Source organism: Telluria sp. LT2P34 (assembly GCF_059685915.1).
In genome coordinates, this window is sequence record NZ_JCASIN010000001.1 from 57,672 (window position 1) to 111,899 (window position 54,228).

Genomic DNA, 54,228 nt, shown 5'->3' on the forward strand with positions numbered 1-54,228 from the left:
GGCCTGGGCCGCCAGGCTGGCGGCGTAGTTGCCGCCGCACTTGGCGTCGCCGGTGCCGCCCGGTGCGGCGCGGATGTAGTTCTCGGAGACCCACAGCGTCACGCCGGCGGCGCCGCCCTTGAAGTAGTTACCGGCGGGGGAGGCGAACACGCAGAACAGGTATTCGTTGGCCGGGCGCACGCCCAAGGCCGCTTCGGTGGCGATCATGAACGGACGCAGATAGAGCGCGGAGCCTTCGGCTTGCGGAATCCAGTCGCGGTCCGCGTTCACCAGGGCGTGCACCGATTCCAGGAACAGTTCTTCCGGCAGCGGCGCCATCGCCAGGCGGGTGGCCGACTTCTGGAAGCGGCGTGCATTGGCCTCGGGACGGAACAGGGCGGCGCCGCCATCGGGCTGCGGGTAGGCTTTCATGCCTTCGAAGATTTCCTGCGCATAGTGCAGCACCATCGAGGTCGGATCGAGCGGCAGGGCGCCGCGTGCTTCGATCTTGCCGTCGTGCCAGCCGCGCCCTTCGGTATAGCGGATCGTGACCATGTGGTCGCTGAACGCGCGGCCGAAACCGGGATTGGCAAGCAGAGCCGAACGGTCGGCGGGTGGAAGGGGCATCAAACTTTTCTGGATCGACAGGGTCGATTGGCGGTCATTGCTCATACGGTCTCCGAATTACGAAAATGCGCGAATAGGCGCGACAGTGCGGTAGTGCGTCGTCAGGCGGTATTATCAGCCAACCACGGCTTTTTGGTGACGTGAATATTGTGGGCTTGTCGAAGAAGCGATGCTTGTTCGGCGATTGATGGAGGAATACTTGTTTCGTTCGTTCGAGAAGGGGCAATCCGCGCCCGAATGCCTCCCGGCCATGGGCGCCTCGCTGCTGTTGCGGGCCTTGTTCAAGCGGCGCCACGCCGGGCCGCCAGCGCCGCGGCACTCCGCGCAGCTCCACTCCAGCTTCCTGGTCGACGCGCCTGCGCGTGCCGCCATCGAGCGCTATAACGCGGCGCTCGGCTTCGCGCCTGGCTCGACGCCTTTGACATTCCATTACCTGGCAGTGCAGCGCGCCCACCTGGTCACGATGCTGGCGCCCGCTTTTCCCTACCGGATCGTGGGCATGGTCCACGTCGAGAATGCGCTGGTGCTGCATGCCCCCGCGCCGTCCGGTCCGATGCGCCTGTCGACCCGCATCGAGATTTTGCCGCCGACAGCATCGGGCGCCGTGTACTGCGCGCTCGAGACCGAGGGGTTCTGTGGCGAGGCGCTGGTCTTTACCTGCACCAGCAAATACCTGGCGCGGCGCGGAAACAGTCGGCCCGGCACGCGCCCGGCGGCCGTTGCCCCCGGCGCCGCCATCGCTGCATGGACGCTGCCCCGCTCGGCCGGACGCTCCTATGCGCGCGTGTCCGGCGACTGGAATCCGATCCACCTCGCCGGCTGGTCCGCGCGCCTGATGGGCCTGCGCCAGCCGATCATCCACGGCATGCACTCGGTGGGCAAGGCAGCGGCGCACCTGGAACGCGTCTACGGGCAGCGCGTCAGTGCAATCTCGGTGCGCTTCCGGGCGCCGATTCCGCTCGGCGCGACCGTGATGCTTGTGCAGGCTGCCATGCCCGATGCGTATGCCCTGGTCTTCGAGGGACGGCCCGCGGCCGAAGGCAGTTTCCGGCTGACGCGCGAATCGCCGTAAAATGCATTTCACCCTTACCGCCGCTTATACCCCACACCACAGGAACCGCCATGAACGACCACCAGGGACGCCCAGTCCACGAACTGACGATGACGGTCCTGATGACGCCCGACATGGCCAACTTCTCAGGCAACGTCCACGGCGGCACCATCCTGAAATTCCTCGACAGCGTCGCCTATGCCTGCGCCAGCCGCTATTCCGGTTCCTATGTGGTGACCCTGTCGGTCGACCAGGTGATGTTCTTGGAGCCGATCCACGTCGGCGAACTGGTGACTTTCCTGGCCTCGGTGAACTACACCGGCACCAGTTCGATGGAGATCGGCATTCGCGTCGTCACCGAAAACATCCAGCAGCGCACCCAGCGTTATGCGAACAGCTGCTATTTCACGATGGTGGCGGTCGACGCCAACCGCAAGCCGCAGGCGGTGCCGCCTTTGGTACCGGAGACCGACAGCCAGAAGCGGCGCTGCCGCGAGGCCGAGGAGCGCAAGCGCTCGCGCCAGGCGCTGCATGTGAAGAAGCGCTAGCGCGCCCCGGCCTGCTGGTGACTGCGCAGGTAGGCCAGCAGATCCGCCACCTGGCCCGCGTTGCTCATCCCCCAGAAGCGCATCTTCGTGCCCGGCACCACATCGTCCGGATCGTCGAGGTAGGCAGCCAGGTTCTTGTCGTTCCAGACGATGGTCGATTTTGCCATCGCCGGCGAGTAGCGATAATCCGGGGCGCTGCCGGCGCGGCGGCCGAAAATGTTATTCAGATGCGGTCCGAAACCGGCGCGCGCCGAAGGGCCGATGCTGTGGCAGGAAGCGCAGCGCGAGCCGAACAGGCGGGCGCCGCGGGCCAGGTCCGCTGCGATGGCCGAACTGGGCCCGCACAGCAGCAGGGCGATGCCGGCTTTCCTGATCCAGCGCTTCATGGTGCCACCTCTTATTCCACGCGGCGCACCTTGGCCGAGTTGTTGCTGCCCTGGACATGCAGGAACATGGTGCCGAACAGGTTGCGCTCGATCCGCACTTTGGCCTGGGTGCTGCTTGGCAGGACGGCCGAGCTGTCGTCGATCACGCGCCACACCTGGCCGTTGGCCAGCTTGATGCGCGCATTCGGGCCCCAGCCATCGAAGGCGCCGACGACCGTGCCTTCCATCGATGTCGGCAAGGCGTCCACATTCTTTTTCATGCGTTCGCCGCCGAAGCCGAGGATGCCTGAGGATGGAGCAGGGGCGGGCGCGGCGGCTGTCACCGGGGCCGCGGCCCTGACCGGCGTGAGCGGCATCGCATCGTAGCAGGCAAGGCGGGCTGCGGCGTCGGGCAGGGCGCGGCAGTTCAGGACGGCGGCGTCGTCGGCGAGCGCGGCGCCCGGGAGCAGGGCCAGCAGGAACAGGACTTTCTTCATGGGGTCTTTCCAGGATCGGGATGCCGGGCAGGCCTGCACGGCTGGAGCAGATTATATCGGCAGGCGGTCCCTCATGGCTGCTGCGGCTGGGTGAGGAAAATCCAGGCCACCGCGATGACGACGGCGCCGGCCGCCGTGATGCACGACGAGGTGAAGAACCAGGCCGACAGCAGCGTCGCCTGCAGGGCGCGTTCGACCAGGCAGCCGAGGGCGAAAGCCGACAGGGTGAGGAAGGACCAGCGGCGCAGGTAGACCGGCAGGTATTTGCTCATGGCGCGATTGTGCAGGGTCGCTGCATGGCGCTCGACCGGGGTGCGTGCCCCGCCGACGTCGGCGAACAGCCAGTCGAAGAAGATAAACCGGTAGAGCAGGGTGCGAAAGCGCAGCTGCGCGGTTCCCGTCGGGTCCTGCGGCTTGCTGGTCATGATCCTCTCCCTGTTCGGCCAGTGTCCAGTATGCCGCAAGGCGATTCGCACCCCTATCCTCGGCGCCAATCGTGCGCCCCTGCAAAACCAGGCCACCGGCCACGCCCCGTGCTCATCCTTGATATAGTGATTCCTTTGCGCCAGCGCTGTCTGGCGCCGCCCCATCGCCATCAAGAGGAATGCATGAAGAAGCAAACAATCGCGGCCGCTGCGGTCTTAATCGCCGCGGGCGCCGGCCTGGGCCAGGCAGCGGCCCAGGAAGTCGTGAAGATTGGCCACTCGGCCGCCGTGACCGGACCGGTCGCGTATTTTGGCAAGGACACCGAAAACGGCGCGCGCATGGCGATCGAGGCCCTCAACAGCCGCGGCGTGCTCATTGGCGGCAAGAAACTGCGTTTCGAGCTGCTGGCCGAAGACGACGGCGGCGATCCGAAGCAGGCCACGAACGTGGCCCAGAAGCTGGTCGACGCCAGGGTCAACGGCGTGGTCGGCCACGAAACCTCAGGCACCACGATCCCGGCCTCGAAGATCTACCACCAGGCCGGCATCCCGCAGATTTCGCCCTCGAGCACGAGCCCGAAATACACCCAGCAGGGCTTCAATACGGCCTTCCGGGTGGTTGCCAACGACGTCCAGTTGGGCCGTGCGCTGGGCCGCTACGCGGTGAAAAACGTCGGCGCGCGGCGCGTGGCCGTGATCGACGACCGCACCGCCTATGGCCAGGGACTGGCCGTCGAGTTCGCCAAGGGCCTGCAGCAGCAGGGCGCGAAGGTCGTCGCGCGCGAGTTCACGCACGACAAGGCAACCGACTTCAACGCCATCCTGACCCGGATCCGGGCCGCCAAGCCCGACCTCGTGTTCTTTGGCGGGATGAGTTCGACCGCCGGACCGATGCTGCGCCAGATGAAGCAGCTCGGCTTGAACACCCGCATGATGGGCGGCGACGGCATCTGTTCCGACGAAATCGACAAGCTCGCCGGCGGCGCCATGGCCGACGGCCAGGTGTTCTGTGCCGAAGCCGGCGGTGTCGATGCGGCCGGCAAGCTGGCGATGGACAATTTCCGCGCCGCTTACAAGAAGCGCTTCGGGATCGAGGTGCAAATCAACGCGCCGTATGCCTACGATGCCGTGATGACGATGGCCGCGGCGATGGTCAAGGCCGGCTCCACCGCACCCGCCCGCTACCTGCCGGTGCTGGCCAAAATCGAGCACAAGGGCGTCACCGGGCTGGTGGCGTTTGACGCGCGCGGCGACATCCGCGACGGTACCGTCACCCTCTACACCTTCAAAGGTGGACGTCGCTCGATGCTGGCGGTGACGAAATAAGTTATTTCGCCATCGCGTCGAACAGGGCCAGCGCCATTCTGGCCTGGTCGGACTGCTGCATGTCGGTGTTGTTCATCAATACCACCGCGCGGCCGTCGAGCGGCGCGTAGGCCAGCAGGGTTTTGTAGCCGCCGCTGACACCGGACTCCCAGGCCAGCACGCGCGCCGCGGCGCCGCTGCCGGCCTGGCGCACCCGGCCGCCCAGCGCGTAGTCTTCCGGCACATGCTGGACCTTGAGCAGTTGTTCGCGCGATGCCGGCGTCAGCAGCGCCGTTCCGTACACCATGTCGGCAATCTTCAGCAAATCGGCCGCCGTGCTGTAGATGGTGCCGCTGGCCGCCACCATCGGCGGCGTTGGCGTCATCTTGCGGCTTGCGCGCGTGCTGGCATAGGCGACGGCGGTGCGCGGCAAGGTGGCGAAGCTGTCGTCGGCAAAGCCGCTCTCAAGCGCGCCGGCAGGCCGGAAGACCAGCCGTTCGACCGTCCGGCTGAAGGATTCGCCCGTTGCGCGCTCGACGATGCCGCCGATGAGCACCCAGTTGGTGGGCGAATAGTCGAACTTTGCGCCAGGAGTAAATGCCAGCGGGCCATTTCCGAAGCGCAGGGCGGCCTCCGCCGGCGTCAGGGTCAGCCGGCCGATGCCGGGGTCGAGTTTCAGGGCTGCGCTGAGGCCGTTCGGAATGCCGCTCGTGTTCGACAGCAGATGGCGCAGCGTGACCGCGCCGCTGGCGGCCGGCAGCTCGGGCAGCCAGGTCGTGATCGGCTTGTCGAGCGACAGCTTGCCCTGTTCTACCAGGCGCAGCACGGCGACCGCCGTGATCCATTTCGAGACCGAGCCGACCATGAAGCGGGTATCGGGCGCCAGCTTTGCTGCGTCTTCGAAGCGCGCTTCTCCATAGGTTTGCACCAGCGCCGCCTGCGAGCGCGACGAACGCACCAGCACCACGCCGTTATAGCCGGGCGCGACCTGTTCGCGCAGCACGGCCGCCACCGGCGGTGCAAGGTCGGGGGCCAGCGCGGCGGTGGTACAGCCCGACAGGGCGGCAAGCAGGGCCAGCGGCAGGCAAACCCGGCGAATCGGTGCGAAAGGCATACGGTCCTCGTGTAGATTTTTGTCAACATATAGCTTAGCGTAAATATGCTGCCAATAATGCCTTTCGTGCGTCCTCCGCAAGTGGCGGCAATGACGCTACACTGTGCACCTTGCATGCAGTACGCATGGATTCTTTGCAGCAAAGCCACCCCTGGATGGAGGCAGCATGGAGCAAGGGCAGGACGGCACCGACGTGGGCATCGAGCAATTGCGCAGCCTGTGGACCCTGGTCGACACGCTCGAGGCTTGCTTCTATGTCAAGGACCTGCAGGGCCGCTACCAGTTCGTGAACCAGTCGCTGGCCGCCGCCTTCGGCCTGCCCGCCGACCAGATCATCGGCCGAACCGATGGGTCCTTCATCGACACGGCGCGCTCGGTTGTGCTCGATACCGACCGCCAGGTCCTGCAAGGCGAGAAGGTCGATGTGGACGAGCAGGTCACCATGCGCAGCGGCGAATGCCGCAGTTTCCGCACGGTCAAGCTGCCGCTATTCGACGACGAACGCCGCGTTGTCGGGCTGTGCGGCATCTCGACCGACATCACGGCGCAGCGCCGCGCCGTCCGGCAACTGGTCGAGCGCAATGAGCTGCTCGATACCATCCTTGCCAATGTCGATGCCGCCATTTACTTGAAGGACGCCGAGGGCCGTTACCTGTACGCCAACCAGCCTGTGCTGGAACTCTACGGGCGCGCGCTGGAAGACCTGATCGGGCATACCGACCGTGACCTGATGCCGCCGGACCTGGCTGCGCGCGTGACCGAGTATGACAAAGCAGTGCTGGCCGGCGGCGGCGAGGAAATGCGCGAGGAAACCATCGTCGGCGCGGATGGCCGCAAGCGCCATTTTCGGTCACGCAAGATTCCGTTGAACCTGCCGGGCCAGCCGACCTGCCTGATCGGTTTCTCGACCGAGATTACCGAGCTGCGCGGCCTGCGCAAACGCCTCGAGCACGAACGCATCACCGATTCCCTGACCGGCCTGGGCAACCGCACCATGTTCGAGTCGACCCTGGAAGAGCAGTTGCTGATGGCGTCGCTGGGCGGCAGCTGGCTGGCCGTCGTCATCATCGACCTCGACCAGTTCAAGTTCATCAACAACAATTATGGCCAGGACATCGGCGACCAGCTGATCCAGCTGGTCAGCCAGCGCCTGAAGCAGTGCAACATCACGCTCGGCAACCTGGCGCGCCTGGCGGGCGACGAGTTCGCATTTACGCTGGCCGGCACGCAATCGGTCGAGGCGGTAGCGCAGCAGGTCGAGCAGATCCGCACCCACCTGGGCCAGCCGTATGCCGTGCTGAGCCAGCCGCTGCACCTGACCTTCAGCGCCGGCGTCAGTCTGTCGCAGGGCGCCCGCTACAACGCGGCCGAACTGCTGGGGCGTGCCGAAGCGGCCATGTACTCGGCCAAGGACAATGGGCGCGACCAGTACCGTTTCTATTCGCCCGAACTGGGCGGGGCGGTGGCGCGGCGCGTGGAACTCGAGCGCGACCTGCGCGCCGCCATGGGCTCAGACGAGTTCGCCTTGCACTACCAGCCGAAAATGCGGCGCGACGGCAGCGTGGCCGGCTTCGAAGCCCTGATCCGCTGGAACCGGCCCGGCGTCGGCCTGATCGGGCCGGACAACTTCATCCCGCTCGCCGAGCAGCTCGGCCTGCTGCTGCAGCTGGGCCGCTGGGTCATCGAACAGGCCTGCGCCCAGATGGCCGCCTGGCGCGATGCGGGCTTTGGCGCAATTGCGATCTCGGTCAACCTCTCGACCAGCCAGCTGACCAGCGCCGCGCTGCCCGATTACGTGTTCGAACTGATGCGCGCATACGGGATCGGGCACGGTTGCCTGGAGATGGAGCTGACCGAATCGATGATGATGTCCGACCCCGACCTGGCCATTGCGATCCTGCACCGGCTGCGCGGCGGCGGCGTGTCGCTGTCGATCGACGATTTCGGCACCGGCTTTTCCTCGATGGCTTACCTGCGCCAGCTGCCGGTGCACTACCTGAAGCTCGACCGCTCCTTTGTGAAAAACATCGCCCACGACGCCAAGGACGCCGACCTGTGCGCCGGCATCATGGCGCTCGCCCACAAGCTCGATATGCACGTGGTCGCCGAAGGCGTCGAAACGCGCGACCAGCACCTGGCGCTGGCGGACTGCGACTGCGACCTGTTCCAGGGTTTCCTGTTCAGCCGGCCGATGCCGGCGCGGGCGGCGACCGAGTTCCTGCGCCAGGCCCACTGAGCGCGCGCGCCAGCGGCGCCCGGCGCAGCAGCGGATACGGATTGATGGCCCCGCCGGCCTCGTAGATGCCATAGTGCAGATGAGGCGGCGTGCCGGCCGCGTTGCCGCTGGTGCCGACATAGCCGAGGATGGTTCCCGGGCGCACGCGCTGGCCGGCTTCGATGTCGGCATAGGTTTCCAGGTGCGCATAGTAATGGCGCTGGCCGCCCGGTCCGAGCACCCAGACCACCTGGCCGCCGAGCCGGTTGCTGCCGATGCGCATGACGATGCCTTCGGTGGCCGAGGTCACGGCCGTGCCGCGCCTGGCGAAGATGTCGATGCCTTCATGCCGGCGCCCGCCGCTGCGCGCGCCGCCCCAGGTATCGGCCAGCGCGCGCGGAGGAACCCCGCGTACCGGTACCGGCAGCATGTCGACGGCCGGCATCGACGCCAGGCGCATCGCATACAGCATGTTTTTCAGGTAAGGCCCGAGCAGGGCGTAGCCGCCGAGGGCAAGTGCCGCAAGCAGGGCGGTGCGGAGCAGGATTCGCATGGGTCGGAGGGAAGGGTAGGCCAGGGAAGGCAGGGTGCGCCAGGCTTGCACGCAAATAAGCGGGCGCCCCGGCTCGCGAGCGCCCGCCTGTCGAATCGTCAATGCGCCTGTCGATGCGAGGGCGCGCCGTCAAATCCTGTCAATTCTCCTTGCCCATAACGTCCTGGTCGAGGCTTTTGCCAAGGCTCCCGCCCTGGTTGCCGCCCTGCTGGTTGCCAGTTTGCTGGCTGCCGCTGTTTGCCTTGCTGTCCTGCTGGAGCGCACCGCTTCTCGAGCGCGTTCCACGGCCAAGCGCCGGCGTAATGTCGCCATCGTCCGCGTCCGCCGACTGGCGATTGCGGTTTCCGCTGTCGCTGGCCGACGGCTTGCCGATGCCGCCATCGCGCACGCCATTGTTCAGGTTGCCGGTCGTGCCGGTGATCCCGGCGCTGCTGGTACCCACGCCGGACAGTTCGTCGTAGTTGCGGCCTTTCGTACCTTTGCCTTTGTTTTCACCCATCTTGCCTCCTTCTATGGATTACCTGTTCCTTGATGGTAGCCCTGTCAGCGCAAACGGCAATAGGAGCAAATGCGTCGCCGCTGTAGGAAGTGTCGCACGAGATGCGGAACACGCCGACTTTACTGACGGGCCGCGCCGTTGCATACTGCTTGCCAAACTTACATTCCCGACTCGAAGGAGAACGCGCATGCGGTTCATGATCATCGTCAAGGCCACCCCCGAGTCCGAAGCTGGCGTCATGCCCGGCGAGGACTTGCTGCACGCCATGGCCGACTACCACGGCGAACTGGCCAATGCCGGCGTGCTGGTCGACGCCAACGGCCTCCATCCGAGCAGCCGCGGCTGGCGTATCCGCTACAGCGGCAGCGACCGCTCGGTGGTCGACGGCCCCTTTGCGGAAACGGCAGGCATGATCGCCGGCTACACGATCATCGATACCGGCACCCGCGAGGAAGCGCTCGACTGGGCACGGCGCTATCCGAACCCGCGTGGGCAGGGCCTGGACGCGGAGATCGAGGTGCGCCAGATTTTCGAGCTCGACGATTTCGCGCAAACCGATGCGATCGAGCGCTTCCGCGAACTCGATTCGGATTCGAGCGCAGCATGACTCACACCCCACCAGGAGCACCAATGAATGTCACAAAGCTTTCGCGCCGCACCGTCCTGTCCGCCGCGCTCGCCGTCGCGCTCGCCTCGCCGCTGGGCGGCGCGCTGGCCGCGCCCTTCAGCTCGGAGCGCATCACCGTCAGGGCCGAAGGCTCGGGCCCGGATGTGGTGCTGATTCCCGGCCTGAATTCCTCGCCGCGCGCCTGGGCCTCGACCGTGGCCGCGGTGCCGGGCTACCGTTACCACCTGGTGCAGGTTTCGGGTTTCGGCGGCCAGGGCGTCGGCGCCAACAAGGAAGGGGCAGTGGCGGCGCCCGTCGCCGAGGAGATCGCCCGCTATATCCGCGATGCCGGCCTGAAGCAGCCGGCCGTCATCGGCCACTCCCTGGGCGGTACCATCGGCATGATGCTGGCCAGCCGCCATCCGGACGTGCTGTCGCGCCTGATGGTGGTCGACATGTTCCCTTACATGGGCATGCTGTTCGCGGGGCCCATGGCGCCGCCCGACAAGGTGGCGGCAATCGGCGACCAGATCGCGGCCCGCATCCGCAGCGCCAGTCCCGAACAGCGCGCGAAAGGCACCAGCGACACGATCCGGGGGATGGTCAATACCGAGTCGATGCGCGCGAGCGCCATTGCCGATTCGCAGGCGAGCGACCCGGACGTGGGGGCGCGGGCCTACCGCGAGCTGATCGTGACCAACCTGATCCCGGAACTGCCGAAAATCAAGGTGCCGGTCACGGTGCTGTATGTCCAGCCGGCCAGCGTGCCGCTGCCGCCCGAGCAGTTCGACGCCGGCTACAAGGGGGCCTATTCACCGCTCAGAAATGTGGTGCTCAAGAGGATTCCGGACAGCGCCCACTTCATCATGTGGGACCAGCCGCAGCGCTTCCAGGCCGAAGTCAGGACCTTCCTGGGCGGACGCTAGTCCAGGCTCAGCGCTTCCAGCCGCGCTCACGGGCGGCGCGCTCGGCGGCGGCGTCGAGCGTCATGCCCTCGATGCGCTCGTCGATGACCTCGAGCACGGCGGCCGGTGCGGTGCTGGCGGCCTGGCGGTAGGCGCCGGTGTCCAGCGGTGCGTCGCGCAGCACCGGAATGCGCCAGCTGTCGCCCTCGCGGCAGGCCAGGCCGGCGCTGCGGCCGGCCGTGAAGCTGCGGCAATAGCCGCCGCCGCGCGCGGCGAAACTGACGCCGATGCGAACCCGCCCGCCCTTTGGCGCCTCGCTCGCCAGTTGTTGCGACAGTGCGCCCGCCAGCTCGCCGCGTGCCAGTAACTGGCCGTTGGCATCGGTGGCGACGAATCCCGGGTCGTCGCCGCCAGGGCCGCCGGTCATCCAGACGCTGCCGGCGAGCACGCCGACGGCCAGCGAGGCCGCCAGGGCGCCCCAGCGCGGCCAGGGCTTGCGCGCGGCAAGGCCGGCTTCATCCACCTGGACGGCCTCGCGCGCTTTCGCCTTGCGCTCACGAAAAGCGTCGAGCGAGGCGACCGTGGCGATGCGCGGCGCCGGCGGCTGCAAGCGTTCCGGCACCGCCTCCTCGAGCACGCCGGCGAAGGCAGCGAAGACATTCGTGCGCAGGGACCGGTGGCGCGCGATGCTGGCCGCAACTGCCGGGTCCTCGCGCTCGGCCGCGGCGACGGCGCTGCGCTCGGGTTCGCCCAGTTCGCCATCGGCATAGGCCATCAGGGTTTCGTCGGAAAAGCTCATGCTGGGGTCCTCGTTTCATCAAGCAACAGTTTCTGTAAGGCTTCGCGTGCGCGTGCCAGCCGGCTGGTCAGCGTGCCGATCGGAATCTCCAGCACCTCGGCCGCTTCCTTGTAGGGCAAGCCGTCTACCAGCACCAGCGCGACCACGATGCGGTGCTCATCGGATAGCAGGCTCATCGCCTTTTGCACGGCCATCCTCTGCTGCTGCGCTTCGGCCGCATCGTCGCCGACGTGCTCGCCGTCCTCCTCGGGCGCGAACAGTGCGTCGCGCCGTACCCGGCTGCGCACTTCATCGATCCAGGCGTTGCGGATGATCCGGAACAGCCAGCTGTCCAGGCGCGTGCCTTCCTGGTATTGCTCGGAGCGTCCGAGCGCACGCTCCATCGCGGCCTGCACCAGGTCGTCGGCGTCTTCGCGGTGGAAGGTCAGGGAGCGCGCGAAGCGGCGCATCCGGGGCAGCAGGGCGGCAAGTTCGTTGGCAAGCATGGGTTCGAGGGTGGTCACTTCAAGTAAACGTCGGCGCGAGGGATTTTATTCCATCTGCCAATCGTTTTTCTTAATATAGTTCTCAACGTCATCTACGCTTCCCTTCTGCATCCTCTATGATCCCGACCATGACACGCCGCCTTCTTCTTCCCCAAGGCCTGCTCCGGGCCGCCTGCGCACTGGCGCTGGCGCTGCCGGGCGCCGCCCAGGCGCAGTTGCGCCTGCCATCGCTGAATTTGCCGCCATCGCTGCCGATCGGTCCGCCCGGACTCGATCCGCTGCTGCGCCCGGCCGAGCGCCTGCTCGAGCGTGCCGTTCCCGGGGACCTCGGCCTGCTGCGCTTGAATCAGGTGGGCGAGCTGCTGCGCCGCCATAGCGACGTACTCGAGCGCGACCCGCGCGGCGAGCCTGTCGTGCGGGGCGAACTGCTGGCGAGCTCGCCAACGCCGGCCTTCCTGCGCGAGGCGGCCCGCATCGGCTTCGCGCTCGTGCGCGAGCAGCACTTCGACGAACTCGGCGAGTCGCTGGTGGTGCTGCGGGCACCGGCCGGCATCGCCACCGCCGACGCGCTGGCGCGCCTGCGCGCGCTCGACCCGCAGGCAAGTGTCGACTTCAACCACCTGTACCTGGGCGGCGGCGCGGCCATGGAGGGGCTGGGCGCGCAGGCCGGCGCCGATGCCGGCGCTCAGGGCGGGGCGCAGGCGCGCGTCGGGCTGGTCGACAGCGGCGTCGATACGCATCACCGGGTCTTTGACGATGCCGCCATCGAACGCTTCGGTTGCGGCGGCAAGCAGCATCCGGCGCCGCACGGCACGGCGGTGGCGGCGCTGATGGTGGGCCGCGCCGAGCGCTTCGAAGGCGCCGCGCCAGGCGCCCGGCTGTACGCGGCGGACATCTATTGCGACAGCCCGACCGGCGGCTCGGCCGACAAGATCGCCGCCGCGCTGGCCTGGATGGCGAAGGGGAAAGTCGCCGTCGTCAACCTCAGCCTGGTCGGGCCGGCGAACGCCACCCTCGGGCGCACCGTCGCAGCCATGGTCGCGCGTGGCCATTTGCTGGTGGCGGCAGTGGGCAACGACGGCCCGGCCGCGCCGCCGCTGTATCCGGCCAGTTATCCGGGCGTGGTCGGGGTGAGCGGGGTCGACCGCCAGGGACGGCCGCTGCCGGAAGCGGCGCGCGGCCCGCAGGTGATGTTCGCCGCGCCCGGCAGCCAGATGGTGAGCGCCGCGCCCGGTGCGCCGCCCTACCGGCAGGTGCGCGGCACCTCGTTCGCCGCGCCGATCGTTGCCGCGCTGCTGGCGCAACGCCTGGCGGAGCCAAACCGTGATGCGGCGGCGCGGGCACTGGCCGCACTGGCGCGCCAGGCCGCCCGCGGCGACGCCGCATCGGTCAGCAACGCCACCGGGCACGGCGTCGTGGGCGCCGCGCTGCGCATCGACCCGTCGCGCTTTCGTTAAGAAATAAAAATATTTTCGGATGGATGGAATAAACGGCCGAGCCCGCTCGTTATCCCTGTAACGGCGCCAGATTGTGCGCGCCACTTACAGGAGAAACCACCATGAAGACCAAAACAATCGTTCGCCACCTCGCCATCGCCCTGTCCATGACCGTCGCCGTAACGGCGCAAGCCCAGTTGCTGGGCGGCGGCGGGGGCGGCGGCCTCGGCGGTGCAGTGGGCGGCATGATCGGCGGCGGCGGCAGCATCGGTGGCCGCATGGGGTCGATGGAGCCGATGGGCAGCCGCGGTTCGGCGCTCGACGCCACCCGCCAGATCGAACGCCGCGCCACCAGCCGCATCGATGCGCGCGGCGAGGCCGATGCGCGCGGCAATGCCCGTGCGGCGGCGCTCCCGGCAATCCCTGCAGTCCCGGCAATGCCTGCCATGGGCCAGCCTGCCCAGGCGGGTTCGTCGGGCTCGGCGATGGCAGGCGGTAGCACCGGGGGCGCCGGCAGCGGCAGCACCTCGATCGGAGGCCAGGGCAGCGTTTCCGGCGCGCTCGGCGTGCAGCCCGGCGCCGCCCTGGGACAGGCACGCGAGCTTGCCGGCGATGCCCGCACCGCTGCCAGCGCCGCCGGCGCGCCGGCGGTGGCGGCCGCGCGCAGCCAGGCCGGCAGCACCGCCGACTACGCCCGTTCGACGGCAGGCAATGCGCGTAACGCTGCCGGCACCAGCGCACGCGGCGCCGCCGACGGCGCACGCGCCGTCGCAGGGAAGGCCGCTGCAACGCAACTGCCGCAACCGCCGCAGCTGCCGGTCTCGGGCACGCTGGGCGGGTCGGTGTCCGCAGGCGGCTCTGCTTCGGGCAGCGGCTCGGCCTCCGGCAGCGGCGGCACCAACTGAGGGCGGCCATGTCCGGCTGCAGCATCGCGCTTATGCCAGCTGGACATGTTTATATGGGAAATCGATCCTTCTTCGCGGCGGGCCCATGCCCTATACTCCATGGCTCATTGAACAAGCTGTTGGAGAAACCATGGGCACCCGCCGCACCATCCTCGCCTGCGCACTCGCGCTGACTGCCCAATTCACCTTTGCCGGCGCCGCACATGCCGACCAGCTCGCCGACATCAAGAAGAAGGGCGAGATGGTCTTCGGCGTGCTCGGCACGGACGAGCCGAACAGTTTCATCGACCCGAAAACGCGCCAGCTGGTCGGCTACGAAATCGACATCGCCACCGCGGTGGCCAAAAAAATCGGCGTCAAGCCGGTGTTCCGCCAGATGTCGGTGGCCGCGCGCATTCCCGAACTGCAGCAGGGCCATGTCGACGTGCTGGCCGCCACGCTCACCCACAACAAGAAACGCGAGTCGCAGGTCGACTTCGCGCTGACCCATTTCGTCACCGGCTCGAAAGTCATGGTGCGCGCCGCCAGCGGCGTGAGCGCCTTGCCCCAGCTGGCGGGCAAGAAGGTCGTGACGGTGCGCGGCGGCACCCAGGAATCGAACATCCGCGCGGCCGTCCCGACCGCCACCATCGTGACCTTCGAAAATACCCAGCAAGCCTTCCAGGCCCTCCAGCAGGGCAAGGGCATCGCCTACGTCAACGACGAGTCCTCGCTGCTGGCCGACTACGGCAAGCTCGGGCCGGCTGCGAAGAACTTCACGATCCTGCCCACCAGCATCGGCCGCGAGTCGATCGCGCTCGGCCTGCGCAAGGGCGAGAAGAGCCTGAAAACCGTCGTCGACGCCACCCTGCGCGAGCTGGAGGCGAGCGGCGCGGCGAATGCGCTGTTCAACAAATGGTATGGCCCCGGCACCCGCCCCAACATCGGCAAGCGCGCCTTCACGATCCACACCGACAAGATCTGAACCAGGCCTGATCCTTGTTCGACTTCGCCATCCTGCAAACCGGCCAGTACCATGACTGGCTGGTGCAGGGCCTCGTCCTGTCGCTGCAACTGACGGCGGCCAGCTTCGTGCTGGCGCTGCCTTTCGGCGTGGCGATCGCCTTGATGCGCAGTTCGCGCTCAAGCGTGCTGCGCGCCATCGGCGCCTCCGTCGTCGAGGGCATCCGCAACGTGCCGCTGCTGGCGCACCTGCTGTTCTGGTATTTCGCTTTTCCCGAGCTGCTGCCCGAACCGCTCAAGCTGGCGCTGTACGACAGTAACCCGGAAGCCATCTGCGCCGTGATCGCACTTTCGCTCTACAGCGGCGTGCACATGGCCGAGGACATCCGCAGCGGCATCCGCGCCGTGCCCGCGTCGCAGATGGAAGCGGCCCGCTCGCTGGGCCTCGGGCCCGTGGCCAGCGTGCGCCTGGTGCTGCTGCCGCAAGCCTTCCGCATTTCGGTGCCGCCGCTGCTGTCGCAGACGGTCAACCTGTGGAAGGACACCAGCGTCGCCACCGTGATCGGCGCCGCCGAAATGATGTACCAGGCCGCGCGCGTGGAAACGGCGACCTTCCGCAGCGTCGAGGCCTTCACCTTCGCCACGCTGGCCTACCTGACGGTGTCGCTGCTCATTTCGCTGGCGGCCGCACTCTACGCACGCCGCTTCCCGGTACGCACACTATGAGGCGGCCATGCTCCAGCTGATCCAGGATTACTGGCTCTACTTCCTCGTCGGGCAATACCCGAACGGGCCGCTGGGCGGGCTGTCGCTGACCATCCTCTTGTCCGGCGCGGCGCTGATCCTCGCCATGCCGCTCGGCCTGTTGCTGGGCGTGGCCCGCGTCAGCCCCTGGCGCGCGCTGCGCTGGCCGAGCGCTGCGCTGGTGCAGGTCGTGCGCGCGGTGCCGCTCTTGCTGGTCGTATTCTGGGCTTATTTTTTCCTGCCGGCCGTCACCGGGGTGAAGACCGGGCAAGCCACCACCATGCTGATGACCCTGGTGCTGTTCGACGCCGTCTACCTCGCCGAGATCGTCGCCGCCGGCATCCGCTCGCTCCCGAAGGGCCAGCTTGAAAGCGCGCGTTCGCTGGGGCTGAGCTACCACCAGGCCATGCGCCTGGTCGTCTTGCCCCAGGCCCTGCGCCATGTGCTGCCTTCGCTGGTGAGCCAGCTGGTGGCCACCATCAAGGCGACCTCGCTCGGCTACATCATCGGCCTGTCGGAAGTGTCTTTCATCGCCACCCAAATCAACACCCTGGTCTTCACGCGCGCGGTCGAGGTGTACATCGTCCTGGCGCTGACCTATTTCGTCCTGTGCTTCGGCCTGTCGCGCCTGGCCTTTGTGCTGGAGCGTCGCCTGGGCCAGTCGCCAGACGCACGCCAGCGCGTTTCCTTTTAAAGAGCTAGCCGCAGAATGATCGTTCTCGAACAAGTCAACAAATGGTATGGCGACTACCACGCTTTGGTCGACGTCACCGGGCAGGTCGCGAAAAACGAGGTCGTGGTCGTGTGCGGCCCTTCGGGCTCCGGCAAGTCGACCCTGATCCGCACCCTGAACCGCCTGGAGGACATCGACGGCGGCAAGATCGCCATCGACGGGCGCGACATCCATGCGCGCGGCTCGGACGTGAACGCGCTGCGCGCCGGGATCGGTTTCGTGTTCCAGAGCTTTAACCTGTTCCCGCACTTGAGCGCCCTGGAAAACTGCATGCTGGCTCCGGTCAACCTGAAACGGGCCACCAAAGCCGAGGCGAAAGCCCAGGCGCTGGAACTGCTCGACAGCGTCGGCCTGGCGCACAAGGCCGACGCCTATCCGCACGAATTGTCGGGCGGGCAGCAGCAGCGGGTGGCGATCGCGCGGGCCCTGGCGATGCGCCCGGCCATCATGCTCTTCGACGAGCCGACCAGCGCGCTCGACCCGGAAATGGTGGGAGAAGTGCTGCAGGTGATGCGCCGCCTGGCCAAGGATGGCATGACGATGGTGTGCGTAACCCACGAAATGGGCTTCGCGCGCGATGTCGCCGACCGCGTCTGGTTCATGAGCGAAGGGCGCATCCTGGAGCAGGGCGCGCCCGAGGACTTCTTTACCAAGCCCGGGCATCCGCGCGCGCAGCAGTTCCTGGCGGACCGCAGCGGGCGCTAATGGGAGCGCACCCTGTTCTAAGCGCCCGTGCGCTTCGGCTGGTGACCCTGCTTCCTTAGCGCCTCCATGACCAGTTCGCAATGGTCGCCTTGTACTTCGATCACGCCGTCCTTGACGGTACCGCCCGAACCGCAAGCCGTGCGTAGCTGCTTGCCGAGCAGGGCCAGGGCGGCGGCATCGAGCGCCAGTCCCTGCACCAGGGTCACCGCCTTGCCGCCACGTCCCTTGGTCTGACGTGAGACGCGCACCACGCCATCGCCTTTGATCGCGGCCTGCGCCTTGCAGGCGCACTGCGCAAGCGGCATGCGGCATCCAGGGCAGATGCGTCCGCTTTCGGTGGAATAGACCAGGGTGCTGCTGGAACTGCTCTTCATGTCAGGCTTTCTTCTTCTTTAACGCGCTCATGTCCAGCTCGACCCAGGTTGGCACATGGTCGCTCGGCTTTTCGCGCGCGCGCACATCGCGGTCGACGCCGGACGCCTTCAATGCCGGCGCCAGCGCGGGGCTGAGCAGCAGATGGTCGATGCGCAGCCCGGCGTTGCGGCCGAACGCATCGCGGAAATAGTCGAAAAAGGTGTAGATCACTTCGCCTGGGTGCATGGTGCGCAGCGAGTCCGTCCAGCCTTGCGCCATCAGGCGGTGGAAGGCTTCGCGCGATTCCGGGCGGAACAGGGCGTCATTCACCCAGCGCTCGGGTTTGTAGACGTCGAGTTCGGTAGGCATGACGTTGTAGTCACCCGCCAGCAGCACCGGTGCGCCGGTCTCGAGCAACTGTGCGGCGCGGATGATGAAGCGCTCGAACCAGGCCAGCTTGTAGTCGAACTTCGGTCCCGGCGCCGGATTGCCGTTCGGCAGATACAGGCAGGCGACGACCAGGTCGTCGATCACCGCTTCCAGGTAGCGGCTCTGCTCGTCGCTGACGTCGCCCGGCAGGCCGCGTGTGACCTCGACCGGGTCCTTGCCGCGCGCGAGGATGGCCACGCCGTTCCAGCTCTTCTGCCCCTGCCAGATCGCGCCATAGCCGGCGGCGTTGATCTCGGCGATGGGAAAGCGTTCCTGAGGCGACTTTAATTCTTGCAGGCAGGCGACGTCGGGCTGCGTTTCTTCGAGCCATTGCAGCAGGGCGGGCAGGCGGGCGCCCATGCCGTTGATATTGAAAGTGGCGACGCGCATGCGTTCTCCTATCGATGGGTTTGACTCGTTTGTAACCCGTCCTTGCAGCGCAGGGCGCACGGCAGGTCAAGCATATATATTGTCAGAAGTGTATCGTGAACACCACAGCAACTGCTGAGCAGTGCGCGGGAATTTTTGTAAAATGGGTACGATTAAGTTTTTAACAACCCATGGAGATTTACATGTTCAAAACGATCCTGCGCGCAGTTGCCCGTCCAGCGGCCCTTACCTTGTTGATGGCTGCGTCGGCGACCGCATCTGCAGGCGACTGGGTTGCGGAACCGCTCGATATCGAAGGCACACTAGTGGAAGCCGTCGGCGCCGCCGAGCGCTGCCCGTCGAACTTCGGCGGCACGATCAGCGGCCACGGCAAGAGCACCATGATGGGCGGCAAGGTGGTGTTCATCGCCACCGATTGCATCACGCCGGTCGGCTACATGTTCAACTTCAGCGACGGCAGGTTCATCGTCATGACCACTTCGGGCGACCAGATCTTCGCCAATTACAGCGGTCAGTTCGTACCAACCGGCGTCGGCAAGAACTTCGTATTCTCCGGTGCCACTTTCCAGATCACCGGCGGCACGGGCAAATTCAAGAAAGTCACGGGCGGCGGCACGCTGTCGGGCGGCGAGGACATGGCCACCGGCATGGGCACCATCAAGCTGAGCGGTCAGGTCCAATATTATAAAAAATAAACGGCGGTAGAGCAGCGAAGGCGCCCCCAGGGCGCTTTTTTTTGGCTCAGCCTCGTGCGGCGAGTCCTACAATGACCGCGCGCGTGTGCCTATTGCCCTGGCGCTCCAGGGGGCTATCATCGTCTGCATTCCATTCAACGATCGAGGAGATCAACATGTCCACTTCCACCGACAAGCAGGATGCGCAGGGCCGCTCATGGGACCAGGTCACGAAGAACGGCACCAGCAGCGCCGGTTCGATGGGCGCCGGCGGCACCGGCGATAGCGGCAAGCTCGACCGGCAAGGCCAGGGCCAGCAATCGGCCACCCGCACTGACGACTTGCTGACCGACGGTTCCGACCAGGATGCGGACGGCGAGGCGTTTCACAGCTCGGGCGGACGCGTCGAAACCGGCCTGGAAGGTATTGGCAGCATGACCGGCGGCAATCCAGGGAATCGCCAGTCGGCGGGCGGTCCCGGCAACCAGAACCAGCAGGGCAATGCCGGAGGCAGGCCAGACAATCAAGCCCAGCGCGATGGGGACAATCCGGAGCGCGCAGGACACTAGTTGTTAGCTAGTGCAGGGACATGGCGGGCAATAAAGTCCCTGCGGCTTTGCGACTCAGGCCTTGCGGCGACGATTCAAGGCCAGTCCAGCGATTGCCAGGCCAAACAGCGCGATCGACGCGGGCTCCGGCACCTCGGATGGTGCGATCTCAAGCATCAAGTACGTTACATCGTTACCAGAACCGCCAAAGATATAGCCGGTTTGGTTATTCGCCAAACTCGCGCCGATCGTGAAGAAGCCTTCGGTCCGGTTCAAGTCTTTCAAGCCCTGGGCATTCAATGCGAAGTCAAGACGGTTGTTCGCATTGCCGGTGGCAACATTGAAACTGCCATAGGAAGTCCCGCTACCGAGGTCGCTGAAGATGCTGGCGTTGCCTCCCGAATTGTTGTTAACGCTTTCCGCTGAGGCAAGCACTTCCCACAGGCTCAGCACGACGGCTCCGCTCTGGGCGTTGCGCAGGACATTCAGGCTTGCGCTTTTGATCTTGCCGTCGATGCCACGGAGATCGAAGGTGTAAAAGCTGCGGTACTCGCCCCCGGCGAATCCCGTCACATGGTTTGTGTTGTCGTCGGAGCTGCTGCCCGGATTCGACCACCAACCCTGATTCAGCACGCCCGCATCGAAAGTCGACTGATCCGTTCCCAATCTAATGACTTCGGCACTTGCGATTCCGGGCAAGAGCAGGGCGAGACTGATAGCTGCAACAACAATTTTCTTCAAGAACATTTTATTTCCCCTAGTTATTTATAATTGCTGGTGTAGCAAAATACATGCCAAGCAGCAAAAACAATGACTTACGGGAATTAAGTGGTGTTGTTGTAAAGATTTTCGACAGCTAATCAGTCTTCACAGCCGAGCGCAAGATCAGCTTCACGATTTCTCCCGGCTGCCAGAGCCGCATGCGCGGCCCCCAACTACCGGCGCCGCGGCTGATCACGAGCGACATGCCGTCGACCCGGTGTTGGCCCACCATGCGCGGAAAGCGGTGCTGCACCAGGTAGCTGAACGGCCAGATCTGGCCGCCGTGGGTATGGCCCGACAGCATCAGGTCGACCCCGCGCGCGGCCGCCCCGGCGATGATCGGATCGGCCGGGATGTGCGAGAGCAGGATCGTGGCGACGTCGGTGCGCGCTGGCAGCGTCCTGCTCAAGCCGCCCGTATAGTCGGCGCCGGAACGCATGCCGCGCGCGACATCGTCGATCCCGGCCAGTAGCAGCCCCGGCGCCAGTTCGGCGCTGGCGTCGACCAGCCAGCGCACGCCGCCGGCCTCGAATTCGGCGATCGTGGTCGCGGCGTCGCCGTAGTACTCGTGGTTGCCGGTTACGGCCCAGACCCCGAGCGGCGCCTTGAAGCCGCGCAGCACGCTCGCCAGGCGCGCCTCGCCCACCGGATTGTCCTCGACCAGGTCGCCGACCATCACCACGGCGCCGGGTTGCATCGCATTGACCTGGGCCACGCGTTGTTCCATCCATGCCGACCTGCGCTGGGCGCCCAGGTGCAGGTCGGTCATCATCACCAGCACGGTGCCGTCCAGTGCGGCCGGAAGATCCTGCATGACGATCTCGTATTCACTGATTGCCGGCGCCCGCATGGCCTGGAAGATCGCATATGCGCTGACCAATGCGCCGGCCAGCGCCGCCACGCCCAGCAGGCGCGGCGCGCGTGTGCGCCACCAGAAGCCGAAACCCGTCAGCAGGTCGGCCACCAGCAGGCAGAGCGTCATGATGAACAGGATGCCGAGCCAGGTCATCGAGAACTGCCCCGGCCACCAGCGCCAGCCGAGCGCTTCGTCCCCGAGCTGCACGCCGCCCAGGTAGACAGTCCAGAGCAGCAGGGCGCCCAGCCACCAGGCCCTGGCCGGCACCCGCGAGCGGATCGGGTTCACGCGGTAGAGGCGGTGCGCGACGTAGAAATGCATCAGCGAGCCGACGACGTTCAGGATGATCGAAAACATGCGCTCGCCTAGCTGGTGGCGGCGGCTGCAGGGGCGGCGAGGGCGGCCAGCGCCTGCCGGGCCAGTTCGCGAATGCCGTCCCAGGATTTTGCGGCGGCGATGAAGCGGCCGTTATGGCAGAAGGTGGCGTCCGGCACCCCGGTAACGCGGGCGAGGTCGGCGTCGCGCAGGCCGGCCCAGGGTTCCGGCAGGTCGGCCCTGGCATCGAAGGTTTCGGTATTGAGCGGCACCGTATGGATCAGGTAGCGTTGTTCCCCGATGCTGTGGCTGATCACGAACAGCACCGTCGGCATTTCCTTGCGCACCACGGCAGTCCAGGGCAGGGCGGCGTTTTTCAGGAACAGCACGCGGCCGTCTTCCAGCAGTTCGGCGCCGCGCACCTGCTCGAGTGCCAGCATGGCGCCGACCCGGTATTTCACGGAATTGACCATGATATCGGCGAGCAGCGCCATCGCTTTCCTGAACTGGACCAGGCGGTAGGCTTCGGTCGGCTCGCCGAAGCCCATGCGCTGTTCGTCGAGCCAGTTCGGATTGAAGCCCGAGACCACCGCCGACAGGCCATAGCCGCCCGGCGCGTTCTTGGCCGCGCCGACGTCGGACAGGTCGAGGTATTGCACGATGTCGGCGTCGATCGCATAGGCGAGCTGCTGGGCGCTGTCCTCGCTCAGCTGGCGCCCGGTGTGCTCGAGCGCCAGGGCGGCGACGCAGCGCGCGCCGAACTCGCGCCAGACCAGGCCTGCGCTGGCGTAGGGCACGCCGCTCTGGCGCGCCCCGGCAAAGCCTTTCTGGTGGTGGTCGAAGCGGCCGCTGGCCGGGTCCCAGATGCCGCCGACGTCGATCGCGAAATCGGCCGCTTCGATGGTCGCCGCATCGCGCGTGCGCACGATCTCGGAACCGGGGTACAGGATGTCGAGGACGGCGACGGCCCAGGCGTCATCGGCGTGGAACTTGCCGCTGTGGGTTGCAATGACTTTTACGGCGACAAGGTTTTCTACAACCATACTTCACTCCAGTGCCGGACCCGCCCGGCGAAACCCCAAAATGCCCCAGCCCGGCTGCGGCCGGGTTGTGCTCGATTCGGGATGATACTGGCTTTGGCGCGCCGGCGTCGCATGGCGCCGCCGTTCAGCGGGCGGCCGCGCCCCTGAGGTAGCGCCAGTAATGCACCGGCGAGAGGCGTTCCAGGACCGACACCATACGCGCGTCGCTGCCGACCAGGATACGCGGCGCGCGGCGCTCGATGCCGCGCACGATGATCTCGCCGGCCGCTTCCGGCGACAGGCGCAGCAGCTTCTCGGCGGCCGTGCGCGCGCGCTCGATCTCGTCCTTTGGTGCGCCGCGCGGCACGCGTGCGTTGCGGGCGATCGAGGTGGCCACGCCGCCAGGGTGGACGACGCTGACGCCGACGCTGGAGCCTGCGAGTTCGTGGCGCAGTGCGTTCGAGAAGCCGCGCACCGCGAACTTGCTGGCCGAGTAGGCGCTTTGTCCCGGCGGCGAGACCAGCCCGTAGATGCTCGACATGTTGACGATGCGGGCATCCGGACTCTGGCGCAGGATCGGCAGGAAGGCGCGCGTCATGCGCACCACGCCATTGAAATTGATGTCGAACAGCCAGTCGAAGTCTTCCTCGCTCACCTGTTCGAAGCTGCCGCCGACGGCCACGCCGGCGTTGTTCATCAGGATGTCGACCCGCTGGTGGGCCGCATGCACCGCGCCCGGCAGGGCGCGCACCGCATCGCGGTCGGCGACGTCGAGGACATGGGTGGTGACGCGCACGCCGAGATTGACCAGCATGCGCGCCGAGTCCTTGACGCCGGCGGCGTCGATGTCGGCCAGGGCCAGGTGACAGCCGCGGCGGGCGAGGACCAGCGCGGTGGCGCGGCCGATGCCGCTGCCGGCGCCGGTAATCACGGCGACTGTGTTCGAGACTTTCATCGCAGATTTACAGGGGAATGCATGTTGTCTCGATCATGTTCAATAGTCGAATGACACTGTACATGGCCGAATTATGTCTGACAAGCAACTAACTGCAAATAGAGGAATGCCTCCAAACTATCAGTCCCAGCCGCCATCGGCCTCGTTGTCGTAACGCTTCTGGTCGCGCGCGAACATCTGGTTCAACTCGTCGCGCGCGCGCTTGGCCATCGACACGTACTGCTCGCGGTCCTTGTAGAAGGGGTAGACCGCGTCGACGGTGGCCTTGTTATGCTCGCGAAATTTCAGCGTCGCCTCGCGCGCCCGGTAGGCGCCGTAGCCGAGCTGGCACAGCACGCGCCTTCCGAGCTGCAGGGCCGACTCGAAGGTTTCGCGCTCGATCACCGTCACGCCGCGGTCCATCAGCTGGTAGTAATGGGTCACGTTGCGCGCCCGCGCGAGCACCGCCAGGTGCGGGAAATGCTCGCGTACGGCGTCGGCCAGGGCCAGGCTGTCCTCGATGTTGTCGATCGCCAGCACCAGTGCCCGCGCCTTGGCCGCGCCCGCCGCATGCAGCAGGTCGACGCGGGTAGCGTCGCCATAGAACACCTTGAAGCCGAAGCCGCGCAGCAGTTCGATCTGGTCCGGATCGTGGTCGAGCACCGTCAGTTTGAAGCGGTTGGCGTGCAGCAGGCGCCCGACGATCTGGCCGAAGCGCCCGAAGCCGGCAATGATGACATGGCCTTCGGCGGCGTCGATGTGGTCCGCTTCGCGCTTGTCCTGGCGGTGGTAGCGCGGTTCGAGCACCTTGTCGTGCAGGAGCAGCAGCAGCGGCGTCGCCACCATCGACAGCGCCACCACGGCCACCAGGATCGAGCCCACCTCGGGCGTGAACACGCGCGCCGTGGCGGCCGCGCCGAACACCACGAAGGCGAACTCGCCACCCTGGGACAGCAGGAAGGCGAACAGCCAGCGCTGCCCGCGCGCGATCCCGAACAGGAAAGACAGGGCGAACAGCACCGCCAGCTTGATGACCAGGAAGAGCGCCACCAGGCCCAGGATCAGCCAGGGGCGCGCCAGGAAGACGCCGAAGTCGACCGACATGCCGACGGCGATGAAAAACAGCCCGAGCAGCAGGCCCTTGAAGGGTTCGAGATCGGTTTCCAGGGCGTGGCGGTATTCCGAATCGGCCAGCAGCACGCCGGCCATGAAGGCGCCCAGCGCCATCGACATGCCGACCCATTGCATCAGGAGCGAAATCGCGATTACCAGCAGCAGGGCAAATGCGGTAAAGATCTCGCGCATGCCCGACTTGGCGATGATGCGCAGGGCCGGGCGCACCAGGTAGCGCCCGCCGACGACCACGCCGACCAGGACCGCCCCCAGACGCAGGGCGTCCATCCAGCCCGCGCCGCCCGCGCTGTCCGCCGCCGCCACGCCCAGCAGGGGAACGAGCGCGATCATCGGGATCGCGGCGATGTCCTGGAACAGCAGCAGGGCGAAGCCGGCCTGGCCGGCGGGCGTGCCCATCAGGTTGCGTTCGCCCAGCGTGGACAATGCGATCGCCGTCGACGACAGCGAGAGCGCGAGCGCGGCGACCAGCGCCACCTGCCATTCGACCCCGCATGCCAGCGCCGCGCCAAACAGCGCCGCCGTCACGCCGGCGACCTGGGCGCTGCCCCAGCCGAAGATCGGGCGCCGCATCGACCACAGGCGGTCCGGCTCGAGTTCGAGGCCGATCAGGAACAGCAGCAGCACCACGCCGAATTCCGAGAAGTGCAGGATGTCCTCGACCTCGCGGATCAGGCCCAGGCCCCAGGGCCCGATCGCCATGCCGGCCAGCAGGTAGCCGAGTACGGCGCCGAGCCCGAGGCGTTTGGCCAGCGGCACCGCGACGACGGCGGCGGCCAGGTAGACGACGGCGTTCGCCAGCAGGCTAGATTCCATGTGTGCTTGTCCTCGGGGTGGTGTCCAGGAATGCGGCCAGCTGCGCGCGGAAAGCGGCGATGTGGGCGTCGACCGTCTCCTGCGTGGCGCTGTTCGCGCCATGCAGGATGTGCGGCGGCCACCACCTCATCCCGCACTGGCGCGCGGTCTGTTCGAAGGGTGGCAGGAAGGCCTCGAAAGCATGGCCGTCGCCGCCCGTGTCCTCGGGACTGGCATTGGTCACGGCCAGCCAGTAGCCCTTGCCTTGCAGCGTGCTCACGCCGGGGCCGTAGGCCCAGCCGGGCAGCAGCACGCTGTCGACCCACTCCTTGAGCAGGGAGGGCATGTTGTACCAGCGCATCGGGTGCAGGAACACCACCAGCTCGCTTTGTTCGAGCAGCGCCTGCTCGCGCGGCACGTCGATGAAGAAGTCGGGATAGGTTTCGTAGAGGTCGTGCACCAGCACGCCGTCGAGCGAACGGGCGGCCTCGGCCAGCCTGCGGTTGATGCGCGAACGGTGCGGCGCGGGGTGGGCGTAGAGCACCAGGATGCGGGGATTTGGCATGGGTGGAGACGAATTAGCGGCGCGAGTGGTCGGCATCGGTTTGTTGCCCGATTGTACACGCCCACGGCGCACCCGAACGATCAGGGCGCGCCGGCGCCGCTCCTTAAAACGCCGCGCGCACGCCCACGGTGATGTTCCTGCCCGGCAGCGGCGCGATATCCTTCAGTACCGAGGTCGAGACCCGGATCTCATCGTCCAGCAAATTCCTGGCGATCAGGAACCAGGTCAGGTCGGTGTGGGCGAGGCGCTGGGTGTAGGACAGGTTCGCGTCAAGCTGGGTGTAGGCCGCGGTCGGCGTCGACTCGAAGGCGGCCAGGCGCTCCTGCTTCAATGCGCGCAGCAGCGATACGCCGCCGCGCAACGCGCCGTCCTTGTAGCCGGCTTCGGCGCCGAGGCGCCTGGCGGGCTGCAGCGGCAGGCTGCCGGCGTCGTCGAGCTGGCCGCGCGACATGTCGCCGAAAGCGCGCAGCGACAGGCCGTCGCGCTGCTGGTTGTAGCTGATCTCGGCCTCGACCCCGCGGATCGTGGCATTCGCCTGGCGGAAGATGCGCTCGCGCAACTCACTCAGTTCACCATTCGGATTGCCTTCGTCGTCGAGCAAGGTGTCGCTCACTTCGCCGTAGATGAAGTCGCGCACCCGGTTCTGGAACAGGTTCGCCTGCCAGCGCACCAGGCCCGTCGTTTTACGGAAGGACAGTTCAATGTTGCGCGAGGTTTCCTTCTTGAAGTTCGGGTTGCCGATGTCGAAGGTCAGGGTCGATTCGTGCGGCCCGCCGGAATACAGTTCGTCGGCGGCGGGCGCGCGCTGGGCCACGGATGCCGTCAGGCCCACCGTATAGCCGGGAACCAGGGGCAGGATGGTGCCGGCCGAATAGGACAACAGGTCGAAGCTGCGGCGCGGGGCAGCACCCTGTGGTTCGCGCTTCACCGATTCGACGCGCATGCCGGCGTTGACGCGGGCGGCGCCGAACGCGCGTTCTTCGACCAGGAAGGCGGCGTGGGTATCGGAGACCGTGGTCGGCACGGTCGCCGCTTCGCCGCTGTCGGCGGAGAGGCCGGAAAAGCGCGCGTGCTCGGTCTGGACGCCGAAGCTGCCGGACCAGCCGGCGACCGGCTTGTGCTTCATCTCCAGGCGCGTTTCCAGCGCGCGGTTGGCAAACACTGTCTCCGGGCCGCCTTCGGCGTTCAGTTCGACGTGGCCGTAGTCGTTGTAGCCGACCTTGAAGCGCAACTGCTCGAAGCCGGGCAACGGTGCGTCGAGCCGGCTGTCGATGTCGTAGCGGGTCTGGTCGAGGTCGATCTGGGCGCCTTCACCGCCGGGAATGCCGTACTGTTTTTTCAGCGAGCTGACCGAGGCGCCGATGTGGCCACGGTCGCCGATCCAGGAAGCGCCGGCGCCCAGCGTGTGCTGGCGCAGCGCGGAATTGGGCAAGGTGTCCGGGCCGGTGTCGCCGGGCAGGTGGTAGTCGCCGGCGTCGCGGCCGCTGCCGTCGAGGTGGAGCGCGAGCGCGCCGGCCGAGGTATCGCCCGAGAACGACACCGAGCGGCCATGGTCGACGCTGTTGTAGCGCACTTCGGCCACGCCGGTCGCATGCTCGTGGTGCTCGGTCGGGATGCGTTCGTTGACCACGTTGACCAGGCCGCCGATGGCGCCCGAGCCGTACAGGAGCGCGGCCGGACCGCGCAGGATTTCGATCTGGCGCGCGGTGGCCGCTTCGCCGCTGACCGCGTGGTCGTTCGACAGGCCCGACAGGTCGGAGACGGCCATGCCGTTTTCCAGCACCTTGACGCGATTGCCCTCCAGGCCGCGGATGATCGGGCGCGAGGCGCCGGCGCCAAAGGCCGAGGCGGAGACGCCGAGTTCGTTCGACAGGGTCTCGCCGAGCGAGCTGCCGAGTTTGCTGCGGAGTTCGTCGCCGGCCAGCACCTTAGCCGGGGTCAGGATCTGGTCGCCTTCGGAAGCGTTGAAAGGGCTGGCGGTAACGACGACGGTTGCGATCGGCGCGCTGGTGACGGACTGGGCAAACGAAAACGGGGCGAAGGCGGTCAGGACCGCGCTGGCCAAAAGAGTACGCTGGACGTGCATGATTATTCCTTAGAAAAATTGGGCGAACGCGCGTGCGCGGGCAAGCCGGCGCACACGGTCAGGAAGTCAGGGCAGTCAGGCGAGGGGTGGAGCGCGGGACGAGAAATAGGGCGTGAAGGGCGCATCCCAGGATTCGAATGCAGCCCATTGGGCCAGCACCGGGGCGCCGGGCAGGATGCCGGGGCTGCAGGCAGGCGTATGGAGCGCCGGCGCGACCGTAGCCGCGTCGTAGGCGAGGCAGGAGTGCTGCAGTGCTTTCTGGTGCGTGCCCGCCGGCGTAGCGGCAACCGGGCTGCTGGCAAGCGCCGGGTATTGCGACGCGTGCGCGATCCGGTGCGACAGGCCCTGCCAATGCGCAAACACCATCGCGATCGTCAGGATGCAGACCATGACGAGGCGATTGGAGCGAATGCGTGGGAGGGTGACAGCCATCATGCGGGCATTATAACCGCTTGCATGGACGAAAAAAAAGCCGGGATGCATCTGCATCCCGGCTTCGACTGTTGCTGCTCTTGCTTAGAACTTGTACGACACGCCGGCGACGATCTTGGTGGTGTCGCTGGCAGGCTTTTGCACTTCCAGGCGGCCGTGCACGACCGGCGAGAAGGTATAGCCCAGGCCCAGGCCATACAGCGCGTTCGAATCCTTTGCCTTGCCGGTGAAGCCGGCGATGTCGGCTTCGGCTTCGATGCGGGCATAGCCCAGGCGGCCGTAGACGTCGAAACCGTTCGACAGCGGCAGGGTGCCGATGACCGAGAGGTCGAACTGGTCGAGGGTCACGTCGCCGCGCAGGGCGCCTTCGCGAAATTCGGTATCGGCGACACGGTACAAGCCGGCTTCGACGGCGATGCTGCGGTTGAACTTGTAGCCGAAGAAGGCGCCGTAGCCGCTTTCACGGTCGAAACCATCGATCTCGGTCGAGGTGCCGGCGATACCGGCGTAGAACGACGGCGCCTCTTGTTGGGCGAAAGCGGTCGAGGATGCGGCGACCAGGGCGACTGCGGCAGCGATTTTCTTGAACATTATGAGAGCCTTTTGTTACGGGTAAATGAAAAGGCCGAAGACGACGTTTCGGCCGGCGCGGATTATCGCACGCATCAGTGCGCGCATGCTGGAAGAGCGCAATTCTGACGTAGACCACGGTATGTATGGTTTGATCTGACGCAAATCATCGGCAACGAACTCCGCGTCAATCAAGGGCGGTGGCGGCCTCGTCCATTGGCTTGGGCTTGCACCAAGTCTATGCCGGTGCGGCCGCTTTTCAATCGAAGTTACGTTTGCTAACGCGACGCATGCCGCACGAGCGGCCCGGGGGTGGGCGCACAGGTGGAACGCAGAAGATGACGTTGCTGGAATTCCACAAGCGACAATGGAGCGGGCGAGAATAACCGTTCAGGGACGTTAGTTGCTATAATAAATTATTAGTTAACCCTGAGCAACGGAGTTTGTATGAGTCTGGAAGAAGAATTGGTATGGCTGAGGCTCCTTGTTCAGATGGCACGCGAGGGTGCCGCCATTCGCTCAAGGAAGTAAGGAAGGATGATCGGTACCGGATTGCCGATACCGATCCAACACAACACGGACTTTAGATATGCAGGGCGTGGCCCAGCGCCCGCAGCGCCGCTTCCTGCACCGCTTCACCCAGGGTCGGGTGGGCGTGGATCGTGCCGGCGACGTCTTCCAGGCGCGCGCCCAGTTCGATCGAGTGCGAAAACGCGGTCGACAGTTCCGACACGCCGCGGCCGACGGCCTGCCAGCCGAGGATCACGTGGTTGTCACGCCGCGCAACAACGCGCACGAAACCGTCGGTCGATTCGATCGTCATCGCCCGCCCATTTGCCGCGAACGGGAAATTCGCGGTCATGACGTCGATGCCGGCCGCTTGCGCTTCCAACGGCGACATGCCGACTACCACCACTTCGGGGTCGGTGAAGCAGACTGCCGGCATCGCCGCCGGGGTGAAGTGGCGGCGCTTGCCGGAGATGATTTCGGCCACCATTTCGCCCTGCGCCATCGCGCGGTGCGCCAGCATCGGTTCGCCGGCGATGTCGCCGATGGCCCAGACGTTGCGCATCGAGGTGCGGCACTGGTCGTCGATTTTTACAGCGCGGCCGTTCATGTCGAGCTGAAGCGACTCCAGGCCCCAGCCGGCGGTACGTGGACGGCGGCCGACGGCCACCAGCACGTTGTCGGCAGCCAGCACAGTCTCGACGCCATCGGCGCCCTGCACACGAACGCCGTCGCCCGTGGCGTTCAGGCCCAGCACCTTCGAGTTCAGGCGCAGGTCGACGCCCAGGCGCTTCAAGGCCGCGCCGACCGGCTTGGTCAGCTCCGCGTCATAAGCCGGCAGCAGGCGGTCGGCCGCTTCGACCACGGTCACTTCCGCGCCGAGCTTGCGGTAGGCCGTGCCCAGCTCCAGGCCGATGTAGCCGGCGCCGACCACGACCAGTTTACCTGGCACGGCCAGCGGCGACAGCGCCTCGGTGGACGATACGACCTTGCCGCTGAAAGGCATGAAGGGCAGTTCGACCGCTTCCGAACCGGCGGCCAGCAGCAGGTGCTCGCAGTGCACGCGTTCGAGTTCGCCGGATGCGGTTTTCACTTCGACCGTCTTGCCGTCGAGGATGCGTGCGAAGCCGTTGATGACTTGCACGTCGTTCTTCTTGAGCAGGGCGCCGACGCCGCCGGTCAGGCGCTTGACGATGCCGTCCTTCCAGCCGACGGTGCGGCCAATGTCGATCGATGGCGAAGCCACCGAGATGCCGATCGGCGAGCCGGATGCGTAATGGCTCGCCTTTTCGAATTCCTCGGCAGCGTGGATCAGCGCCTTGGACGGAATGCAGCCGATGTTCAGGCAGGTGCCGCCCAGCTGGCCGGCTTCGACCAGGATGGTCTTGATGCCGAGCTGGCCGGCGCGGATCGCAGCGACATAGCCGCCGGGGCCGCCGCCGATGATGAGCAGGGTGGTGGTGATATTCATCGGCTCACTCCACGAACAGGGTTGCCGGGCACTCGAGGTAGCCGCGGATGGTCTGGATGAACTGCGCCGCCACCATGCCGTCGATGACGCGATGGTCGAAGCTCGACGACAGGTTCATCATCTTGCGTGCGACCATGGCGCCGTTCAGGATCACCGGCTTGTCGATGATGCGGTTGACGCCGACGATCGCCACTTCCGGACGGTTGATGACCGGCGTGGTGACGATGCCGCCCAGGGCGCCCAGGCTGGTAATCGTAATGGTCGAACCGCTCAGCTCCTCGCGCAGGGCTTTGCCGGTGCGCGCCGCTTCCGCCAGGCGCGACACTTCGGCCGCCGCCGACCAGGGGTCGCGCGCTTCGGCATTCCTCACCACGGGCACCATCAGGCCAGCGTCGGTCTGCGCGGCGATGCCGAGGTGGACCGGGTTGTAGGTGGTGACGATGTTCGCTTCGTCGTCGAAGCGCGCGTTCACCGATGGATACTGTCGGATCGCCAGCACCACGGCGCGCATGATCAAGGGCAGCAGGGTCAGCTTCGGACGGCTGGCGCCATAACGTGCATTGAGCTGGACGCGCAGGGCTTCCAGTTCGGTGACGTCGATTTCCTCGACATAGGTGAAGTGCGGGATGCGGCGTTTCGCTTCCTGCATCTTCTCGGCGATCTTGCGGCGCATGCCGATCAGCGGCATGGCCTGCTCGCCTTCGAGCGGTGCGTAGCGGCGGTCGCCTTCGGCGGCCTTGGCCTGGCCACGCGACACATAGGCGTCGAGGTCGGCGTGCGAAATCTGCCCGGCCGGGCCGGAACCGGTCACGTATTGCAGTTCGACGCCCATGTCCCAGGCGCGCTGGCGCACGGCGGGTGCGGCCAGCGGCTTTTCGCCGGGAGCGCGGCCGTGGTGCGACGGGGCGGTGGTTTGCGCGGCGTTCTGCGAATAGGCTGGCGGCGCCGCTTTTGCCGGCGCGGCTTTGGCCGGCGCTGCGGCAGCCGCCGTTTCGGCGCTGGTTACAGTCGTGACGACCATTTCAGGCTGGGCCACCGTGATCGGGATGAATTCTTCGGCGGTGCCCGCGCTGGCGCTGGCAGCCTGCGGCTTGCTGTCGCTCTGGCGCGCCGCCGAGCTGCCGGCGTCGCCCTTGAAATTGCCGACGCCGTCGACTTCGAGGCGAATCAGTTCGCCGCCGACGGCCATCGCTTCGCCGAGTTTACCGCCGAGCGAAGTGACGACGCCGTTGACCGGCGACGGGATTTCGACGGTCGCCTTGTCGGTCATGACATCGGCCAGCACCTGGTCTTCCTTGACCGTGTCGCCCGGCTTGACATGCCATGCCACGACTTCGACTTCGGCGATGCCTTCGCCCAGGTCCGGCATTTTAATGACGTGAATACCCATACTTATTTCGCCTCCATCGCACGTTTGAACGCGGCGCCGACACGGTCGGGGCCGGGGAAGTACGCCCATTCCTGCGCGTGCGGATAGGGCGTATCCCATCCTGTCACGCGCTCGATCGGCGCTTCCAGGTGATAGAAGCAGTGTTCCTGCACGAGTGCCGCCAGTTCCGCGCCGAAGCCGCTGGTGCGCGTCGCTTCGTGCACGACCACGCAGCGGCCGGTCTTTTTCACCGATTCGACGATGGTGTCGAGGTCGAGCGGCCACAGGGTGCGCAGGTCGATGATTTCGGCATCGACGCCGCTTTCCATGGCGGCCGCTTCCGAGACCCAGACCATGGTGCCGTAGGTGAGTACGGTCAGGTCGTTACCGGGACGGAAAATCGCGGCCTTGTCCAGCGGGACCGTGTAATAGCCTTCCGGGACTTCGCCCATCGGGTGCTTGCCCCAGGCGACGACCGGACGGTCGTGGTGGCCGTCGAACGGGCCGTTATACAGGCGCTTCGGTTCCAGGAAGATGACCGGATCGTCGTTCTCGATCGAGGCGATCAGGAGGCCCTTGGCGTCGTACGGGTTCGACGGCATCACCGTGCGCACGCCGCAGACGTGGGTAAACAGCGCTTCCGGGCTCTGGCTATGCGTCTGGCCGCCGTAGATGCCGCCGCCGCAAGGCATGCGGATCGTCAGGGGCGCGGTAAAGTCGCCGGCCGAGCGGTAGCGCAAGCGCGCCGCTTCGGAGACGATCTGGTCGGACGCCGGGTAGAAATAGTCGGCAAACTGGATTTCGATGCAGGGACGCAGGCCATAGGCGGCCATCCCGACCGCGGTGCCGACGATGCCGCCTTCGGAAATCGGCGCGTCGAACACGCGCGGCTTGCCGTATTTTGCCTGCAGGCCGTCGGTGGCGCGGAACACGCCGCCGAAATAGCCGACGTCCTGGCCATAGATGACCACGTTCGGATCACGTTCGAGCATGACATCCATGGCCGAGCGCAGGGCCTGGATCATGGTCATGCGGGTAATGACCGGCTCGCCGCTTGGCTCCATCGCCGGATCCTTGTTATCGCTTTCGCTATCGCGCGCCATCTTCATACTCCCAATTGTTGACGTTGGCGGCGCAGGTGCTCGGGCATGTCCTTGTAGACATCCTCGAACATCGACGCGGCGCTCGGTACGCGGCCATCGGCCAGCGTGCCGTATTGTTCCGCTTCCTTCTGTGCGGCCAGCACTTCGGCCTCGAGTTCGGCCTGGACGCGCTCATGCTCCTCGTCGTTCCAGGCGCCGATCTTGGTCAGGTGCTGGCGCAGGCGCGCGATCGGATCGCCCAGCGGGAAGCGGGCCCAGTCGTCGGTCGGGCGGTAGCGCGACGGATCGTCGGACGTCGAGTGCGGGCCGGCGCGGTAGGTCACCCATTCGATCAGGGTCGGGCCCAGGTTGTTGCGGGCGCGCTCGGCGGCCCAGCAGGAAGCGGAATACACGGCCAGGAAGTCGTTGCCGTCGACGCGCAGGGAGGCAATGCCCGAGCCAACGCCGCGTGCGGCAAAGGTCACGCTCTCGCCGCCGGCGATCGCCTGGAAGCTCGAGATCGCCCACTGGTTGTTGACGACGTTGATGATGACCGGCGCGCGGTAGACATGCGCGAAGGTCAGCGCGGTATGGAAATCGCTTTCGGCGGTGGCGCCGTCGCCGATCCAGGCCGAGGCGATTTTCGTGTCGCCCTTGATCGCCGAAGCCATCGCCCAGCCGACCGCTTGCGGCATCTGGGTCGCCAGGTTGCCCGAGATCGAGAAGAAGCCGTGCGACTTGACCGAATACATGACCGGCAGCTGGCGGCCCTTCATCGGATCGCGCTCGTTCGAGAACAGCTGGCAGATCATGTCCACCATCGGGTACTCGCGCGCAAACAGCAGGCTTTGCTGGCGGTAGGTCGGGAAGCACATGTCGCCGTCCTTCAGCGCCATCGACTGGCCGGTGCCGATCGCTTCTTCGCCGAGCGAGATCATGTAGAAGGACATTTTCTTCTGGCGCTGGCCGATGACCATGCGCGCATCGAAGATGCGGGTTTTCATCATGGTGCGCAGGCCGAAGCGCATCTGGTCGACGCTGATGTCCGGTGCCCACGGACCGACGGCATTGCCGTCTTCGTCGAGCACGCGGATGAGGACGGACACGAGGTCGGCGGTGTCGCCGAACAGGACGTCCGTAGGCGGCCGGCGCACTTCGCCGGCCTTGCTGATATGGAGATACGAAAAATCGGTCTTGCAACCCGGGCGGCCTGTTGGCTCCGGGACATGCAGCGACAGAGGATTACCCTGGCTCATAATACGCGTTCCCTTTGTAAGGTGATGTGCGGCAAGCCGAGATGATAAATCCTGCCGGGCCTTACACGTGCTCTGCGGCGAAGTATTTTCGTGTTGCGGTGCAGCATTGCGCGGGGCGGAATTGCCGTGTTCCGGAATGCCGGCGCGTCGATATGGGGCGGGAAGCCCATGGTGGATGGCCTGTGTGCACTGCAGCGTAAGAAATTCAGCCGGAATCCGGCCTGCAGGCCGGAGTGGACCAGAAGAAGCGGAACGCTGGCCTGAGGATAGTGCCAGGCCAGTCGGCTCTGGCGCAGATCCTCAGGCGGCGCCCACTCTCCGCTGCCGCACCACATACCCCACGCACAGCAGCAGCAGCCAGGCCGGAATCAGGTAGACCGACACGCGCAATCCCGGGGTCTGGTACATCACCCACAGGATGCCGGCCAGGAAGGCCAGGCACAGGTAGTTGGCGAAGGGGTAGAACGGGCTCGGGAACACCGTCTTGCGCCCGGCCTTGGCTTTGCGAAAGCGCAGGTGCACGATCGAGATGGTGCCCCAGTTGATGATCAGGCCGGCCACCGCCAGGCCCATCATCAATCCGAAGGCTTCGCCCGGCAGGAAATAGTTCACGTTGATGCAGATGCCGGTGGCGACCGCCGATACGCCCAGCGCCGCCAGCGGCACGCCGCTGCGGGTCAGTTTCAAGAGTGCGCGCGGTGCATTGCCTTGCGCCGCCAGGCCGTAAAGCATGCGCGTGTTGGCGTAGACGCCGCTGTTATACACCGACAGGGCGGCGGTCAGCACCACGATGTTGAGGGCAGTGGCGACGGCCGGGCTGTCGAGCGCGGCGAAGATCAGCACAAACGGGCTGCCGCCTTGCACGACTTTGGTCCATGGGAACAGCGACAGCAGGATGAAGAGGGCGCCGATGTAGAAAATAAGCACGCGCCACAAGGCCTGGTTGGTGGCGCGCGGGATCGAACGGGCCGGGTCGTCGGCTTCGGCCGCGGTGATGCCGATCAGCTCCAGGCCGCCGAAAGAAAACATGATGACGGCCATCGCCATCACCAGGCCGCCGACGCCGTTCGGGAAGAAGCCGCCGTGGCGCCACAGGTTGGCCACGCCGGCTTCCGGTCCAGCGCTGCCGCTGAGCAAAAGCCAGCTGCCGAACAGGATCATGCCGATCACGGCCACGACCTTGATCACGGCGAACCAGAATTCGAGCTCGCCGAAGGCCTTCACATTCAGGAGGCTGAAGGAATTGATGATGGCGAAAAAGATCACCGCCGACATCCATGTCGGCATTTCGGGGAACCAGTACTGCATGTAGATGCCGACCGCCGACAGTTCGGCCATGCTGACCAGGATGTACATCACCCAGTAATTCCAGCCCGCGATGAAGCCGGCCATGTGGCCGCCGTATTTGTCGGCGAAATAGGCGACGGAACCGGCGACCGGCTCGTCCACCACCAGTTCGGCGAGCTGGCGCATGATCAGGAAGGCGACCAGCCCGGCGACGCCATAGCCGAGCAGCACCGCCGGGCCGGCCATCTGGATGGTCTGGGCGATGCCGAGGAAGAGGCCGGTGCCGATGGCGCCGCCGAGCGCGATCAGCTGGATGTGGCGGCTCTTCAGGCCGCGCGTCAGTTGCCGGGCCGGTTCGGTCGAGGTGGTGGCGTGCATGGGAGTGGTGGTCGATTCGGTCATTGCCGCTGAGCCAGTGTTCAAAAGGAAATGATTCTAATCCATCCTGAGGCGTGCGGACGGCAATTTCAGGAGGCGGCCGCGCTGCGCTTCAACGGCCCTCGAGCTGGCCCAGCTTCTCGTTCAGCTGCGCGCTCGATAGCTCGCCCATGTGGCGCGTCACCAGCCGGCCCCGGGCGTCGTAGAACAGCGTGGTCGGGTAGCCCACGGCTCCCGTCGCCCGGGCGACGGCGCGCGCGGGGTCGAGCACGAGGTCTTGCAAGTCGAGCTGTTCGCTGTCGAGATAGCGCTGGACGACGGCAGCCGTCTCGCCCTGGTTGACGAAGACAAAGGCGACGCCCGGCATGGCGGCCTGGGCCGCGCGGAGCGCCGGCATTTCGCGCCGGCAGGGCGGGCACCAGGTGGCCCACAGGTTGACCACCATCGGCTTGCCGCCCGCGCGCAGCACGAGTTCGCTGCCGTCGAGGCGGCGCAGGGTGATGTCGGGAAGCGGCGCCGGCGTTGCGCCCGCGCCGAACGCGACCGTGGCGCCGGCCCAGACTACGATGCCGGCCAGCGCGGAGCTGAGGAGCGGGCGCCGCAAGCGGCCGTCGCGGCGCGCGGCGTCGGCGCCAATGGCCAGGGCCACCAGCAGCCCGGCAAAGGCGACAAAACCGCCGTCGCGGATGTCCACCACGCCCAGCGGAGCGTCGAGGTAAGTATCGACGTGCTTGAGCACAAAGGCCGCGCGCGCCGCCAGCAAGCCCCAGAACGCCATCTGCCAGAGCAGGTTAGCCGGATCGACGGCGCGGCGCCGCGCCCACCAGGCGCCCACCGCGCCGGCCGCCGCCATCGCCAGCAGCGGCGCCACGACCCGCACCGGCAAGGCCAGCGGCCCGATGGCGATGGCGTCCATGCTCAGGTGGCGCTGTTGTCCTGCACCGTGTCGCTGTCGGCCGGCTCGTTCGAGGCGGGGACCTGGGTGACGAGCAGGCGGTCGATGCGGTTGCCGTCCATGTCGACGATCTCGAAACGGTAGTCCTGCCAGGCCACGACATCGGCGGCGCGCGGGATGTAACCGAGCTGGTAGAGCATGAAGCCGGCCAGCGTGTGGTAGGCGCCGCTGTCCTCGCCGGGGAAACTCAGGTTCACTTCCATCAGGTCGCGGAAACGGTCGAGCGCCATGCCGCCGTCGAGCAGCCAGCTGCCGTCCTCGCGCTGCACCGCGTCCGGGTCGTATTGCTCGCCGATGACGGTGACGTCGCCCACCAGTGCGCTCATGACGTCGGTCAGGGTGACCATGCCCTGGATGTCGCCGTATTCGTCGACGATCAGCGCCAGCTCGGCATTGTTCTTCTTGAACAGTTCCAGCAGGGCCATTGCGCTGACGCTTTCGGGAACGTACAGGATGTCCTGGACCGCGGCTTCGATGTCGATGGCGTCGAGCGAGCCGGCGCGCACCGCCTGGGCCAGCAGGTCGCGCGTGTGGACGAAGCCGACCACGTGGGAACGGTCGCCGCGGCAGACCGGCAGGCGGCTGTAGCGGCTGCCGGCGATGCGTTCCAGGTTGTCCGTGCGCGGGTCTTCCAAATCGACGAAGGCGACGTCGACGCGTGGCGTCATCAAAGACTTCAGGTGCTGGTCGTCCAGGCGCAGGGCGCGCGAGACGATGTCGTATTCGGTTTTCTCGAACACGCCGGCGTCCGTGCTCTCCTTGATCATGCCGGTGATGTCTTCCTCGGTCGGCGCTTCTTCCTTGTGGCGGCCGATGCCCAGCAGGCGCACGATGGCCTCGGTGGTCAGGGCCAGGATCTTGACGAAGGGCGACATCACCGTCGACAGTACGCGCAGCGGCGGGGCGACGAAGGTGGCCATCGCTTCCGGGTAGGCCATCGCGATGCGCTTCGGAACGAGTTCGCCGAGGATGATCGAGGCAATCGTGATGCAGACCACCACCAGGCCGAGCGCCGCCTGGTAGGCGTAGGGCGCGATGGCGGGTACGGTTTCGAAGATCGGTTTCAGCTGCGCCACCAGCGAGGCTTCGCCGAAGGCACCGTTGAAAATGCTGATGACGGTGATGCCGACCTGCACGGTGGAGAGGAAGTTGCTGGGCTCGTCCGCCAGGTCGAGCGCGGCGCGCGCGCCGCGGCTGCCTTCCCCGGCCGCTTTTTCCAGCCGCATGCGCTTGGCCGACACCAGCGCCAGCTCGGACATTGCAAATACGCCATTCAGTAGAATCAGGAAAAGGATGATCAGGATGCTGGTCAACATGGAGTACGCAAAGGTCGGATTGGCAAGATTGTCAACATGATCGCACGCCGGGCACGCGCATCGCCGCACGACTCGCAAGTAGCGTAATTGAACAAATGCTTGTCAATATGGTCTTAACTGTGATTTCCTTCAGCTAACAAAGGAGACAGGCCCATGCAAGGAGATATCGTTTCGAGTGTGCTGTTGCCGGCTGTGCTGGCTTTCATCATGTTTTCGCTGGGGCTCGGCCTCACGCCTCCCGATTTCGCGCGCATCGCCCGCCAGCCGCGCGCCTTGCTGGTCGGGATGCTGTGCCATTTCGTGCTGTTGCCGCTGGCCTGCTTCGCCATGCTCAAGGTGGCGGGCCTGGGCGGCGCGTTCGCCGTCGGCTTCATGATCCTGGCCGCCTGCCCGACCGGTTCCACCTCGAACCTGCTGACCTATCTCGCGCGCGGCGACGTCGCCCTGGCGCTCAGCTTCACAGCGGTCGCCAGCGTGCTGACCATCTTCACGCTGCCGATCATCGTGTCGTTCTCGCTCGACTATTTCCTGCGCGCGGCACAGGCGACGCAGGTGGTCAAAGCGCCGGTCGGCGCGATGATGGGGCAGATCTTCCTGATGGTCGGCCTGCCGGTGGCGCTCGGCATGCTGCTGCGCAGCCGGCGCCCGGACTGGGCCCTGCGCATCGAACCGACAGCCACGAAAATCGCCACCGTCCTGTTCATCCTGATCGTGATCGCCGCCGCCGCCAAGAACTGGGCGCTGCTGCGCGACAATTTCGCCAGCCTGGCGCCCTTCGCCGTGGCCCTGAACGTCAGCATGCTGGTATGCGGCTTCCTGCTGGCACGCCTGGCGCGCCTGTCGCGGCGCCAGTCGATCACGCTCGGCATCGAAACGGCGGTGCAGAACGCGACGCTGGCGCTGGTCATCGCGAGCACCGTCCTGAAGCAGGAGGCGATGGCGATTCCCGGCGCGCTGTACGGCGTGCTGATGTACGCCGGCGGGCTGGTGTTCGCGTATTCGATGCGGCGTTTCGCCACCGACGATGGGGACGCGGCGGGGCCGCTGGGCGGGCCGGCAGCCAGGGCGCACTGAGGCCGGCGCCGTTCGTCGGCGAAGCCGGGCGCTTCGGGCCGAAATTTCGACGGCCCGTCGCATGACCCGGGAAACCGGGTTGGCGAAGTGCTAATGTCCGGCATCCAAACAAGAAGGAACCGACATGCGCAGCCGTATTTTCCTGATCTCGCTCGTCCTGGCCTGCGGGGCCGTCCGAGCGCAACCGGTTCAGCCGGCGCCGGTCGGCGACTTCCACCAGCACCTGTTCAGCGACGAGACGATCGCCCTGATCGGCCCCGAATCCGGCCTCAAGCCATTGGCGGCAAAGGACTTGCTGTCGCTTCTCGACGCGGCCGGCATGAGGAAGGCGGTGCTGCTGTCGACCGCCTACATGTACGGCAGCCCGAACCGCAAGGTCGAGAACGAATATGCGCGCACACGGCGCGAGAACGACTGGACCGCGGCCCAGGCGGCGCAGTTTCCGGAGCGCCTGGTGGCCCTGTGCGGGATCGCGCCGATGCGCGACTACGCGCTCGAGGAAATCCGGCGCTGCGCCGGCCACCCCGGCTTGAAGCGGGGCATCAAGATGCATCTCGGGAATTCGGACGTACAGCTCGACAATCCGGCGCACCTGGCGCGCCTGGCCGAGGTGTTTGCCGCCGCCAACGCCCGCGGCATGGCGATCGTCATCCACATGCGCACCAGCATCCGCCACAAGCGGCCCTTCGGCGCCCCGGAAGCGCGCGCCTTCCTCGACAAGGTGCTGCCGGCCGCGCCCGACGTCGCCGTGCAGGTGGCGCACATGGGCGGCACCGGGCCGGGCTTCGAGGACCCGCCGGCGCGCGAGGTGCTGGCCGAACTGGCGCAGGCGGTCGAAAGGGGCCACCCGGCCACGCGCCAGCTGTGGTTCGACGTCGCCTCGATCGCCGACCGCGACATCACGCCGGAGGCCGCGGCGCTGCTTGCGAAACGCATCCGCCAGGTTGGCGTGTCGCGGGTACTGTACGGCAGCGATTCGGCGCAGGGCGCCAACCTGCGCCCGGTGGATGCCTGGGCGGCGTTCCGGCGCCTGCCGCTGAGCGAGGCCGAGTTCGCCCGGATCGCGGCCAATGTGCCGCCCTATCTGGACGACAAGCGCAAGGACAAGCGCGACTAGGTCCGCTTATCCAGCCAGCTCCCCGATCGACCTTGCCAGCCGGGGCGGCGGCAGCTGCGAGGGCATCATCGACCAGCGGTCGAGCGCCTGGTTACCGATGCGGACCATCCCGGTGTGCTGCTTGAGGTCGGCATCGACCTGCGGATCGGCGTCGAAGAAGCCCAGCTTGCGGCGGATTGCCTCGATGTCGCGGCGGGCGCCGGTCAGGAAGGTCCAGCCGGGCCCGACGCCGTAGCGCCGGGCATAGGCCTGGAGGTCGGGCGGGCGGTCGAAGTCGGGCTGGAGCGTAAGCGAATAGAAGAAAACGTCGCGCCCCATGCGCTTGCCCAGCAGCTTTTGCACGTGCAGCAGGCTGGCCGTATTCGGCGGGCAGATGTTCGTGCAATTGGCGTACATCATGTTGAACACGACCACCTTGTTTCCCTTGACGAGATCGTCGTAAAAGCGCACGCGCTGGCCCGTGTGGGTCAGCAGCACCGGATTCGGGAAGGCGTTTTGGCTGGTACTCATTTCGACTCCTCCTTCGCTGCAGTCCTCGGCAAGACATCGAAGCGAATCATCATGGCGTGATCCTCATGGGCGTGATGGTGGCAATGCATCATGTACTTGCCGGTAAAGTCACGGAACAGGACCAGGATCTCGGCCCGGGTCCCCGGCAGCATCGGAATCGTATCCTTGCGCCCGCGCCATTCCGGCGGCGGGGCCTTGCCGTCGATCGACAGGATGCGGAAGTCGTCCAGGTGCACGTGCACCGGATGCGCCCAGCCGCCGGAGGTTTCGATACGCCAGATTTCGGGAACGTCCAGCCGCGGCGCCGCGTCCACGCGCTCGGCATTGAAGAATTTGCCGTTGATCGACCATTGCCCGTTGTTGCGCTCGAACATCCACTTGCGGCGGATGTCGACCGTCCCGGGGTCGGGCATGGGCGCGAGGGGCCGCAGGTAGGCCGGGATCACGCTGTTGTCGGCGGTGCGCGGCCCGACCTCGAAGCGCAGCATGCGGATGCCCGGATACAGCCGGTCGCCGGTGGGTTTGCGCGGGTCGTTCTGCTCGAGCCGGTTGACCAGGTAGAGCTTGGTGCCTGGCGGATACTTGGAAAAGTCGATGATGATATCGGCGCGCTCGGCCATGGCGAGCATGATTTTCTGCAGCGTCAGGGGCCGCTCGAGCAGGTTGCCGTCGCTGCCGAGGAAGGTAAAGTTGTGCACCCGATGGGCCTCGTCCGCCAGCACCATCTCGAACCAGCGCGCCATGCTGCCGTTGAGCAGGCGGAAGCGGTATTTGCGGCCTTCGACCTTGAAATAAGGCTGGACCTTGCCGTTGACGAGAAAGTGGTTGCCCAGGAAGCCTTCCGGATCGAACTGCTCGTAGACGAGGTTGCCTCCGGAATCGAATTTCTTGTCTTGCAAGAGCAGCGGAATGTCGTACTTGCCGACGCCGCTGGGCAAGCGCAGGCCCGTGTACTCGCTGCCGGAGTCGAGGGCGTCGAAGTTCAGGTAAAAGCCGGCCAGACCCCGGTAGACATTCGGGCCGGTATAGTCTTCGCGGTGGTCGTGGTACCACAGGGTATTGGTGACGTTGCGCAAGTCGCCATTCGACGGGTATTGCGGGTAATGGTGATCGTAGAAGGCGCCCGGGTAGCGCATTGCAGGGCCGGCCCTGGTGGGGCTGTAATAACAGCCTGCAAAGCCATCCGCTTCCGAGCCGACGTGACCGCTGTGCAGGTGGGTGCTGAGTTCCGGGGAGCCGAAACCGACGTGTTCCTGCGGCAGCGCATTACGCACCCGCAGCATGACCGGTTGCCCGATCCGCGCGACGAAAGTCGGGCCCGGCACCATCCCGTCATATGCCCAGACGGTTTCCTCGGGCAGGTGCATGTGGTACCTGTGGCGCGCGGTACGCGCCACCAGTTCGTACTCGCGCTGGGGCAGGAATTCCTCGTAGCGCTGGTGCGGATCGCGTCCCGCTTCGCCCGGCACCGGATAGCGCCCGGGCCGCGGATAAAGCAGGGTTGGCGCCTTGACCGGCGACACCGTCAGCGCATCGAGAAATGGCTCGAGGTAGGGCGCGGGAGGCGGCGTCGGCACGGGGGCCGTTGTCTGCGCCGTGCCCGGGGAAAGCCAGCCATATGCTGCGGTGGCGGCGCCAGCGGCGACGCTGCCTTTCAACAATTTCCTGCGGTTCGCATCGAGCCCATCGTTTGCTGGAGGAACATCCATAGCCTTCTCCTGAGAAAGTTGCGTTCTGGCCGGCCACGGGGGCCGTCCTGCCGTTCAACTTCCCCATGCTAGTTGGGAGCATGGATGTGCTACTGATGCGATCGATATGTGTGGCGGATAAAGCCGGGTCAATTCCTGTTCGGTACAAGCCGGCGTTTTCAGTGCGCGTGCCGCCTCAGGGCGTCGGCCGGAAGTTCTTGTGGATGCCGGCCCAGCAGTCGTGGTAGCCGGCCTGCAATTGCGGCGAGGCGAGCGCGTGCACCGTCGGGCACAGCACGTTCCGTGTCTCGAACATGAAGGCCATGGTGTCGGCCACCTTGCTCGGGCTGCTGGTGTCGGCATTGCTGGCTTTCTCAAAAGTCGCCGCATCCGGCCCGTGGCCGCTCATGCAGTTGTGCAGGCTGGCGCCGCCCGGAACGAAACCCTCGGCCTTGGCGTCGTAGGCGCCATGCACCAGGCCCATGAACTCGCTGGCGACATTCCGGTGGAACCAGGGTGGACGGAAGCTGTCTTCGGCGGCCAGCCAGCGCGGCGGGAAGATGACGAAGTCGAGGCTGCTGACACCCGGCGTGTCGCTTGCCGCATGCAGCACCAGGAAAATCGAAGGATCGGGGTGGTCGTAGCTGATCGTGCCGATGGTGTTGAAGTGGCGCAGGTCGTATTTATAGGGCGCGTAATTGCCGTGCCAGGCAACGACGTCGAGCGGTGAGTGCTTCAGGGGCGCGGCCCACAGCTTGCCGCAGAACTTCGCCACTAGCGTGAAATCGCCCTCGCGCTCCTCGTAGGACGCGACCGGCGTCAGGAAATCGCGCGGGTTGGCCAGTCCGTTCGAGCCGATCGGCCCAAGGTCGGGCAGGCGCAGCAGGGCGCCGAAGTTTTCGCAGATATAGCCGCGCGCCGCGCCGTCCGGCAGGCGCACCTGGAACCGGATGCCGCGCGGAATGACGGCGATTTCCTGCGGTTCCAGCGCGATTGTGCCCAGCTCGGTGGCGATTTCGAGTCGGCCCTCTTGCGGCACGATCAGCAGCTCGCCGTCGGCCGAGTAGAAAAAGCGGTCCCTCATCGATGTGTTGGCGGCGTACAGGTGCACCGCGCAGCCGCTCATCGATTCAGCCGAGCCATTCCCGGCCATGGTGACCCAGCCGTCGATGAAATCGACAGACGCGTCCGGAATCGGCAGCGGGCTCCAGCGCATCTGGTTCGGCGGCGGCGCCACCTGCGTGAAATTGCCGACGATACGGCCACTGTCGATCTGCTCGAAAGCGCCGTGCATCGCGGCGGGACGGATGCGGTACAGCCAGGAGCGCCGGTTGTGCGAGCGCGGGGCCGTGAAGGCGGTACCGGAAATCTGCTCTGCGTACAGGCCGTAGGCGACGCGCTGGGGCGAGTTGCGGTGCTGCGGCAGGGCGCCGGGCAAGGCCTCGGTGGCGAATTCGTTGCCGAAACCGGACTGGTAGCCGGCTTCCGTACCACTATTCTGGGTCATCCAAAGTCTTTCGTGAAGGCGTTTGTTGTACGTATGATTACGCGCTATTTTATCAATAAGCGTGGCCGGCGGCGGGCTGCTGGCCCAGCTGTGCTTGAGTTCGTTTTTTTGGCCCGCTTTGATCTGGCGCAAACCGGGACGCCAGCGGGCGGCGACTATTGAGCATTGCCAAATTTGCATTGGCGCCCCCATGCTCACAGGAGATCCCCATGCGACTGAAACGATCCGCGCTCGTGCTTGCCACTCTCATGCTGGGCCCGCTCAATCCGCTGGCGCTGGCCGATGAAACCTGTAACTCCCCCTACCTGTCGAACCTGATCAAGGGACAGGAGGATTACCTGTATGTGTGGACGCTGGGCGTGGCGGGCATGGGCGACGGCTCCGACAAGCTCGTCACGCTCGACGCCAATCCGAAGTCGCCGACCTTCGGCAAGGTCGTGACCCAGGTATCGGTGGGCGGGCGCGGCGAGGCCCACCATGCGGGCTTCAGCGACGACCGGCGCTTCCTCTGGGCCGGCGGACTCGACGACAGCAAGATTTATATCTTCGACATCCACACCGACCCCGCCAAACCGCGGCTGGTCAATACCATCAGCGATTTCGCCAAACGCTCCGGGCTCGTCGGCCCGCACACCTTTTATGCATTGCCCGGAAGGATGCTGATCGGGGCGCTGTCGAACGCCAGGGATGGCGGCGGCAAGACCGGCATGGCCTTGTACAACAACAAGGGCGAGTTCATCCGCAGCTACGACATGCCTACAAGCAAAGGCGGCGACGGCTACGGCTATGACCTGGCGGTGAATCCATCCCGCAACACCATGCTCAGTTCGAGTTTCACCGGCAAGCAGAACTACATGCGGCCGCTGGGCAGCCTGATCGAGGACCAGGGCGCAATGAAGCAGTTCGGCAACACGATGGTGGTCTGGAACCTGAAGACGATGCAGCCCGAGCAGGTGCTGAGCGTGCCCGGCGCACCGCTCGAGATCCGCTGGTCGTTGGGAGGCGGCGACGACTGGGCCATGACCGCCACCGCGCTCACCTCCAGGCTGTGGCTGGTCAAGCGCGACGGCAAGGGCGGCTGGCAAGCCAGGGATGTCGGCGCCATCGGCGACCCGGCCAAAACGCCTTTGCCGGTCGATATCTCGATGCGGGCCGACGGCAAGGGTCTCTGGGTCAACACCTTTATGGATGGCACGACCCGGTATTTCGATATCAGCAAGCCGGAAGCGCCGCGCCAGACCTATGCCAAAAAGACCGGTGCCCAGGTCAACATGATTTCGCAAAGCTGGGATGGCAAGCGCATCTATGTGAGCTCGTCGCTGCTGGCCAACTGGGACAAGGGCGGCGCCGACAACGAGCAGTTCGTGAAGCTGTTCGCCTGGGACGGCAAGCAGTTGAGCGAACGCTGGCAAGTCGATTTCTACAAGCTGAAACTCGGGCGGCCGCACCATATGAAGCTGGGGGCGAAGACCGGGCAGCAGGCGGCCTATGGCGGGCCGGCGGCGCAGGTGGCGGCGCGGTGAAACCAGCGCTTACGGCCGCCTGGCTGGTGCTGGTGCTGGTGCTGGCGGCAGGCGGCGGGAACGCCGCCGGGGCCGGCGCGCCAGCGGTCCCGGCGCTCGCCTTTGTGCCGCCCGCGGCCGGCAGTTACCGGCTCGAGCGGATCATGCAGGCGCCCGACGGGCTCGTGCTCGACAGCGATGGCAAGCTGCGCCGCCTGTCGCAATTCACCCGTGGCAAGGTCACGCTGTTCTCCTTCATCTATACCTATTGCACCGATTCCAAAGCCTGCCCGCTGGCCTATGCCACGCTGCACAGCCTGAAGGACACCATCGAGCGCACGCCCGGTTTGCACGGCAAGGTGCGTTTCGTCAGCATGAGCTTCGACCCGGTCCACGACACGCCGGCGGCGATGCGCAGCTACGGCGGGCGCGAGGCGAGGGAAGGGCGCGGCCTGGAATGGCGTTTCCTCACCACCCGCAACGGCCGCGATCTGGCGCCGCTGCTCGACGGCTTCGGCCAGGATGTCTCGGTGGCGGCCAGCGCGCCGGGCCAGCGCGTGCCGGTGCTGAGCCATATGCTGAAGGTCTACCTGCTCGACGCCGGCGGCCAGGTGCGCGAAATCTATTCGACCTCCTACCTGCATCCGGCCGTGCTGCTGAACGATATCGGGACGCTGCTGCGCGAGCGGACCCGGCCCGGCCCGCAGCGCTGATCTCCCATCCCTGGCTCGGCCAGTGCCGATTCGACATCATGTAAAGAAGAGCAAGACGGCCAACTGGCGTATCATTGCCGTCGTTGACGCCGCCCGTGCCTGATCAAGCCATGCACGAGGCCGGCGCATGGTTCGTTAGCCGCGATGATCAATCCGGCTGGCAGGTTCCGCCCGGCGCTGCCGCTCATGAGGCTGGCGCGCCGGCTGGGGAGATAATTTTGCATCAAGAGGAAAACAAGATGGCTGACCTGTTTGACAATCCAATGGGCCTGATGGGCTTCGAGTTCGTCGAGTTCGCATCGCCCACGCCGGGCGTGCTCGAGCCGCTCTTCGAAAAGCTGGGCTTCACCAAGGTCGCGGTGCACCGCTCGAAAGACGTGGTGCTGTTCCGCCAGGGCGAAATCAATTTCATCGTCAACAACGAGCCGAAGAGCTACGCAGCCTATTTCGCCGCCGAGCACGGCCCGTCGGCCTGCGGCATGGCCTTCCGCGTCAAGGATGCGCACAAGGCTTATGCGCGCGCCCTGGAATTGGGCGCCCAGGCCGTCGACATTCCGACCGGCCCGATGGAACTGCGCCTGCCGGCGATCAAGGGCATCGGCGGCGCGCCGCTCTACCTGATCGACCGTTTCGAAGACGGCAAGTCGATCTATGACATCGATTTCGAATTCATCGACGGCGTCGACCGCCGCCCGCCCGGCCACGGCCTGCAGATCATCGACCACCTGACCCACAACGTCTACCGCGGCCGCATGTCCTTCTGGGCCGGGTTCTACGAAAAGCTGTTCAATTTCCGCGAGATCCGCTACTTCGACATCAAGGGCGAGTACACCGGCCTGACCTCGAAGGCGATGACCGCCCCGGACGGCAAGATCCGGATTCCCCTGAACGAAGAAGGCAAGGCCGGCGGCGGCCAGATCGAGGAATTCCTGATGCAGTTCAACGGCGAGGGCATCCAGCACATCGCCCTCCTGAGCGAGGACCTGAAGGCAACCGTGGACAGCCTGCGCGCCGCCGGCGTGCCGCTGATGGCCGCGCCGCCCGAGACCTATTACGAGATGCTGGAGGGCCGCATTCCGGGCCATGGCGAAAACCCTGCCGACCTGCAGACGCGCGGCCTGCTGCTCGACGGTTCGGTGGTGGACGGCAAGCCACGCCTGCTGCTGCAGATTTTCTCGGAAACCCAGCTCGGTCCCGTGTTCTTCGAATTCATCCAGCGCAAGGGCGACGACGGCTTCGGCGAGGGCAATTTCAAGGCGCTGTTCGAGTCGATCGAGCGCGACCAGGTCAAGCGCGGAGCGATCGGCGCGGCAACCGAAGCGGCGTAAGACGTCGGGACCGCCTGACCGACGCCATGCTGCCCGCCTTCGCCATCCTGCTGCTGTTCCAGTGCCTCGGCGAAGGCATCGTCTTCCTGCTCGGCTTGCCGGTTCCGGGCCCGGTCGCCGGCATGGTGCTGCTGTTCGCGGCGCTGTTGCTGTGGCCGGCGCTGCAGGGACGCATCGAGGCGGCAGCCAGCGAGCTGCTGCGCCACCTGTCGCTGCTGTTCGTCCCGGCGGGCGTGGGCATCATTGCCGCCGCCGGCAGCGGCAGCGGGCACTGGCTGGCGATCCTCGCCTCGCTGGTGGTGTCGACCGTCCTGTCGCTGGCGGTCACCGCGCTCATCCTGCGCAATATCGCGCCGGAGCCGCAGAACGATGCCGATGCCGGGCCTCGCTAGCCTCGGGCACTTCTGGGTCTACCTGTCGGCCTCGCCCCTGGCCGGGCTGACGCTGACCTTGTGCGCCTACCTCGCCGCCCAGGCCATCTATGCGCGCTGCCGTTATTCGCCGCTGGCCAATCCGGTCGCGATCGCCATCGCGCTGGTCAGCCTGGCCTTGCTCGCCAGCGGCATGTCCTACGAGCGCTATTTTTCGGGAGCGCAGTTCGTTCATTTCCTGCTCGGTCCGGCAACGGTGGCGCTGGCGCTGCCGCTGGCACGCCAGTTGCCGCGCATGCGGCGCGCAATCCTGCCCTTGCTGTGCGCGCTGGCGGCGGGCAGCGTGACGGCGATCGTGAGCGCGGTTTCGGTCGTGATGCTGCTGGGAGGTCCGGTCGCGCTGGTGCGCAGCGTCGCCCCGAAATCGGCCACCACGCCGATCGCGATGGCGGTCTCGGAACGGCTGTCCGGCGTGCCCGCGCTGACCGCCGTGCTGGTGATCGGCACCGGCATCTTCGGCGCGGTGATCGCGCGTTTCCTCTTCAATGCCCTGCGCATCGAATCGCCGGCCGCGCGTGGCTTTGCGCTGGGCGTGGCGGCGCACGGCATCGGCACGGCGCGCGCCTTCCAGGTCAGTCTCGAGATGGGTGCTTTTGCCGGACTCAGCATGGGTTTGAACGGGGTGCTCACGGCCCTGCTTGCACCATGGCTGGTGCCGCCGCTGGAAGCGGCGCTGCGGCGCCTGCTGGCCTAGGCCGGCAGGCGCAGTGTAGGTATTACCTGACTCAGCTACCGTGCGGCATCGAGTTGGCGTTGGCCCAGGTCTTGGTGTTGGCCGAGGTCCCGTCCGGCTTCTTGACCAGGTGGCGCATCGCGAACAGGGCGCTGGCGAGGCCGACGACGACTGCCGTCGTGCTGCCCGAGAAGCCCACCGCATGGCTCTTGGCCAGCTTGCCCGCCTTCGGCGCAAGCAATTCCATGCGGCGCTTGGTCATTTGCGAACCGAGTTCCGACAGGCGCGCCCGCGTCATCAGCATTTCCGCCTGCGGCAGCAGGGTGGTTTCCTCGTCGGCCACATGGTGGATCACGTCGCGCATCAGTTCGAGCAGCAGCTTGTCGTGGCGCGGGTCGGAAGCGCTGGTGCGGCGCAGGTCCGAAATCATGCGGCGCATGTCGTTGTGTTCCGGCTCGGCCTTGTGGACAAAGGGTTCGCCCTTGTCGAGCTGGCGCATGACCGGATAGAACACTTCCTCTTCCAGCGTGGCGTGGATTTCAAGGGCGGTACAGATGGTTTCCGCCAGGGCCTTCTTGACGCTGGGCGACTTGTCTTTCGTGTATTGGTGGAACGTGACCATCACGTGCGAGTGATCGAAGCGGATCATGTCGGTGATGGTTGGGCTGAGCTGGTTCAAGGAAAACATTTGGCATCCCTCCGTATTGACGAATAATTAAGATGCTAGTCGCGCGGCTGGGCGCACGAAGTAGGAGTAGGTCGCAGAGCCTTGTCGGCCGATGGCGCGTGTTCAGGATGACGCCAGGAATTCGTAGCTCGTAATAGTTGGTGTAACGCGCAGGCTGCATGCCCCGCCTGCGCGTCTGTTCACACAAACATTTTGTAACTGCAAGTATTTCCACTCCGATACAAATCTTCCCGGAAATGATTCTGCGCTCATCAACAGCGTGTCGCCGCAGTCCTACACGAATACGGCGAGGCGACTGATTACTTGTCATCCCGTCACTGCCAAGATGAGCCATGTTCGACGGTGTACTCCAGCCGTATACGGATGTGTCGCACGCTGTCGCGTGGACGCTTAGACTAAATCTATCAGAGGAGTCGGAATGTTTGCACATAACAAACGCCTGCAGTACACAGTCCGCGTCAGCGGCCCCAATCCTGGCCTTGCCAATCTGATGCTCGAGCAATTCGGTGGGCCACAGGGCGAGCTCGCTGCCGCCATGCGCTACTTTACCCAGGCCGTCTCGGAAGACGACGCGGGCCGCAAGGACATGCTGATGGACATCGCGACCGAGGAGCTCAGCCACCTCGAAGTGATCGGCCACATCGTCGCCATGCTGAACAAGGGCGCCAAGGGCCGCCTTGCTGAAGCAGTCGATACCGAAGCCGAGACCTACCGCAAGATCACCGGCGCCGGCAACGACAGCCACGTGACCCAGGTGCTGTACGGCGCCGGTACCCCGCTGGTCAATTCGGCCGGCGTGCCGTGGACGGCAGCCTATATCGACTCGATCACCGAGCCGAGCGCCGACCTGCGTTCCAACATCGCCGCCGAATCGCGCGCCAAGATCGTCTACGAACGCCTGATCTCGCTGACCGACGACCCGGGCGTGAAAGAAGCACTCGGTTTCCTGATGACGCGCGAAGTGGCGCACCAGAAGTCCTTCGAGAAGGCGCTGTATTCGATGGAGTCGAATTTCCCGGCAGGTAAATCGCCGGTCGATCCGCGCTTCTCGAGCGTGTATTACAACATGTCGCAGGGCGAAGGCGAAATGCGCGGCCCATGGAACCAGGGTCCGGACTGGGACTTCGTGTCCGACCGCGAGAAGCAGATGGCGGTCGACGGCGGCTCGGGCGACGCCGAAGTGAAACTGCCGGCCGAGGACGTCAAGGTGCTCAAGCAAATGCAGATGCGCACCATGTCCGATCCTTCGACGGATCCGCAGACCGGCGCCGAGCTGGGCCTGGATCCATCGACGCCCAAGGGCGCTTCGGCAGTCAAGCAGGCCGCCAAGTAAGCCATCAAACAAGCGAGCCGTAAGCGAATGAGAATGTGGCGTGCGCGGCGGCCAGCCTATCGGCCGCCACGCACGCCGCGCCGCTGGTACAGTGGGCAAGCGTAACAAGCACACAGCCGGCGGGCGGAAAGGATTGTTGATGGATTCTGGGATTGACTCTGACTCACGCAAGCTCGGCTGGACAGACGCCATCGTCCGTGCGCTCACCGTTCGGCGCGCGATCGGCCTGCTGATTTGCTCGGTGGGTTGTTTGTTGTTGCTCGGTAGCCTGGTCGACCAGGTCATGAATGCCAACCCGAAGATGCATAACGCATTGCTGGGCGGCGCCATTGCTGCCGCGGCAACCGCGCTCGGGACCTTGCCGGTCCTGTTTTCACAGAATTTTTCAAAACGTACCTACGACTGCTTCCTCGGTTTCGGCGCCGGCGTCATGCTGGGCGCAACAGCGTTTTCGCTCGTCATCCCAGCCATCGCGGCGGCCAAGTCCGCGGGCGCGGGCCCATGGGAAGCGAGCCTGCTGGCAGGTGTCGGCATCATGGCGGGCGCCGGCGCCATCCTCCTGATGAGCCGTGCGATCGAGCCAAGCAGCGTGCTGGAAAAAAATTCCAACGCCAGTTCGCTGCGCCGCGCCTGGATGTTCGTGGCCGCCGTCGCCCTCCACAACTTGCCCGAAGGCATGGCGATCGGCGTGGCCTATGCCGGGATCGACCTCGACAAGGCGCATTCCCTGATGACCGGAGTCTCGATCCAGGACGTGCCGGAAGGCCTGGTCGTGGCGCTTGCGCTGCGCACGGTCGGCTACAGCCGCCTGACCGCGGTCGGGCTGGGGGTGCTGTCGGGCTTGGTCGAGCCGGTGGCGGCCGCCTTCGGCGTGGCCCTGATCGGCATCTCGGCCGGCCTGTTGCCGATTGCCCTGGCGGCGGCGGGCGGCGCGATGCTGTTCGTGATCGTCCACGACGTGATTCCCGAAATGCGCGAGAACGGCAATGAGACCTCGGCGACGATTGCGCTGGTGTTCGGGTTTATCTTGATGACGGTGCTGGATACGGCGCTGGCGTGAATCCGCTCAGAGTGATACCGCGTGGGCTCAGGAGCCCACCCTACGGAAATCCAAGCCGATTACGGCTCGAAATGCCGCACGAACCAGTTCGTCGCCAGTGTCGACACCTGCGCCAGCGCGCCCGGTTCCTCGAACAAATGTCCTGCTCCCGGCACGATCTCGAGCGCCTTTTCGCAGGCAAGGGCGTCGAAGGCTTGCCGGTTCAGGTCCACGACGACCCCATCTTCGCCGCCCACGATCAGCAGGGTCGGTGCGATGACGCGCGCCAGTGCGGGCCCGGCCAGGTCGGGGCGGCCGCCGCGCGAGACCACGGCGGCGATGCCGGTGCCGTCGTCGCTGGCCAGGCGCAGGGCCGCGGCCGCGCCGGTGCTGGCGCCGAACAGGCCGAGGGGCAGGGGAGCGGTCAGGGGCTCGGTGCCGATCCAGGTGGCGGCCGCGTGCAGGCGCGCCACCAACAACTCGATATCGAAGCGGTTCTGGACGGTGGCGTCTTCCTCGGGCGTCAGCAGATCAAGCAGCAGGGTGCCGACGCCGGCGGCGCGCAGCTCGCCGGCGACGGCATTGTTACGCGGGCTGAAGCGGCTGCTGCCGCTGCCGTGGGCGAAGAGCACCATGCCGATCGGCGTGGCCGGCAGTTCCAGCAATCCTTGCAGTACGGCCGTGCCCACCGGGATGGTGACCAGGATCTTGCGTGTCATGCCGCATCACGCTCCAAACACAGTTAGACCATGCTCGCGGCAAAAAAAATCCGGCTGGACAAGCTGTCCGGCCGGATTTTTTGTTTCGACCAATGCAGCTGGTCCTTGATCAGTCCTTTATTTCCAGCTTGCGGTTCAGGCTCAGCGCGGCCAGCGAGCCGAGCGCGCCCGACAGCAGGTAGAGGCTGACATAGCCCAGGCCGAAGTGGGCCGACAAGCCGAGCGCGACCAGCGGGGCAAATGCCGCGCCGACCAGCCAGGCCAGGTCCGAGGTCAGCGCCGCGCCGGTGTAGCGGAAGCGCGATTCGAAGTTCGAGGTCACGGCGCCCGCCGCCTGGCCGTAGGACAGGCCGAGCAGGCCGAAGCCGATCAGGACGAACAGGTCCTGGCCGGACTCGCCGCCCTCTAACAGGGTCGGAACAAAGGCCGAGAACAGCGCGATCAGCACGGCCAGGGTGCCGAGCGTGGTGCGGCGGCCGACCTTGTCGGCGACCAGGCCGGAAATCAGGATGCAGACGGCGGCAACGCCCGCGCCCCACATCTGGATATACAGGAAGCCGCTGATCGGGCGCGTGTCATACAGCTGCATCCACGACAGCGGGAACACGGTCACCAGGTGGAACAGCGCATAGCTGGCGAGGGCGGCGAGGGCGCCGATCACGATGGTCGAGCCTTGCTTGCTGACCAGTTCGCCGACCGGCGCCGGATCCAGCTCGTGCGCGTCGAGCAGGCGCGAATATTCCGAGGTCGAGACCAGGCGCAGGCGCGCGAACAGGGCGACGACGTTCAGGGCGAAAGCAACGAAGAACGGATAACGCCAGCCCCAGACCAGGAAGTCGTCGCTCTGCAGGTTCTCGAGCAGGAAGGCGAACAGGCCGGCGGCGATCAGGAAGCCGATCGGGGCGGCCAGCTGGCCTAGCATCGCGTACCAGCCGCGCTTGTGCTCGGGCGCGCTCAGGGCCAGCAGCGAAGGCAGACCGTCC

General features: G+C 66.0%; 56 protein-coding genes (2 of these 56 running past the window's edge). 23 read left to right on the forward strand and 33 right to left on the reverse strand.

Annotation, left to right across the window (positions count from 1 at the left end):
* Positions 1 to 651, reverse strand: the 5' portion of a protein-coding gene (locus tag AC56KZ_RS00235) for a branched-chain amino acid aminotransferase (RefSeq protein ID WP_497160124.1). The gene continues 447 nt to the left of window position 1, outside the view; 651 of the gene's 1,098 nt are visible here — the first part of the coding sequence; the start codon lies at positions 649 to 651; the stop codon falls past the left edge of the window.
* A 154-nt stretch (positions 652 to 805) separates the two neighbouring features.
* Between AC56KZ_RS00235 and AC56KZ_RS00240 the strand changes: the two genes are divergently transcribed.
* On the forward strand, positions 806 to 1,678 hold the full coding sequence (locus AC56KZ_RS00240) for a MaoC/PaaZ C-terminal domain-containing protein (protein WP_497160125.1): 873 nt from the start codon (positions 806 to 808) through the stop codon (positions 1,676 to 1,678).
* 50 nt (positions 1,679 to 1,728) lie between these two features.
* Entirely contained in the window at positions 1,729 to 2,205 is a 477-nt protein-coding gene (locus tag AC56KZ_RS00245) for an acyl-CoA thioesterase (RefSeq protein WP_497160126.1), read from the forward strand.
* Here AC56KZ_RS00245 and AC56KZ_RS00250 read toward each other — a convergent pair.
* The 3 genes from AC56KZ_RS00250 to AC56KZ_RS00260 all read right to left on the reverse strand — a co-directional run bounded on the left by AC56KZ_RS00250 (position 2,202) and on the right by AC56KZ_RS00260 (position 3,492).
* On the reverse strand, positions 2,202 to 2,591 hold the full coding sequence (locus AC56KZ_RS00250) for a c-type cytochrome (protein ID WP_497160127.1): 390 nt from the start codon (positions 2,589 to 2,591) through the stop codon (positions 2,202 to 2,204). The two genes, AC56KZ_RS00245 and AC56KZ_RS00250, sit on opposite strands and share 4 nt — an antisense overlap.
* An 11-nt stretch (positions 2,592 to 2,602) precedes the next feature.
* On the reverse strand, positions 2,603 to 3,067 hold the full coding sequence (locus AC56KZ_RS00255) for a hypothetical protein (protein ID WP_497160128.1): 465 nt from the start codon (positions 3,065 to 3,067) through the stop codon (positions 2,603 to 2,605).
* Between the two features lie 71 nt (positions 3,068 to 3,138).
* A complete protein-coding gene (locus tag AC56KZ_RS00260) occupies positions 3,139 to 3,492 on the reverse strand; it encodes a hypothetical protein (protein ID WP_497160129.1) in 354 nt (117 codons plus the stop codon).
* Positions 3,493 to 3,675: 183 nt separating this feature from the next.
* Between AC56KZ_RS00260 and AC56KZ_RS00265 the strand changes: the two genes are divergently transcribed.
* Positions 3,676 to 4,818 carry a branched-chain amino acid ABC transporter substrate-binding protein gene (locus AC56KZ_RS00265; protein ID WP_497160130.1) on the forward strand — a complete coding sequence of 381 codons (1,143 nt, stop codon included), beginning with the start codon at positions 3,676 to 3,678 and terminating at the stop codon, positions 4,816 to 4,818.
* A 1-nt stretch (position 4,819) separates the two neighbouring features.
* Here the strand turns inward: AC56KZ_RS00265 and AC56KZ_RS00270 are convergent, their stop codons facing one another.
* Positions 4,820 to 5,911 (reverse strand): serine hydrolase domain-containing protein, encoded by a 1,092-nt coding sequence (locus AC56KZ_RS00270; RefSeq protein ID WP_497160131.1) that lies wholly within the window; start codon positions 5,909 to 5,911, stop codon positions 4,820 to 4,822.
* Positions 5,912 to 6,077: 166 nt separating this feature from the next.
* Between AC56KZ_RS00270 and AC56KZ_RS00275 the strand changes: the two genes are divergently transcribed.
* Positions 6,078 to 8,147: a putative bifunctional diguanylate cyclase/phosphodiesterase gene (locus tag AC56KZ_RS00275; RefSeq protein ID WP_497160132.1), complete on the forward strand. Its 2,070-nt coding sequence runs from the start codon at positions 6,078 to 6,080 to the stop codon at positions 8,145 to 8,147.
* Here the strand turns inward: AC56KZ_RS00275 and AC56KZ_RS00280 are convergent.
* Positions 8,092 to 8,679 (reverse strand): M23 family metallopeptidase, encoded by a 588-nt coding sequence (locus AC56KZ_RS00280; RefSeq protein WP_497160133.1) that lies wholly within the window; start codon positions 8,677 to 8,679, stop codon positions 8,092 to 8,094. The genes AC56KZ_RS00275 and AC56KZ_RS00280 overlap by 56 nt on opposite strands.
* Before the next feature lie 139 nt (positions 8,680 to 8,818).
* Positions 8,819 to 9,178, reverse strand: coding sequence for a hypothetical protein (locus AC56KZ_RS00285; RefSeq protein WP_497160134.1), 360 nt, complete (start codon positions 9,176 to 9,178; stop codon positions 8,819 to 8,821).
* Between the two features lie 187 nt (positions 9,179 to 9,365).
* Here AC56KZ_RS00285 and AC56KZ_RS00290 point away from each other — a divergent pair, with 187 nt between their 5' ends.
* Both AC56KZ_RS00290 and AC56KZ_RS00295 read left to right on the forward strand, forming a co-directional pair.
* Complete coding sequence (locus tag AC56KZ_RS00290; RefSeq protein WP_497160135.1) at positions 9,366 to 9,785, forward strand: YciI family protein; 420 nt, start codon at positions 9,366 to 9,368, stop codon at positions 9,783 to 9,785.
* 23 nt (positions 9,786 to 9,808) lie between these two features.
* The gene (locus AC56KZ_RS00295; RefSeq protein ID WP_497160136.1) at positions 9,809 to 10,711 is read left to right on the forward strand and encodes an alpha/beta fold hydrolase; all 903 of its coding nucleotides are present in this window, start codon (positions 9,809 to 9,811) and stop codon (positions 10,709 to 10,711) included.
* A gap of 7 nt (positions 10,712 to 10,718) precedes the next feature.
* Here AC56KZ_RS00295 and AC56KZ_RS00300 read toward each other — a convergent pair whose 3' ends face one another.
* Positions 10,719 to 11,489, reverse strand: a complete 771-nt coding sequence (locus AC56KZ_RS00300; RefSeq protein WP_497160137.1) for an anti-sigma factor family protein — start codon at positions 11,487 to 11,489, stop codon at positions 10,719 to 10,721.
* Positions 11,486 to 11,974, reverse strand: a complete 489-nt coding sequence (locus AC56KZ_RS00305; protein ID WP_497160138.1) for an RNA polymerase sigma factor — start codon at positions 11,972 to 11,974, stop codon at positions 11,486 to 11,488. The genes AC56KZ_RS00300 and AC56KZ_RS00305 overlap by 4 nt, the downstream gene beginning before the upstream one ends.
* Before the next feature lie 128 nt (positions 11,975 to 12,102).
* On the opposite strand from AC56KZ_RS00305, the gene AC56KZ_RS00310 reads away from it, so the two are divergent.
* From AC56KZ_RS00310 to AC56KZ_RS00335, 6 genes are all read left to right on the forward strand, one after another.
* Positions 12,103 to 13,431 (forward strand): S8 family serine peptidase, encoded by a 1,329-nt coding sequence (locus tag AC56KZ_RS00310; RefSeq protein ID WP_497160139.1) that lies wholly within the window; start codon positions 12,103 to 12,105, stop codon positions 13,429 to 13,431.
* A 101-nt stretch (positions 13,432 to 13,532) separates the two neighbouring features.
* The gene (locus AC56KZ_RS00315) at positions 13,533 to 14,315 is read left to right on the forward strand and encodes a hypothetical protein (RefSeq protein ID WP_497160140.1); all 783 of its coding nucleotides are present in this window, start codon (positions 13,533 to 13,535) and stop codon (positions 14,313 to 14,315) included.
* 130 nt (positions 14,316 to 14,445) lie between these two features.
* Positions 14,446 to 15,279: an ABC transporter substrate-binding protein gene (locus AC56KZ_RS00320; RefSeq protein ID WP_497160141.1), complete on the forward strand. Its 834-nt coding sequence runs from the start codon at positions 14,446 to 14,448 to the stop codon at positions 15,277 to 15,279.
* A 14-nt stretch (positions 15,280 to 15,293) separates the two neighbouring features.
* Complete coding sequence (locus tag AC56KZ_RS00325; protein ID WP_497160142.1) at positions 15,294 to 15,983, forward strand: amino acid ABC transporter permease; 690 nt, start codon at positions 15,294 to 15,296, stop codon at positions 15,981 to 15,983.
* Positions 15,984 to 15,990: 7 nt separating this feature from the next.
* Positions 15,991 to 16,695: an amino acid ABC transporter permease gene (locus tag AC56KZ_RS00330; RefSeq protein ID WP_497160143.1), complete on the forward strand. Its 705-nt coding sequence runs from the start codon at positions 15,991 to 15,993 to the stop codon at positions 16,693 to 16,695.
* 15 nt (positions 16,696 to 16,710) lie between these two features.
* Positions 16,711 to 17,439 carry an amino acid ABC transporter ATP-binding protein gene (locus AC56KZ_RS00335; RefSeq protein ID WP_497160144.1) on the forward strand — a complete coding sequence of 243 codons (729 nt, stop codon included), beginning with the start codon at positions 16,711 to 16,713 and terminating at the stop codon, positions 17,437 to 17,439.
* A 17-nt stretch (positions 17,440 to 17,456) separates the two neighbouring features.
* Here the strand turns inward: AC56KZ_RS00335 and AC56KZ_RS00340 are convergent, their stop codons facing one another.
* Both AC56KZ_RS00340 and xth read right to left on the reverse strand, forming a co-directional pair.
* A complete protein-coding gene (locus AC56KZ_RS00340; RefSeq protein WP_497160145.1) occupies positions 17,457 to 17,813 on the reverse strand; it encodes a translation initiation factor Sui1 in 357 nt (118 codons plus the stop codon).
* Position 17,814: 1 nt separating this feature from the next.
* Positions 17,815 to 18,612, reverse strand: a complete 798-nt coding sequence (gene xth, locus AC56KZ_RS00345; RefSeq protein ID WP_497160146.1) for an exodeoxyribonuclease III — start codon at positions 18,610 to 18,612, stop codon at positions 17,815 to 17,817.
* 182 nt (positions 18,613 to 18,794) lie between these two features.
* On the opposite strand from xth, the gene AC56KZ_RS00350 reads away from it, so the two are divergent.
* Both AC56KZ_RS00350 and AC56KZ_RS00355 read left to right on the forward strand, forming a co-directional pair.
* Positions 18,795 to 19,307 (forward strand): hypothetical protein, encoded by a 513-nt coding sequence (locus AC56KZ_RS00350; protein WP_497160147.1) that lies wholly within the window; start codon positions 18,795 to 18,797, stop codon positions 19,305 to 19,307.
* A gap of 155 nt (positions 19,308 to 19,462) precedes the next feature.
* Positions 19,463 to 19,855, forward strand: coding sequence for a hypothetical protein (locus AC56KZ_RS00355; protein ID WP_497160148.1), 393 nt, complete (start codon positions 19,463 to 19,465; stop codon positions 19,853 to 19,855).
* A gap of 54 nt (positions 19,856 to 19,909) precedes the next feature.
* On the opposite strand, the gene AC56KZ_RS00360 is transcribed toward AC56KZ_RS00355, so the two are convergent.
* The 16 genes from AC56KZ_RS00360 to AC56KZ_RS00435 form a co-directional block, all read right to left on the reverse strand.
* Entirely contained in the window at positions 19,910 to 20,581 is a 672-nt protein-coding gene (locus AC56KZ_RS00360; RefSeq protein ID WP_497160149.1) for a PEP-CTERM sorting domain-containing protein, read from the reverse strand.
* 109 nt (positions 20,582 to 20,690) lie between these two features.
* Positions 20,691 to 21,809 carry a metallophosphoesterase gene (locus AC56KZ_RS00365; RefSeq protein ID WP_497160150.1) on the reverse strand — a complete coding sequence of 373 codons (1,119 nt, stop codon included), beginning with the start codon at positions 21,807 to 21,809 and terminating at the stop codon, positions 20,691 to 20,693.
* Between the two features lie 8 nt (positions 21,810 to 21,817).
* Positions 21,818 to 22,810, reverse strand: coding sequence for an MYG1 family protein (locus AC56KZ_RS00370; RefSeq protein ID WP_497160151.1), 993 nt, complete (start codon positions 22,808 to 22,810; stop codon positions 21,818 to 21,820).
* Positions 22,811 to 22,934: 124 nt separating this feature from the next.
* Positions 22,935 to 23,744 carry an SDR family NAD(P)-dependent oxidoreductase gene (locus AC56KZ_RS00375; RefSeq protein ID WP_497160152.1) on the reverse strand — a complete coding sequence of 270 codons (810 nt, stop codon included), beginning with the start codon at positions 23,742 to 23,744 and terminating at the stop codon, positions 22,935 to 22,937.
* Positions 23,745 to 23,864: 120 nt separating this feature from the next.
* Complete coding sequence (gene kefC, locus AC56KZ_RS00380; RefSeq protein WP_497160153.1) at positions 23,865 to 25,670, reverse strand: glutathione-regulated potassium-efflux system protein KefC; 1,806 nt, start codon at positions 25,668 to 25,670, stop codon at positions 23,865 to 23,867.
* A complete protein-coding gene (kefF, locus tag AC56KZ_RS00385; protein WP_497160154.1) occupies positions 25,660 to 26,214 on the reverse strand; it encodes a glutathione-regulated potassium-efflux system oxidoreductase KefF in 555 nt (184 codons plus the stop codon). Before kefF ends, kefC begins: the two co-directional genes overlap by 11 nt.
* A gap of 103 nt (positions 26,215 to 26,317) precedes the next feature.
* A complete protein-coding gene (locus AC56KZ_RS00390) occupies positions 26,318 to 28,300 on the reverse strand; it encodes a TonB-dependent receptor (RefSeq protein WP_497160155.1) in 1,983 nt (660 codons plus the stop codon).
* 75 nt (positions 28,301 to 28,375) lie between these two features.
* Positions 28,376 to 28,789, reverse strand: coding sequence for a hypothetical protein (locus AC56KZ_RS00395; RefSeq protein WP_497160156.1), 414 nt, complete (start codon positions 28,787 to 28,789; stop codon positions 28,376 to 28,378).
* A gap of 27 nt (positions 28,790 to 28,816) precedes the next feature.
* Positions 28,817 to 29,323, reverse strand: coding sequence for a porin family protein (locus AC56KZ_RS00400; RefSeq protein ID WP_497160157.1), 507 nt, complete (start codon positions 29,321 to 29,323; stop codon positions 28,817 to 28,819).
* Between the two features lie 562 nt (positions 29,324 to 29,885).
* The gene (lpdA, locus tag AC56KZ_RS00405; RefSeq protein WP_497160158.1) at positions 29,886 to 31,280 is read right to left on the reverse strand and encodes a dihydrolipoyl dehydrogenase; all 1,395 of its coding nucleotides are present in this window, start codon (positions 31,278 to 31,280) and stop codon (positions 29,886 to 29,888) included.
* A 4-nt stretch (positions 31,281 to 31,284) separates the two neighbouring features.
* Entirely contained in the window at positions 31,285 to 32,670 is a 1,386-nt protein-coding gene (locus AC56KZ_RS00410; RefSeq protein ID WP_497160159.1) for a dihydrolipoamide acetyltransferase family protein, read from the reverse strand.
* A 2-nt stretch (positions 32,671 to 32,672) separates the two neighbouring features.
* Positions 32,673 to 33,680: an alpha-ketoacid dehydrogenase subunit beta gene (locus AC56KZ_RS00415; RefSeq protein WP_497161188.1), complete on the reverse strand. Its 1,008-nt coding sequence runs from the start codon at positions 33,678 to 33,680 to the stop codon at positions 32,673 to 32,675.
* Between the two features lie 74 nt (positions 33,681 to 33,754).
* Entirely contained in the window at positions 33,755 to 34,987 is a 1,233-nt protein-coding gene (locus AC56KZ_RS00420) for a 3-methyl-2-oxobutanoate dehydrogenase (2-methylpropanoyl-transferring) subunit alpha (RefSeq protein WP_497160160.1), read from the reverse strand.
* A gap of 300 nt (positions 34,988 to 35,287) precedes the next feature.
* The gene (locus AC56KZ_RS00425) at positions 35,288 to 36,652 is read right to left on the reverse strand and encodes an amino acid permease (protein WP_497161189.1); all 1,365 of its coding nucleotides are present in this window, start codon (positions 36,650 to 36,652) and stop codon (positions 35,288 to 35,290) included.
* A gap of 112 nt (positions 36,653 to 36,764) precedes the next feature.
* Positions 36,765 to 37,568, reverse strand: a complete 804-nt coding sequence (locus AC56KZ_RS00430; RefSeq protein WP_497160161.1) for a TlpA family protein disulfide reductase — start codon at positions 37,566 to 37,568, stop codon at positions 36,765 to 36,767.
* A gap of 2 nt (positions 37,569 to 37,570) precedes the next feature.
* Complete coding sequence (locus tag AC56KZ_RS00435; RefSeq protein ID WP_497160162.1) at positions 37,571 to 38,923, reverse strand: hemolysin family protein; 1,353 nt, start codon at positions 38,921 to 38,923, stop codon at positions 37,571 to 37,573.
* Between the two features lie 153 nt (positions 38,924 to 39,076).
* Between AC56KZ_RS00435 and AC56KZ_RS00440 the strand changes: the two genes are divergently transcribed.
* Together AC56KZ_RS00440 and AC56KZ_RS00445 are read left to right on the forward strand one after the other, a co-directional pair.
* Entirely contained in the window at positions 39,077 to 39,997 is a 921-nt protein-coding gene (locus AC56KZ_RS00440) for a bile acid:sodium symporter family protein (protein ID WP_497160163.1), read from the forward strand.
* Between the two features lie 124 nt (positions 39,998 to 40,121).
* Positions 40,122 to 41,114, forward strand: coding sequence for an amidohydrolase family protein (locus AC56KZ_RS00445; RefSeq protein ID WP_497160164.1), 993 nt, complete (start codon positions 40,122 to 40,124; stop codon positions 41,112 to 41,114).
* Positions 41,115 to 41,120: 6 nt separating this feature from the next.
* On the opposite strand, the gene AC56KZ_RS00450 is transcribed toward AC56KZ_RS00445, so the two are convergent.
* The 3 genes from AC56KZ_RS00450 to hmgA all read right to left on the reverse strand — a co-directional run bounded on the left by AC56KZ_RS00450 (position 41,121) and on the right by hmgA (position 44,819).
* Entirely contained in the window at positions 41,121 to 41,624 is a 504-nt protein-coding gene (locus tag AC56KZ_RS00450) for an SCO family protein (RefSeq protein WP_497160165.1), read from the reverse strand.
* Positions 41,621 to 43,333, reverse strand: a complete 1,713-nt coding sequence (locus tag AC56KZ_RS00455; RefSeq protein WP_497160166.1) for a multicopper oxidase family protein — start codon at positions 43,331 to 43,333, stop codon at positions 41,621 to 41,623. The genes AC56KZ_RS00450 and AC56KZ_RS00455 overlap by 4 nt, the downstream gene beginning before the upstream one ends.
* A 175-nt stretch (positions 43,334 to 43,508) precedes the next feature.
* Positions 43,509 to 44,819: a homogentisate 1,2-dioxygenase gene (hmgA, locus tag AC56KZ_RS00460; RefSeq protein ID WP_497160167.1), complete on the reverse strand. Its 1,311-nt coding sequence runs from the start codon at positions 44,817 to 44,819 to the stop codon at positions 43,509 to 43,511.
* 209 nt (positions 44,820 to 45,028) lie between these two features.
* Here hmgA and mtoX point away from each other — a divergent pair, with 209 nt between their 5' ends.
* The 5 genes from mtoX to AC56KZ_RS00485 all read left to right on the forward strand — a co-directional run bounded on the left by mtoX (position 45,029) and on the right by AC56KZ_RS00485 (position 49,487).
* On the forward strand, positions 45,029 to 46,342 hold the full coding sequence (gene mtoX, locus AC56KZ_RS00465; RefSeq protein ID WP_497160168.1) for a methanethiol oxidase: 1,314 nt from the start codon (positions 45,029 to 45,031) through the stop codon (positions 46,340 to 46,342).
* Positions 46,339 to 47,034 (forward strand): SCO family protein, encoded by a 696-nt coding sequence (locus AC56KZ_RS00470; protein WP_497160169.1) that lies wholly within the window; start codon positions 46,339 to 46,341, stop codon positions 47,032 to 47,034. Before mtoX ends, AC56KZ_RS00470 begins: the two co-directional genes overlap by 4 nt.
* Before the next feature lie 239 nt (positions 47,035 to 47,273).
* Positions 47,274 to 48,362, forward strand: a complete 1,089-nt coding sequence (gene hppD / locus AC56KZ_RS00475; RefSeq protein WP_497160170.1) for a 4-hydroxyphenylpyruvate dioxygenase — start codon at positions 47,274 to 47,276, stop codon at positions 48,360 to 48,362.
* A gap of 26 nt (positions 48,363 to 48,388) precedes the next feature.
* On the forward strand, positions 48,389 to 48,754 hold the full coding sequence (locus AC56KZ_RS00480; RefSeq protein WP_497160171.1) for a CidA/LrgA family protein: 366 nt from the start codon (positions 48,389 to 48,391) through the stop codon (positions 48,752 to 48,754).
* Positions 48,738 to 49,487, forward strand: a complete 750-nt coding sequence (locus AC56KZ_RS00485; RefSeq protein WP_497160172.1) for an LrgB family protein — start codon at positions 48,738 to 48,740, stop codon at positions 49,485 to 49,487. The genes AC56KZ_RS00480 and AC56KZ_RS00485 overlap by 17 nt, the downstream gene beginning before the upstream one ends.
* 31 nt (positions 49,488 to 49,518) lie before the next feature.
* On the opposite strand, the gene AC56KZ_RS00490 is transcribed toward AC56KZ_RS00485, so the two are convergent.
* Positions 49,519 to 50,154 (reverse strand): hemerythrin domain-containing protein, encoded by a 636-nt coding sequence (locus tag AC56KZ_RS00490; protein ID WP_497160173.1) that lies wholly within the window; start codon positions 50,152 to 50,154, stop codon positions 49,519 to 49,521.
* 418 nt (positions 50,155 to 50,572) lie between these two features.
* On the opposite strand from AC56KZ_RS00490, the gene AC56KZ_RS00495 reads away from it, so the two are divergent.
* Complete coding sequence (locus AC56KZ_RS00495) at positions 50,573 to 51,487, forward strand: manganese catalase family protein (RefSeq protein ID WP_497160174.1); 915 nt, start codon at positions 50,573 to 50,575, stop codon at positions 51,485 to 51,487.
* 139 nt (positions 51,488 to 51,626) lie between these two features.
* Positions 51,627 to 52,547: a ZIP family metal transporter gene (locus AC56KZ_RS00500; protein ID WP_497160175.1), complete on the forward strand. Its 921-nt coding sequence runs from the start codon at positions 51,627 to 51,629 to the stop codon at positions 52,545 to 52,547.
* A 59-nt stretch (positions 52,548 to 52,606) separates the two neighbouring features.
* Here the strand turns inward: AC56KZ_RS00500 and AC56KZ_RS00505 are convergent, their stop codons facing one another.
* Both AC56KZ_RS00505 and AC56KZ_RS00510 read right to left on the reverse strand, forming a co-directional pair.
* A complete protein-coding gene (locus tag AC56KZ_RS00505; protein ID WP_497160176.1) occupies positions 52,607 to 53,245 on the reverse strand; it encodes a dienelactone hydrolase family protein in 639 nt (212 codons plus the stop codon).
* Positions 53,246 to 53,354: 109 nt separating this feature from the next.
* Positions 53,355 to 54,228 carry the 3' portion of an MFS transporter gene (locus AC56KZ_RS00510; protein WP_497160177.1) on the reverse strand. 467 nt of this gene lie beyond the right edge of the window, so the window shows 874 of its 1,341 coding nt (coding positions 468–1,341); its start codon lies off the right edge, out of view; it ends in the stop codon at positions 53,355 to 53,357.

Coding starts and splice junctions, on each gene's coding strand:
- AC56KZ_RS00245 (WP_497160126.1), top strand. CDS start 1,729: ATGAACGACCACCAGGGACGCCCAGTCCACGAACTGACGATGACGGTC.
- AC56KZ_RS00250 (WP_497160127.1), bottom strand. CDS start 2,591: ATGAAGCGCTGGATCAGGAAAGCCGGCATCGCCCTGCTGCTGTGCGGG.
- AC56KZ_RS00255 (WP_497160128.1), bottom strand. CDS start 3,067: ATGAAGAAAGTCCTGTTCCTGCTGGCCCTGCTCCCGGGCGCCGCGCTC.
- AC56KZ_RS00260 (WP_497160129.1), bottom strand. CDS start 3,492: ATGACCAGCAAGCCGCAGGACCCGACGGGAACCGCGCAGCTGCGCTTT.
- AC56KZ_RS00265 (WP_497160130.1), top strand. CDS start 3,676: ATGAAGAAGCAAACAATCGCGGCCGCTGCGGTCTTAATCGCCGCGGGC.
- AC56KZ_RS00270 (WP_497160131.1), bottom strand. CDS start 5,911: ATGCCTTTCGCACCGATTCGCCGGGTTTGCCTGCCGCTGGCCCTGCTT.
- AC56KZ_RS00275 (WP_497160132.1), top strand. CDS start 6,078: ATGGAGCAAGGGCAGGACGGCACCGACGTGGGCATCGAGCAATTGCGC.
- AC56KZ_RS00280 (WP_497160133.1), bottom strand. CDS start 8,679: ATGCGAATCCTGCTCCGCACCGCCCTGCTTGCGGCACTTGCCCTCGGC.
- AC56KZ_RS00285 (WP_497160134.1), bottom strand. CDS start 9,178: ATGGGTGAAAACAAAGGCAAAGGTACGAAAGGCCGCAACTACGACGAA.
- AC56KZ_RS00290 (WP_497160135.1), top strand. CDS start 9,366: ATGCGGTTCATGATCATCGTCAAGGCCACCCCCGAGTCCGAAGCTGGC.
- AC56KZ_RS00295 (WP_497160136.1), top strand. CDS start 9,809: ATGAATGTCACAAAGCTTTCGCGCCGCACCGTCCTGTCCGCCGCGCTC.
- AC56KZ_RS00300 (WP_497160137.1), bottom strand. CDS start 11,489: ATGAGCTTTTCCGACGAAACCCTGATGGCCTATGCCGATGGCGAACTG.
- AC56KZ_RS00305 (WP_497160138.1), bottom strand. CDS start 11,974: ATGCTTGCCAACGAACTTGCCGCCCTGCTGCCCCGGATGCGCCGCTTC.
- AC56KZ_RS00310 (WP_497160139.1), top strand. CDS start 12,103: ATGACACGCCGCCTTCTTCTTCCCCAAGGCCTGCTCCGGGCCGCCTGC.
- AC56KZ_RS00315 (WP_497160140.1), top strand. CDS start 13,533: ATGAAGACCAAAACAATCGTTCGCCACCTCGCCATCGCCCTGTCCATG.
- AC56KZ_RS00320 (WP_497160141.1), top strand. CDS start 14,446: ATGGGCACCCGCCGCACCATCCTCGCCTGCGCACTCGCGCTGACTGCC.
- AC56KZ_RS00330 (WP_497160143.1), top strand. CDS start 15,991: ATGCTCCAGCTGATCCAGGATTACTGGCTCTACTTCCTCGTCGGGCAA.
- AC56KZ_RS00335 (WP_497160144.1), top strand. CDS start 16,711: ATGATCGTTCTCGAACAAGTCAACAAATGGTATGGCGACTACCACGCT.
- AC56KZ_RS00340 (WP_497160145.1), bottom strand. CDS start 17,813: ATGAAGAGCAGTTCCAGCAGCACCCTGGTCTATTCCACCGAAAGCGGA.
- xth (WP_497160146.1), bottom strand. CDS start 18,612: ATGCGCGTCGCCACTTTCAATATCAACGGCATGGGCGCCCGCCTGCCC.
- AC56KZ_RS00350 (WP_497160147.1), top strand. CDS start 18,795: ATGTTCAAAACGATCCTGCGCGCAGTTGCCCGTCCAGCGGCCCTTACC.
- AC56KZ_RS00355 (WP_497160148.1), top strand. CDS start 19,463: ATGTCCACTTCCACCGACAAGCAGGATGCGCAGGGCCGCTCATGGGAC.
- AC56KZ_RS00360 (WP_497160149.1), bottom strand. CDS start 20,581: ATGTTCTTGAAGAAAATTGTTGTTGCAGCTATCAGTCTCGCCCTGCTC.
- AC56KZ_RS00365 (WP_497160150.1), bottom strand. CDS start 21,809: ATGTTTTCGATCATCCTGAACGTCGTCGGCTCGCTGATGCATTTCTAC.
- AC56KZ_RS00370 (WP_497160151.1), bottom strand. CDS start 22,810: ATGGTTGTAGAAAACCTTGTCGCCGTAAAAGTCATTGCAACCCACAGC.
- AC56KZ_RS00375 (WP_497160152.1), bottom strand. CDS start 23,744: ATGAAAGTCTCGAACACAGTCGCCGTGATTACCGGCGCCGGCAGCGGC.
- kefC (WP_497160153.1), bottom strand. CDS start 25,670: ATGGAATCTAGCCTGCTGGCGAACGCCGTCGTCTACCTGGCCGCCGCC.
- kefF (WP_497160154.1), bottom strand. CDS start 26,214: ATGCCAAATCCCCGCATCCTGGTGCTCTACGCCCACCCCGCGCCGCAC.
- AC56KZ_RS00390 (WP_497160155.1), bottom strand. CDS start 28,300: ATGCACGTCCAGCGTACTCTTTTGGCCAGCGCGGTCCTGACCGCCTTC.
- AC56KZ_RS00395 (WP_497160156.1), bottom strand. CDS start 28,789: ATGCAGATGCATCCCGGCTTTTTTTTCGTCCATGCAAGCGGTTATAAT.
- AC56KZ_RS00400 (WP_497160157.1), bottom strand. CDS start 29,323: ATGTTCAAGAAAATCGCTGCCGCAGTCGCCCTGGTCGCCGCATCCTCG.
- lpdA (WP_497160158.1), bottom strand. CDS start 31,280: ATGAATATCACCACCACCCTGCTCATCATCGGCGGCGGCCCCGGCGGC.
- AC56KZ_RS00410 (WP_497160159.1), bottom strand. CDS start 32,670: ATGGGTATTCACGTCATTAAAATGCCGGACCTGGGCGAAGGCATCGCC.
- AC56KZ_RS00415 (WP_497161188.1), bottom strand. CDS start 33,680: ATGACCATGATCCAGGCCCTGCGCTCGGCCATGGATGTCATGCTCGAA.
- AC56KZ_RS00420 (WP_497160160.1), bottom strand. CDS start 34,987: ATGAGCCAGGGTAATCCTCTGTCGCTGCATGTCCCGGAGCCAACAGGC.
- AC56KZ_RS00425 (WP_497161189.1), bottom strand. CDS start 36,652: ATGCACGCCACCACCTCGACCGAACCGGCCCGGCAACTGACGCGCGGC.
- AC56KZ_RS00430 (WP_497160161.1), bottom strand. CDS start 37,568: ATGGACGCCATCGCCATCGGGCCGCTGGCCTTGCCGGTGCGGGTCGTG.
- AC56KZ_RS00435 (WP_497160162.1), bottom strand. CDS start 38,923: ATGTTGACCAGCATCCTGATCATCCTTTTCCTGATTCTACTGAATGGC.
- AC56KZ_RS00440 (WP_497160163.1), top strand. CDS start 39,077: ATGCAAGGAGATATCGTTTCGAGTGTGCTGTTGCCGGCTGTGCTGGCT.
- AC56KZ_RS00445 (WP_497160164.1), top strand. CDS start 40,122: ATGCGCAGCCGTATTTTCCTGATCTCGCTCGTCCTGGCCTGCGGGGCC.
- AC56KZ_RS00450 (WP_497160165.1), bottom strand. CDS start 41,624: ATGAGTACCAGCCAAAACGCCTTCCCGAATCCGGTGCTGCTGACCCAC.
- AC56KZ_RS00455 (WP_497160166.1), bottom strand. CDS start 43,333: ATGGATGTTCCTCCAGCAAACGATGGGCTCGATGCGAACCGCAGGAAA.
- hmgA (WP_497160167.1), bottom strand. CDS start 44,819: ATGACCCAGAATAGTGGTACGGAAGCCGGCTACCAGTCCGGTTTCGGC.
- mtoX (WP_497160168.1), top strand. CDS start 45,029: ATGCGACTGAAACGATCCGCGCTCGTGCTTGCCACTCTCATGCTGGGC.
- hppD (WP_497160170.1), top strand. CDS start 47,274: ATGGCTGACCTGTTTGACAATCCAATGGGCCTGATGGGCTTCGAGTTC.
- AC56KZ_RS00480 (WP_497160171.1), top strand. CDS start 48,389: ATGCTGCCCGCCTTCGCCATCCTGCTGCTGTTCCAGTGCCTCGGCGAA.
- AC56KZ_RS00485 (WP_497160172.1), top strand. CDS start 48,738: ATGCCGGGCCTCGCTAGCCTCGGGCACTTCTGGGTCTACCTGTCGGCC.
- AC56KZ_RS00490 (WP_497160173.1), bottom strand. CDS start 50,154: ATGTTTTCCTTGAACCAGCTCAGCCCAACCATCACCGACATGATCCGC.
- AC56KZ_RS00495 (WP_497160174.1), top strand. CDS start 50,573: ATGTTTGCACATAACAAACGCCTGCAGTACACAGTCCGCGTCAGCGGC.
- AC56KZ_RS00500 (WP_497160175.1), top strand. CDS start 51,627: ATGGATTCTGGGATTGACTCTGACTCACGCAAGCTCGGCTGGACAGAC.
- AC56KZ_RS00505 (WP_497160176.1), bottom strand. CDS start 53,245: ATGACACGCAAGATCCTGGTCACCATCCCGGTGGGCACGGCCGTACTG.